Annotated in this window: 56 protein-coding genes (2 of these 56 only partly in view); 38 read left to right on the forward strand and 18 right to left on the reverse strand. The window is 74.4% G+C overall.

The window, feature by feature from the left end; translation table 11 throughout:
* From AB7J25_RS00260 to AB7J25_RS00270, 3 genes are all read left to right on the forward strand, one after another.
* Nucleotides 1-126, forward strand: partial view of a solute symporter family protein gene (locus tag AB7J25_RS00260; protein ID WP_428503668.1) — the 3' portion only. It extends 1,509 nt beyond the left edge of the window; the window shows 126 of its 1,635 coding nt (coding positions 1,510-1,635); its start codon lies off the left edge, out of view; its stop codon occupies nt 124-126.
* A 105-nt stretch (nt 127-231) separates the two neighbouring features.
* Entirely contained in the window at nt 232-558 is a 327-nt protein-coding gene (locus AB7J25_RS00265) for a rhodanese-like domain-containing protein (protein ID WP_428503670.1), read from the forward strand.
* Between the two features lie 9 nt (nt 559-567).
* A complete protein-coding gene (locus AB7J25_RS00270) occupies nt 568-1,587 on the forward strand; it encodes a DUF4328 domain-containing protein (protein ID WP_428503672.1) in 1,020 nt (339 codons plus the stop codon).
* Here AB7J25_RS00270 and AB7J25_RS00275 read toward each other — a convergent pair.
* Complete coding sequence (locus AB7J25_RS00275; RefSeq protein WP_428503674.1) at nt 1,550-2,725, reverse strand: cytochrome P450; 1,176 nt, start codon at nt 2,723-2,725, stop codon at nt 1,550-1,552. The two genes, AB7J25_RS00270 and AB7J25_RS00275, sit on opposite strands and share 38 nt — an antisense overlap.
* A gap of 164 nt (nt 2,726-2,889) precedes the next feature.
* Here AB7J25_RS00275 and AB7J25_RS00280 point away from each other — a divergent pair, with 164 nt between their 5' ends.
* The 4 genes from AB7J25_RS00280 to AB7J25_RS00295 are packed head-to-tail and all read left to right on the forward strand — an operon-like array spanning nt 2,890 to nt 8,120.
* Entirely contained in the window at nt 2,890-4,713 is a 1,824-nt protein-coding gene (locus AB7J25_RS00280; RefSeq protein ID WP_428503878.1) for a solute symporter family protein, read from the forward strand.
* A 25-nt stretch (nt 4,714-4,738) separates the two neighbouring features.
* Nucleotides 4,739-5,665 (forward strand): DUF5926 family protein, encoded by a 927-nt coding sequence (locus AB7J25_RS00285; RefSeq protein WP_428503676.1) that lies wholly within the window; start codon nt 4,739-4,741, stop codon nt 5,663-5,665.
* Nucleotides 5,666-5,724: 59 nt separating this feature from the next.
* Nucleotides 5,725-7,158 carry an AAA family ATPase gene (locus AB7J25_RS00290; RefSeq protein ID WP_428503678.1) on the forward strand — a complete coding sequence of 478 codons (1,434 nt, stop codon included), beginning with the start codon at nt 5,725-5,727 and terminating at the stop codon, nt 7,156-7,158.
* 47 nt (nt 7,159-7,205) lie between these two features.
* Entirely contained in the window at nt 7,206-8,120 is a 915-nt protein-coding gene (locus AB7J25_RS00295; RefSeq protein WP_428503680.1) for an SDR family NAD(P)-dependent oxidoreductase, read from the forward strand.
* Nucleotides 8,121-8,139: 19 nt separating this feature from the next.
* On the opposite strand, the gene AB7J25_RS00300 is transcribed toward AB7J25_RS00295, so the two are convergent.
* The gene (locus tag AB7J25_RS00300; protein ID WP_428503682.1) at nt 8,140-8,946 is read right to left on the reverse strand and encodes a CPBP family intramembrane glutamic endopeptidase; all 807 of its coding nucleotides are present in this window, start codon (nt 8,944-8,946) and stop codon (nt 8,140-8,142) included.
* 45 nt (nt 8,947-8,991) lie between these two features.
* On the opposite strand from AB7J25_RS00300, the gene AB7J25_RS00305 reads away from it, so the two are divergent.
* The 4 genes from AB7J25_RS00305 (at nt 8,992) to AB7J25_RS00320 (ending at nt 10,861) form a co-directional block, all read left to right on the forward strand.
* Nucleotides 8,992-9,423, forward strand: coding sequence for a hypothetical protein (locus tag AB7J25_RS00305; protein WP_428503684.1), 432 nt, complete (start codon nt 8,992-8,994; stop codon nt 9,421-9,423).
* Between the two features lie 121 nt (nt 9,424-9,544).
* Nucleotides 9,545-9,760 carry a hypothetical protein gene (locus AB7J25_RS00310; protein ID WP_428503686.1) on the forward strand — a complete coding sequence of 72 codons (216 nt, stop codon included), beginning with the start codon at nt 9,545-9,547 and terminating at the stop codon, nt 9,758-9,760.
* A 167-nt stretch (nt 9,761-9,927) separates the two neighbouring features.
* Nucleotides 9,928-10,491 carry a TetR/AcrR family transcriptional regulator gene (locus AB7J25_RS00315; RefSeq protein WP_428503688.1) on the forward strand — a complete coding sequence of 188 codons (564 nt, stop codon included), beginning with the start codon at nt 9,928-9,930 and terminating at the stop codon, nt 10,489-10,491.
* Nucleotides 10,492-10,501: 10 nt separating this feature from the next.
* Nucleotides 10,502-10,861 carry a DUF3817 domain-containing protein gene (locus AB7J25_RS00320; protein ID WP_428503690.1) on the forward strand — a complete coding sequence of 120 codons (360 nt, stop codon included), beginning with the start codon at nt 10,502-10,504 and terminating at the stop codon, nt 10,859-10,861.
* On the opposite strand, the gene AB7J25_RS00325 is transcribed toward AB7J25_RS00320, so the two are convergent.
* Complete coding sequence (locus AB7J25_RS00325; protein WP_428503692.1) at nt 10,821-11,657, reverse strand: DUF2470 domain-containing protein; 837 nt, start codon at nt 11,655-11,657, stop codon at nt 10,821-10,823. The genes AB7J25_RS00320 and AB7J25_RS00325 overlap by 41 nt on opposite strands.
* A gap of 102 nt (nt 11,658-11,759) precedes the next feature.
* Between AB7J25_RS00325 and AB7J25_RS00330 the strand changes: the two genes are divergently transcribed.
* The gene (locus AB7J25_RS00330) at nt 11,760-12,641 is read left to right on the forward strand and encodes a hypothetical protein (RefSeq protein WP_428503694.1); all 882 of its coding nucleotides are present in this window, start codon (nt 11,760-11,762) and stop codon (nt 12,639-12,641) included.
* Nucleotides 12,642-12,755: 114 nt separating this feature from the next.
* On the opposite strand, the gene AB7J25_RS00335 is transcribed toward AB7J25_RS00330, so the two are convergent.
* On the reverse strand, nt 12,756-13,322 hold the full coding sequence (locus AB7J25_RS00335; RefSeq protein ID WP_428503696.1) for a macro domain-containing protein: 567 nt from the start codon (nt 13,320-13,322) through the stop codon (nt 12,756-12,758).
* Between the two features lie 17 nt (nt 13,323-13,339).
* Here AB7J25_RS00335 and pheA point away from each other — a divergent pair, with 17 nt between their 5' ends.
* Complete coding sequence (gene pheA, locus AB7J25_RS00340) at nt 13,340-14,281, forward strand: prephenate dehydratase (RefSeq protein WP_428503698.1); 942 nt, start codon at nt 13,340-13,342, stop codon at nt 14,279-14,281.
* A 14-nt stretch (nt 14,282-14,295) separates the two neighbouring features.
* Complete coding sequence (locus AB7J25_RS00345; RefSeq protein ID WP_428503700.1) at nt 14,296-14,928, forward strand: histidine phosphatase family protein; 633 nt, start codon at nt 14,296-14,298, stop codon at nt 14,926-14,928.
* A 374-nt stretch (nt 14,929-15,302) separates the two neighbouring features.
* On the opposite strand, the gene AB7J25_RS00350 is transcribed toward AB7J25_RS00345, so the two are convergent.
* Together AB7J25_RS00350 and AB7J25_RS00355 are read right to left on the reverse strand one after the other, a co-directional pair.
* Entirely contained in the window at nt 15,303-15,641 is a 339-nt protein-coding gene (locus AB7J25_RS00350; protein WP_428503880.1) for a metallopeptidase family protein, read from the reverse strand.
* 11 nt (nt 15,642-15,652) lie between these two features.
* Nucleotides 15,653-16,921 (reverse strand): septum formation family protein, encoded by a 1,269-nt coding sequence (locus AB7J25_RS00355; RefSeq protein WP_428503702.1) that lies wholly within the window; start codon nt 16,919-16,921, stop codon nt 15,653-15,655.
* Between the two features lie 127 nt (nt 16,922-17,048).
* Here AB7J25_RS00355 and AB7J25_RS00360 point away from each other — a divergent pair, with 127 nt between their 5' ends.
* From AB7J25_RS00360 to AB7J25_RS00390, 7 genes are all read left to right on the forward strand, one after another.
* On the forward strand, nt 17,049-17,852 hold the full coding sequence (locus tag AB7J25_RS00360; RefSeq protein ID WP_428503882.1) for a hypothetical protein: 804 nt from the start codon (nt 17,049-17,051) through the stop codon (nt 17,850-17,852).
* A 7-nt stretch (nt 17,853-17,859) separates the two neighbouring features.
* The gene (locus AB7J25_RS00365; protein WP_428503704.1) at nt 17,860-19,023 is read left to right on the forward strand and encodes a glutathionylspermidine synthase family protein; all 1,164 of its coding nucleotides are present in this window, start codon (nt 17,860-17,862) and stop codon (nt 19,021-19,023) included.
* 23 nt (nt 19,024-19,046) lie between these two features.
* A complete protein-coding gene (locus tag AB7J25_RS00370; protein WP_428503706.1) occupies nt 19,047-19,502 on the forward strand; it encodes a DUF350 domain-containing protein in 456 nt (151 codons plus the stop codon).
* 112 nt (nt 19,503-19,614) lie between these two features.
* On the forward strand, nt 19,615-20,019 hold the full coding sequence (locus AB7J25_RS00375; RefSeq protein ID WP_428503708.1) for a DoxX family protein: 405 nt from the start codon (nt 19,615-19,617) through the stop codon (nt 20,017-20,019).
* A gap of 112 nt (nt 20,020-20,131) precedes the next feature.
* Nucleotides 20,132-20,938 carry an HAD family hydrolase gene (locus AB7J25_RS00380; protein ID WP_428503710.1) on the forward strand — a complete coding sequence of 269 codons (807 nt, stop codon included), beginning with the start codon at nt 20,132-20,134 and terminating at the stop codon, nt 20,936-20,938.
* A gap of 35 nt (nt 20,939-20,973) precedes the next feature.
* A complete protein-coding gene (locus AB7J25_RS00385) occupies nt 20,974-21,621 on the forward strand; it encodes a phosphatase PAP2 family protein (protein WP_428503712.1) in 648 nt (215 codons plus the stop codon).
* Entirely contained in the window at nt 21,618-22,535 is a 918-nt protein-coding gene (locus AB7J25_RS00390) for a decaprenyl-phosphate phosphoribosyltransferase (protein WP_428503714.1), read from the forward strand. The genes AB7J25_RS00385 and AB7J25_RS00390 overlap by 4 nt, the downstream gene beginning before the upstream one ends.
* A 348-nt stretch (nt 22,536-22,883) precedes the next feature.
* Here AB7J25_RS00390 and AB7J25_RS00395 read toward each other — a convergent pair whose 3' ends face one another.
* Entirely contained in the window at nt 22,884-23,708 is an 825-nt protein-coding gene (locus AB7J25_RS00395; RefSeq protein ID WP_428503716.1) for a hypothetical protein, read from the reverse strand.
* Nucleotides 23,709-23,809: 101 nt separating this feature from the next.
* On the opposite strand from AB7J25_RS00395, the gene rfbA reads away from it, so the two are divergent.
* Together rfbA and rfbB are read left to right on the forward strand one after the other, a co-directional pair.
* Nucleotides 23,810-24,703 carry a glucose-1-phosphate thymidylyltransferase RfbA gene (gene rfbA / locus AB7J25_RS00400; protein WP_428503718.1) on the forward strand — a complete coding sequence of 298 codons (894 nt, stop codon included), beginning with the start codon at nt 23,810-23,812 and terminating at the stop codon, nt 24,701-24,703.
* A 1-nt stretch (nt 24,704) separates the two neighbouring features.
* Nucleotides 24,705-25,670: a dTDP-glucose 4,6-dehydratase gene (gene rfbB, locus AB7J25_RS00405; protein WP_428503720.1), complete on the forward strand. Its 966-nt coding sequence runs from the start codon at nt 24,705-24,707 to the stop codon at nt 25,668-25,670.
* On the opposite strand, the gene AB7J25_RS00410 is transcribed toward rfbB, so the two are convergent.
* Together AB7J25_RS00410 and AB7J25_RS00415 are read right to left on the reverse strand one after the other, a co-directional pair.
* Nucleotides 25,657-26,487 carry an SDR family oxidoreductase gene (locus AB7J25_RS00410; RefSeq protein WP_428503722.1) on the reverse strand — a complete coding sequence of 277 codons (831 nt, stop codon included), beginning with the start codon at nt 26,485-26,487 and terminating at the stop codon, nt 25,657-25,659. The two genes, rfbB and AB7J25_RS00410, sit on opposite strands and share 14 nt — an antisense overlap.
* Entirely contained in the window at nt 26,478-27,014 is a 537-nt protein-coding gene (locus AB7J25_RS00415; protein WP_428503724.1) for a dTDP-4-dehydrorhamnose 3,5-epimerase family protein, read from the reverse strand. The genes AB7J25_RS00410 and AB7J25_RS00415 overlap by 10 nt, the downstream gene beginning before the upstream one ends.
* 60 nt (nt 27,015-27,074) lie before the next feature.
* Here AB7J25_RS00415 and AB7J25_RS00420 point away from each other — a divergent pair, with 60 nt between their 5' ends.
* The 5 genes from AB7J25_RS00420 to AB7J25_RS00440 are packed head-to-tail and all read left to right on the forward strand — an operon-like array spanning nt 27,075 to nt 30,999.
* Entirely contained in the window at nt 27,075-27,710 is a 636-nt protein-coding gene (locus tag AB7J25_RS00420; RefSeq protein WP_428503726.1) for a class I SAM-dependent methyltransferase, read from the forward strand.
* Between the two features lie 13 nt (nt 27,711-27,723).
* Entirely contained in the window at nt 27,724-29,019 is a 1,296-nt protein-coding gene (locus AB7J25_RS00425) for a lipopolysaccharide biosynthesis protein (protein ID WP_428503728.1), read from the forward strand.
* On the forward strand, nt 29,016-29,702 hold the full coding sequence (locus AB7J25_RS00430) for a glycosyltransferase family 2 protein (protein WP_428503730.1): 687 nt from the start codon (nt 29,016-29,018) through the stop codon (nt 29,700-29,702). Before AB7J25_RS00425 ends, AB7J25_RS00430 begins: the two co-directional genes overlap by 4 nt.
* Before the next feature lie 5 nt (nt 29,703-29,707).
* Nucleotides 29,708-30,112 carry a DUF2304 domain-containing protein gene (locus AB7J25_RS00435; protein ID WP_428503732.1) on the forward strand — a complete coding sequence of 135 codons (405 nt, stop codon included), beginning with the start codon at nt 29,708-29,710 and terminating at the stop codon, nt 30,110-30,112.
* Nucleotides 30,109-30,999 (forward strand): glycosyltransferase family 2 protein, encoded by an 891-nt coding sequence (locus AB7J25_RS00440; RefSeq protein ID WP_428503734.1) that lies wholly within the window; start codon nt 30,109-30,111, stop codon nt 30,997-30,999. The genes AB7J25_RS00435 and AB7J25_RS00440 overlap by 4 nt, the downstream gene beginning before the upstream one ends.
* Here AB7J25_RS00440 and AB7J25_RS00445 read toward each other — a convergent pair whose 3' ends face one another.
* The 4 genes from AB7J25_RS00445 to AB7J25_RS00460 are packed head-to-tail and all read right to left on the reverse strand — an operon-like array spanning nt 31,000 to nt 37,543.
* Nucleotides 31,000-32,874, reverse strand: coding sequence for a hypothetical protein (locus AB7J25_RS00445; protein ID WP_428503736.1), 1,875 nt, complete (start codon nt 32,872-32,874; stop codon nt 31,000-31,002).
* A complete protein-coding gene (locus tag AB7J25_RS00450; RefSeq protein WP_428503738.1) occupies nt 32,874-34,805 on the reverse strand; it encodes a DUF6541 family protein in 1,932 nt (643 codons plus the stop codon). The genes AB7J25_RS00445 and AB7J25_RS00450 overlap by 1 nt, the downstream gene beginning before the upstream one ends.
* Nucleotides 34,806-34,818: 13 nt before the next feature.
* Complete coding sequence (locus AB7J25_RS00455) at nt 34,819-35,655, reverse strand: class I SAM-dependent methyltransferase (protein WP_428503740.1); 837 nt, start codon at nt 35,653-35,655, stop codon at nt 34,819-34,821.
* Between the two features lie 25 nt (nt 35,656-35,680).
* Complete coding sequence (locus tag AB7J25_RS00460; RefSeq protein WP_428503742.1) at nt 35,681-37,543, reverse strand: glycosyltransferase; 1,863 nt, start codon at nt 37,541-37,543, stop codon at nt 35,681-35,683.
* A 181-nt stretch (nt 37,544-37,724) separates the two neighbouring features.
* Between AB7J25_RS00460 and AB7J25_RS00465 the strand changes: the two genes are divergently transcribed.
* The 3 genes from AB7J25_RS00465 to AB7J25_RS00475 are packed head-to-tail and all read left to right on the forward strand — an operon-like array spanning nt 37,725 to nt 42,525.
* Complete coding sequence (locus tag AB7J25_RS00465; protein ID WP_428503744.1) at nt 37,725-39,299, forward strand: ArnT family glycosyltransferase; 1,575 nt, start codon at nt 37,725-37,727, stop codon at nt 39,297-39,299.
* Nucleotides 39,300-39,348: 49 nt separating this feature from the next.
* Nucleotides 39,349-40,533, forward strand: a complete 1,185-nt coding sequence (gene glf, locus AB7J25_RS00470) for a UDP-galactopyranose mutase (protein ID WP_428503746.1) — start codon at nt 39,349-39,351, stop codon at nt 40,531-40,533.
* 6 nt (nt 40,534-40,539) lie between these two features.
* On the forward strand, nt 40,540-42,525 hold the full coding sequence (locus AB7J25_RS00475; protein ID WP_428503748.1) for a glycosyltransferase: 1,986 nt from the start codon (nt 40,540-40,542) through the stop codon (nt 42,523-42,525).
* A gap of 938 nt (nt 42,526-43,463) precedes the next feature.
* On the opposite strand, the gene AB7J25_RS00480 is transcribed toward AB7J25_RS00475, so the two are convergent.
* On the reverse strand, nt 43,464-44,393 hold the full coding sequence (locus AB7J25_RS00480; RefSeq protein WP_428503750.1) for a type IV toxin-antitoxin system AbiEi family antitoxin domain-containing protein: 930 nt from the start codon (nt 44,391-44,393) through the stop codon (nt 43,464-43,466).
* 352 nt (nt 44,394-44,745) lie between these two features.
* On the opposite strand from AB7J25_RS00480, the gene AB7J25_RS00485 reads away from it, so the two are divergent.
* From AB7J25_RS00485 to AB7J25_RS00505, 5 genes are read left to right on the forward strand one after another with little or no spacing between them, the layout of a single operon-like run.
* Nucleotides 44,746-45,390 carry a nitroreductase family protein gene (locus AB7J25_RS00485; protein ID WP_428503752.1) on the forward strand — a complete coding sequence of 215 codons (645 nt, stop codon included), beginning with the start codon at nt 44,746-44,748 and terminating at the stop codon, nt 45,388-45,390.
* Nucleotides 45,391-45,412: 22 nt separating this feature from the next.
* Complete coding sequence (locus AB7J25_RS00490; protein WP_428503754.1) at nt 45,413-46,996, forward strand: DHA2 family efflux MFS transporter permease subunit; 1,584 nt, start codon at nt 45,413-45,415, stop codon at nt 46,994-46,996.
* A 43-nt stretch (nt 46,997-47,039) separates the two neighbouring features.
* Nucleotides 47,040-49,514, forward strand: a complete 2,475-nt coding sequence (locus tag AB7J25_RS00495) for a LuxR C-terminal-related transcriptional regulator (protein ID WP_428503756.1) — start codon at nt 47,040-47,042, stop codon at nt 49,512-49,514.
* A 45-nt stretch (nt 49,515-49,559) separates the two neighbouring features.
* Nucleotides 49,560-50,264 (forward strand): cupin domain-containing protein, encoded by a 705-nt coding sequence (locus AB7J25_RS00500; RefSeq protein ID WP_428503758.1) that lies wholly within the window; start codon nt 49,560-49,562, stop codon nt 50,262-50,264.
* Complete coding sequence (locus AB7J25_RS00505) at nt 50,261-51,127, forward strand: SDR family NAD(P)-dependent oxidoreductase (RefSeq protein WP_428503760.1); 867 nt, start codon at nt 50,261-50,263, stop codon at nt 51,125-51,127. Before AB7J25_RS00500 ends, AB7J25_RS00505 begins: the two co-directional genes overlap by 4 nt.
* Nucleotides 51,128-51,321: 194 nt before the next feature.
* Here the strand turns inward: AB7J25_RS00505 and AB7J25_RS00510 are convergent, their stop codons facing one another.
* Together AB7J25_RS00510 and AB7J25_RS00515 are read right to left on the reverse strand one after the other, a co-directional pair.
* Nucleotides 51,322-52,077 carry a decaprenylphospho-beta-D-erythro-pentofuranosid-2-ulose 2-reductase gene (locus AB7J25_RS00510; protein ID WP_428503762.1) on the reverse strand — a complete coding sequence of 252 codons (756 nt, stop codon included), beginning with the start codon at nt 52,075-52,077 and terminating at the stop codon, nt 51,322-51,324.
* Nucleotides 52,078-52,144: 67 nt separating this feature from the next.
* Entirely contained in the window at nt 52,145-53,515 is a 1,371-nt protein-coding gene (locus tag AB7J25_RS00515; protein ID WP_428503764.1) for an FAD-binding protein, read from the reverse strand.
* On the opposite strand from AB7J25_RS00515, the gene AB7J25_RS00520 reads away from it, so the two are divergent.
* Both AB7J25_RS00520 and AB7J25_RS00525 read left to right on the forward strand, forming a co-directional pair.
* Nucleotides 53,508-53,978, forward strand: coding sequence for a GtrA family protein (locus AB7J25_RS00520; protein ID WP_428503766.1), 471 nt, complete (start codon nt 53,508-53,510; stop codon nt 53,976-53,978). The two genes, AB7J25_RS00515 and AB7J25_RS00520, sit on opposite strands and share 8 nt — an antisense overlap.
* Before the next feature lie 47 nt (nt 53,979-54,025).
* A complete protein-coding gene (locus tag AB7J25_RS00525; RefSeq protein WP_428503768.1) occupies nt 54,026-54,541 on the forward strand; it encodes a hypothetical protein in 516 nt (171 codons plus the stop codon).
* A 64-nt stretch (nt 54,542-54,605) separates the two neighbouring features.
* Here the strand turns inward: AB7J25_RS00525 and AB7J25_RS00530 are convergent, their stop codons facing one another.
* Both AB7J25_RS00530 and glfT1 read right to left on the reverse strand, forming a co-directional pair.
* The gene (locus AB7J25_RS00530; protein WP_428503770.1) at nt 54,606-55,817 is read right to left on the reverse strand and encodes a hypothetical protein; all 1,212 of its coding nucleotides are present in this window, start codon (nt 55,815-55,817) and stop codon (nt 54,606-54,608) included.
* A 116-nt stretch (nt 55,818-55,933) separates the two neighbouring features.
* On the reverse strand, nt 55,934-56,181 hold the 3' portion of the coding sequence (gene glfT1 / locus AB7J25_RS00535) for a galactofuranosyltransferase GlfT1 (protein WP_428503772.1). It continues 679 nt past the right edge of the window; only the last 248 of its 927 coding nucleotides appear in the window; the start codon falls outside the window, past its right edge; it ends in the stop codon at nt 55,934-55,936.

The following is a 56,181-nucleotide window of genomic DNA, read 5'->3' on the forward strand; positions in this document are numbered from 1 at the left end:
TCGTTCCTGCTGGGCGTCATCGGCACCTACATCGGCGCGCGGCGTCCGGTCGACAGCGCGAAGTTCGCCGAGATGGAGGTCCGGTCGCTCACCGGCGCCGGCTCGGAGAAGGCGATCGTGCACTGATCGCTGCGCAACGAGCGGCGCGTTCGTCCAGCTGAGTTGGACGAACGTGCCGCTCGTTCGCGAAGCTGACGGACGCCTGATGCCGGGCGTGACAGGATGCCGGCCATGAGTTCCGTCCCGTCCGTCGCCGTCGCGGACCTGCCCGCCGACGCCTTCCTGCTCGACATCCGCGAGATCGACGAGTGGAACGCAGGTCACGCCCCCACCGCGCAGCACCTCCCGATGTCCGAGCTCGTCGCGCGCATCGCCGAGGTCCCGCCCCAGGACCCGCTCTACGTCATCTGCCGCTCCGGGGCCCGCTCCGCGCGGGTCGTCGCGTACCTCGGACAGCAGGGCGTCCCCGCCGTCAACGTCGACGGCGGTATGCGGGCCTGGGCCGATTCCGGCCGCGCGCTCGCCGCCGAGGGCGCCGCCGCGCCGCAGATCGTCTAGCGCTGCCCCGTGACCTGCGCGCGCTGCGGGTACAGCTCGCCCCCACCCGCCGGGCCGTTCTGCTCCCATTGCGGGGCGCAGCTGTCCGTGCTGCGCTGGGTGGCGGAGCCGCCGCCGTCCACGCAGCGCCCGCCGGAGCCGCCGCGCCCGCGCTACACCGGCCCGCCCCGGTACCCGGTGCCGCAGCGCTGGGGGTTCCCGCCGTTACCGTGGCGACCCCCCGGCGCGGGCGGTCCGCCGCGCCCGGACCCCGAACACGGGGTCGCCGCCCTCGCGGTCGTACTCGTGCCGATGCTGTGGGCCACCGCCGCCGTCGCCGTCACGGCCGCGTTCGCCGAGGCGTGGCGCTACGGGCTCCTGCTCGCGAGCCGCGAGGGGGCGCTCTCGGCAGAGGTCGTCACCGCATCGGACGCGCTCGTCGCGGCCGCAGGCGCGCTCGCCCCGACGCTCGGCGCGCTCGCGGGCCTCCTGCTGGTGCTCTGGACGGTTCGGGCCGCGCCCGCCGCCGCGGCGATCGCCGGGGTCCGCCCCGCGCGCACGACGCGGATGATCGTCGCGGGCTGGCTGGTCCCCGGTCTCAACCTCGCCGTCCCCGGCTCGGTGCTCGCGGAGACCGAGCACGCGGCGCTGCGCCGCCCGGTGGGCGAGCGGCCCCGGCCGTCACGGCTCGTGCTGCTGTGGTGGCTGCTGTGGGCGGGCGGGGTGGTGTTCGCGACGGTCGTCCTGCTGTGGTCGCTGCGCGAGGGCGTCCAGGCGCAGGCGGACGGCGTGGTGCTGCACGCGCTGCTGGACCTGCTCGCCGCGGCCACGGCGGCGGTGACGGCCGTGCTCGTCACCCGGTTCACCCGGCTGGTGGGGCCCGTCCGGGTGCGGCCACGGGAGATCGTGGTGGCGCTCGGCAGCCGATCGGCGACCGGCTCGGCACCGGACACGACACGGGACTCGACCTGCGACCCGGCACCGGTGGGTGGCCGCGACGTCACGCCGCCCGCTACCCCGCCACCGGAAGCTCCCGCAGTCCCCGCATGACGAGATCGGGGCGTCGCACCGGCTCCCCCGCCGGGCCGTCCGGTCTGCGCAGTCCGGGCAGCCGCCGCCGCAGCGCGTCGAGCGCCGCCGCCACCTCGAGCCGGGCGAGCGGGGCGCCGAGGCAGTAGTGCACCCCCATCCCGAAGCCGAGGTGCGGGTTGGGGTGGCGGGCGAGGTCGAGCGAGTCGGGCGAGTCGAACACCGCCGGGTCGCGCGCCGCCGCGCCGAGCAGGGCCGCGATCCTCGTCCCCTCCGGCACCGGGTGGCCCGCGACGGCGGTGTCGCGCACCGCGGTGCGCTCGAAGAGCTGCAGCGGCGGGTCGTAGCGGACGAGCTCCTCGACGGCGGGTTCCAGCGCCGCCCCCGCCACCAGCGCCGCCCACTGCCGCGGGTGATGCAGCAGCGCGAGCACCCCGTTGCCGATCACGTTGACGGTGGCCTCGTGCCCGGCCATGAGCAGCAGGGCCGCGGTACCCACCAGCTCGTCCGGGTCGATGCCCGCCGACAACAGGTCCGAGACGAGGTCGGCGCCGGGGCGGCGCGCGCGCAGCGCGGCGAGCTCGCGCAGCGCCGTGACGAACCCGGCGGACGCCCGCTCCGCGGCTGCGCGCCGGGCCTCACCGGGATCGGGCTCGTACATCGCGACGATCGCCGTCGACCAGCCGCGCAGGAGCGAGCGTTCCGGTTCGGGGACGGCGAGCAGCTCGGCGATCACCGCGATCGGCAGCGGCGCGGCGAGCCCCTCCATGACGTCCGCCTGACCGTGCCGCTCGATCGCGGCGCACATGTCCCCCACGAGGCCGTCGGCGAGATCGCGGACGGCCGGGGCGAGCCGGGCGGTGTGCCCGCGGCCGAAGACCCCGGCGACGAGCGCCCGCAGCCGCGCGTGGGACGGCCCCTCGCGCTCCAGGAGCGAGTTGCGGTGCAGCAGGTTGAAGGCCGGGAAGTCCGCGGGCGGCTGCGCGTCGACCCAGATCCGGCCGAGGTCGCGCGAGCGCAGCACCTCGGCGCACGCGGCGTGCGACACGGCGACGGGCATCTCGAGCCCTGGGTGGTCGTGCACCGGTGAGCGGGCCCTGAGCAGCGCGAACACCGGATACGGATCCGCGAGGAACGCAGGGTCGGCGGGATCGAACACCGGCGAACTCCTCTCGACGGCGTGACCTTCGAACGGATGCCGTCGTTAGCCCGAACGTGCGAACGGCCCGGATCGGGCCACACGCGCATCGTGCACCGAGGAGGACCAGCGTGCTGCTGCTCGCGCAGTCTGGAGCCGATCCGATCGGCAGTCCCGTCGTCAACATGGCCGTGTTCGGGGCCTTCATCGCCCTGACACTGATCGTCGTGTTCCGGGCGGGCCGTTCGAACCGGACCACCGCCGACTACTACACCGCAGGTCAGGCCTTCACGGGTCCGCAGAACGGGGTCGCGCTCGCCGGGGACTACCTGTCCGCGGCGTCGTTCCTCGGCGTCGCCGGGGCGATCGCGCTCTTCGGCTACGACGGGTTCCTGTTCTCCGTCGGTGCCCTCGTGGCCTGGCTGGTGGCGCAGCTGCTCGTCGCGGAGCTCATGCGCAACACCGGCAGGTTCACGATGGGCGACGTGCTGGCGTTCCGGATGCGCCGGCGCCCGGTGCGGGCCGCCGCCGCGATCTCCACCCTCGTCGTGTCCGTGATCTACATGCTCACCCAGCTCGTCGGGGCGGGCGGGCTCATCGCGCTGCTCCTGCACATCCCCAACTCGAACCGGCTGGGGCAGAGCCTGGTGATCGCCGCGGCCGGCGGGTTGATGATCCTCTACGTGCTCGTGGGCGGCATGAAGGGCACCACGTGGGTGCAGATCATCAAGGCGGCCCTGCTGCTGGTCGGCACTGGTGTGCTCGCCGCGTGGGTGATCGGGCGCTTCGGGTTCGGCATCTCCGCGCTGCTCGGCGCGGCGGTCGAGGGGAGCCCGAAGGCAGGCGAGCGGCTGCTCGCTCCCGGCCTGCAGTACGGCGCGAGCACGCTGACCAAGCTCGACTTCGTCTCCCTCTGCCTCGCGCTCGTCCTCGGCACGGCGGCCCTTCCGCACATCCTCATGCGCTTCTACACGGTGCCCGACGCCCGCGAGGCGCGCCGCTCGGTGCAGTGGGCGATCTGGCTGATCGGGATCTTCTACCTGATGCTGATCATCGTCGGCTACGGCGCCGTCGCGCTGGTCGGCGCCGAGACGATCGCCGGCTCCCCCGGATCCTCGAACTCCGCCGCGCCGCTCCTGGCCTACAAGCTCGGCGGCGAGCTGCTGCTCGGGATCGTGTCCGCAGTGGCGTTCGCGACCATCCTCGCCGTCGTCGCCGGGCTCACGATCACCGCATCCGCGTCGTTCGCCCACGACGTGTACGCGAACATCGTCAAGAAGGGGCGGGCGACCCCCGAGGCCGAGGTGCGCGTCGCCCGGCTCACCGCGGTCGGGATCGGCGTCCTCGGCATCCTCGGAGCCATCGCCGCCAACGGCCAGAACGTCGCGCTGCTGGTCGTGCTCGCCTTCGCCGTGGCCGCGTCGGCCAACCTGCCGACGATCCTGTACTCGCTGTTCTGGAGGCGGTTCAACACCGCCGGGGCACTGTGCAGCATCTACGGCGGCATCACGGTGTGCGTCGGCCTGATCCTCGTCGGGCCGGGGGTGTCCGGGAACCCGAAGGCGATGTTCCCCGACCTGGACTTCGCGTACTTCCCGCTCGCCAACCCCGGCCTCGTCGCCATCCCGGTGTCGTTCCTGCTCGGCGTGATCGGCACCATCCTCGGCGGGCGACGGGAGGACGCCGACCGGCGGTTCGCCGAGATGGAGGTCCGCGCCCTCACCGGTGGCGTCGCCGTCGAGCGGCCCGCGTCGGCGTTCGCCGAGCCGCGCAGGCGCCGTCACGCGGCCGAGGACTACGCCGAGCGGCGCGCCGCCGCGAAGCTCGTCGTCAGCCGGACGGGCAACGGGACGGCGCAGCACGCCGCGCACCGCCCGCGGCCCACCCCCGCGCCACGCCCGACCGAGCACGCGGACCCCGCCGACTCCCCGCGTCCTCGGCCGACACCCGGACCGCGCCCCACCGAGCAGGCCGACCCCCGTCCCCGGCCCACGTCCCGGCGCCGCTGAGGGTCCGGATACGGTCGTCCCCGCCATGGCGAAGAAGACACGGACCCGCGCCACGACCGCGGGCGACAATCCCCGCCGTCCCTGTCCCTGCGGCTCGGGCAGGCGCTACAAGGCCTGCCACGGGGCGGGCGACGACGTCATCGTCACCCGGCCGTTCGCGGGCCTCGCGGCCGAGTGCGACCTCGTGGCGATGCGCGAGTTCCTCCCGTCCGCCACCGCGCCGCTGCCGCTGCGGGACGCGGGCGGGCGCACCGTCACGTTGGCGACGGTGTTGCCCGGCGCCTCGGCCGCCCTCGTGCGCCCGGACGGGGAGATCCTGCTCGGGATGCAGGTCCAGACCCGCTCCGGCGACCTGTCGTCCGATCTCGCCCGCGCCCTCACCTGGGGGCTCGCCGCCGAACCCGGCGCCGCGCTGCCCGTCGTCGGCCCCGGCCTGGCGGCGGACCCCACCCGCCTGCAGGACGTCCTCGACGCGGACGCCGAGCTCGATCTCACGCTGCACGCCGACTTCAGCTGGTGGTCCGCCGAAGCCGAACCGTCCGCCGAGGTGTCGGCGACGCTGGAGCGGGCCAACTCCGCGATCGTCCCCACCGAGCCGATCACGGCCGACGGGGTCCGCGCCGCCTACTGGGTGGACACCGGCACCAAGGCGCACCTGCGCTGGGTGCGTCCGGAACCCGAGGAGCGGCTGCTCGCCGCCCTGGCCCGGCTGCACGCGCGCGGCGAGCTCGGCCTCGGCGAGGACACCCGCTACGCCGGCGCGTTCCGGGCGCACGGCCTGCTCGTGCCCGTGTGGGACGTCGACCGCGACCTGCACCCGAAGGAGTGGGCGGGCCCCGCGGCGGCGTTCGCGGCGCGGCTGAACGCCGCCCTCGGCGCCGACGCCCCGCTGACGGACGCCGAACGGCGGGCCCGCGACGCCCTGTCCGGCAAGCAGGTCACCCTGCGCTGATCCGCACCGGAGTGTGCTTCGCGGATCCCGGACCGGTGATCGAAGCACGCTCCGCAACCGTGCCCGTCGAGGGAAGCGTGTTCCGTACCCACACCCCCGTGTTGCGCAAGCCCCTGCGGCTCACGGGTCGTGACGCCGAGTGGCGAGACCTCGCCGCCTTCGCCGCCGGCTCCGGGCCGCGTGTCGGGCTCGTCGCCGGCCGGCGCCGGCAGGGCAAGACGCTGCTGCTCGAAGCGCTCGCCCGCGCGACCGGCGGCCTGCACCTCACCGTGCCCCAGGCCACCGGCACCGAGGCGTTGCGGCTGCTCGCCGACGAGGTCGGCGCCTGGACCGGCGAGCCCGTCGCCGAGCCCAGCGGGTGGGCGGGGTTCCTCTCGCGGCTCGTCGGGCTCGCCGCGCGCAGCGGGCGTCCGGTCGTCCTCGACGACGTGCCCCACCTGCTGCGGATCGTCCCGGACCTCGCCGGGATCCTCGCCACGGAACTCGACGGGGCGAGCGGCGATCCCGCGCTGCTGCTCAGCTCCTCGGTCCCCCCGGTCATCGCGGCGCTGCGCACCGGGCCGCTGCGCGGCCGCGTCGCGCTCGACCTCACCGTCCGCCCCCTGGACCACCGCGCGGCCGCCCGGCTGTGGAACGTCGACCACGATCCCCTCCTCGCCGTCGACGTGCACGCCGTCGTCGGCGGCACCGTCGCCTACCACCGCTTCGCCTGCGCCGACTCCCCCGCGGACGCCGCCGACTTCGACGCGTGGGTGCAGCGCACCGTCCTGGAGCCCACGGGCGCGCTGTTCCGCGAGGCCCGCTACCTCACGGCGGCGGCCGACGTCCGCGACCCGGCGCTCTACCACTCCCTGCTCGCCGCCGTGGCCGCAGGCACCGGCGTCCGGGGCGCCATCGCCGACCACGTCGGCCGCCGCTCCGCCGACATCGGCCACCACCTCAACCTCCTGGAGGACGCGGGCCTGCTGCGCCGCGAGCCGGACGTCTTCCGCGCGGGCCGCACCAGCTACCGCGTCACCGATCCGCTCGTCGCCTTCCACCACGTGGTCATGCGGCCGCGCTGGGCACAGCTCGAATGCGGGCGCGCCGCCGAGGTGTGGAAGGACGCGCACGCCCGGTTCGCAGGCCACGTCGCCGCGCACTTCGCGCAGCTGTGCCGGGAACACGCACCCGCGCTGGTGAGCGGCCAGGTCGGGCACGTCGGCGCGGGCGTCGTCGCCGACACGCGCGACGGGGCGATCCCGGTCGACCTCGCCGTCCTCGCCCCGGCGGTCCCGGCGGAGCCGCCGCGCATCCTCGCCCTCGGCGTCACCTCCCTGACCCGCCCGCTCGGTGCCACCGACGCCGCCCGGCTGCACCGCGCCCGCGCCGTGCTCGGCGAGCGCGGCTACGACGTGCGCGACGCTCGGCTCGTCTGCGCGGGCGGCGCGGGGGTCGAGGCGTGCGACGGCGTGCTCGCCGTCCGGCCCGCCGACCTGTACGCGTGCCCTTGACCACAGGGGGCGCGGAGAAGTTACCGACCGGTCATATAGTCCCGACCATGGGACTTCTCGATGGCAAGGTCGTCATCGTCACCGGCGCCGGTCGGGGCATCGGCCGGGGTGAAGCGCTCGAATGCGCGACGCAGGGTGCCGCGGTCGTGGTCGCCGAGTTCGACCAGGACGCGGGCGACACCGTGGTCAAGGAGATCGACGAGCTCGGCGGGCGCGCCGTCGCGGTCTCGGGCGACGTCGCGGACGAGGCGGTCGCGGACACCCTCGTGCAGACGGCCGTCGCGGAGTTCGGCGGCCTGGACGCGCTGGTCAACAACGCGGGCATCCTGCGCGACCGCACCATTGCGAAGCTCGACGCCGACGACTGGGACGCGGTCGTGCGCGTGCACCTGCGCGGCCACTTCCTGCCCACCCGTGCCGCCGTCCGCTACTGGCGGGAGCAGCAGCGGCCAGGCCACGTCGTGCACACGTCGTCCACCTCGGGGCTGCTGGGCAACTTCGGCCAGGCCAACTACGGCGCCGCCAAGGCGGGGATCGCCGCCTTCTCCACCATCCTCGCCATGGAGGGCGCCCGCGCCGGGATCACGTCCAACGCCATCGTCCCCACCGCGATGACCCGCATGACCTACGACCTCATGCCGGCGGAGTTCAAGGCCAGGCGCGAGGCCGCGATCGAGCGTGGCGAGTTCGACTTCTTCGCCCCGGAGAACATCGCCCCGCTCGTCGCGTTCCTCTGCTCGGACGCCTCGGCGCACATCAGCGGCAAGGTGTTCGGCGTCCAGGGCGACTCGATCGAGATCTTCCAGCCGTTCACGTCGGTCGCCGAGATCACCAACGGTGGCAGGCGGTGGGACCCCGAGGACATCCCGGGGCGGATCGACGAGCTGTTCTCCGGCACCGGGGTGGACGCGGCGGCGGAGAACATGATGCAGCGGATGCGCTACCAGATCCTCGACATGTGACGCCGGCGCGGCGCGGCTCCTACGAGAGCCAGGAGACGCGGCCCGCGAGCAGCGCGTAGCCGGTGAACGCCACGATGTCGATCAGACCGTGGGCGCCGACCAGCACCCACAACCGGTTCGTCCGCTGCCAGACCCGGCCGAACACCAGGCCCATCACGATGTTCCCGACGAAGCCGCCCAGTCCCTGGTAGAGGTGGTAGGACCCGCGCAGCAGGGACTGGGCGAGCAGCGAGTGGTTCTCCGACCAGCCCAGCTGGCGCAGCCGCGTGATCAGGAACGCCACCATCACCACCTCCTCGGCCCACGAGTTCGCGAGCGCGGAGAGGATCAGGACGGGCAGCGTCCACCACGTCTCCGTGAGCGTGGACGGTGCGATCTGCAGGCTCACGCCGAGGGCGCGGGCCACGAAGTACAGGCCGAGGCCCGGGATGCCGATGAGCGCGGCGAGTCCCGCCGCGCCCAGTGCGTCCCGCCCGGGGCGGGTGGCGTCCAGGCCGACGCGGCGCAGCGCGATGCCGCCCCGTACCAGCAGGTACGCCCCGAGCACACCCCAGCCGACGAGCTGGAGGACCCGCGTGAGCTGGTAGGCCAGGTCGACCAGCCCGACCTGCGCTGCGGGTGCGTTGAGCGCCACCTGCTGCTCGGCGAGCGGGACGGGCTGCAGCAGCGCGTCCAGCAGGCTCAGCCCGCTGCGCAGCGCGGAGAGCCCGAGCGTCACGGCGAGGACGACGAGGATCTCCAGCCGGAGCACGCGCCGCTCGCGGGGATCGGTGACCGGAGCGATCGGGGACGGCGGGGGGCGCAGCCAGGCACGGGGACCGTCCATCACGCACCGACGCTATCGGGTATCGCGGCGGCTACCCTGGACGGCGTGCTGCGGCTGGTGTTCTCCCCTCGCTGGCTGGTCTGGCACGTCCTCACGCTCGGCGCGATGATCACCTGCGGATTCCTGTCGGCGTGGCAGTGGCATCGCGCGGGCTCGGCCATGGGCAGCGCGCTGAACGTCGGCTACGGCATCCAGTGGCCGATCTTCGCGATCTTCTTCGGTGTGATGTGGTGGCGGTTCCTGCGGATGGAGATCCGCGCGCTGCCGCAGCGGGCGGCCGTGCCCCCCGCGCAGGCAGCACCCGAAGCGCCGCCGCGGCCAGAGGATCCGTCACCGTTTCGGCGCTCGCCCGTGAAGGCCACCTCGGTCACGGACGAGGAGGACCCGGAGATGGCCGAGTACAACCGGCTGCTCGCGGCCATCGCGGAGCAGGACGCGGCGATCGAACGGGCACAGGCGCGCCGGCTCAGCCGCTGAGCACGGCCTGCAGCCGGTCGAGGCGGCCCGCGGCGCGGGCCATGGCGACGTGATCGGCGTAGTCGTGGGACTCGACGATCAGCCCGTCGCGCACGCGGAGCACGAAGACGCACGGGATGTGGTGGACGGCGGCGCCGCGCTGGTGGCGGTAGCGGAACTCGGCGACGACGACCTCCGGGTCCGCGGTCTCGTGGACGGTGACGTCGACGGCGTCGAACCGGTCGGCGCCCGCCCGGGCGGGCCCTCGCGGAAGTGGTCGCGCAGCTCGTCGCGGCTGCGCAGCGGTGGGATGGGCTGTGGGCTCATCGGGTGCAGCACGAGCGTGGGCTCGGCGTAGAGCGCGACGAGCTGTTCGAGCCGAGTGCCGTCGCCGGACACGAGGCGGCACACGCCGTCGATCAGGGCCCTGGCGACCGCGGTGGGGGTCATGGGTGCTCCCGGTAGACTAACGGAGTGGTGACTCCGGATATTAGCGGAGCTGCCACTCCGTTTCCAGGAGGTGGAATGCGCGCCGACGCGGCCCTCAACCGGCGCAGGGTCCTCGCGGCGGCCGAGGAGGTCTTCTCCGAGCGGGGGACGGGCGCCTCGACCGAGGAGGTGGCCCGCCGCGCCGGCGTCGGGATCGGGACGGTGTTCCGGCACTTCCCGACCAAGCGCGACCTCGTCGCGGCCACCCTGGTCGCCCACCTGCAGGAGCTGGCCGCGGTCGCGGCGGACCTCGCCGGGACCGCCGACGCGACCACGGCGCTGCACGCCCTGCTGCGCGAGATGGCCCGCACCGGTCCGGCGAAGCTCTCGCTCTTCCGCCACCTGCTCGCGGACGGTGCCGGCCTCCCGGAGGCCGCCGCGACCGCCTCGGCGGCACTGCGGGACGGCGTGGCGGGCCTGTTGCACCGCGCCCAGGCGCAGGGCGGCGTGCGCCCCGACGTCGGCGTGGACGAGGTCTACCTGCTGCTGCGCGGGCTCGCGCAGGCGCAGGACGCACTGCCGGCAGACGAACGGGTCCTCGCCAGGGCGGTGGACGTCGTACTGGACGGGCTGAGCGGGTCGCCACGGCCGTCCGGGTAGCCTCGGCGACGTGAGCCAGCAACCAGGGGCCGACGCCGCCACGGAGATCGTCGAGGCCGGGACCCGCGGGCGGCTGCTGGCGTTCCGCATCCTCGCGTGGGTCACGGGCGTGGTCCTGCTCGGCCTGACCGCCGGCATGGTGCTGAAATACGTCTTCGGCGACCCCAGCCTGGTGGCGGCGATCGGGCCCGCACACGGCTTCCTCTACATGGGCTACATCGTGGCCGTGCTGCTCCTGGCCGAGCGGATGCGCTGGAAGCCGGCGAAGGCGGTGCTGGTGCTGCTCGCCGGCACGGTGCCGGCGGCGTCGTTCGTCGCTGAGCGGAAGGTCACCCGCGAGGTGCAGGGCCGTCTGGATCACAGCCGCTGATCCCTGGCGGGGTCGTCGAACGAACGGTGGCCGCCGCGCAGCTGAGGTTGACCAGGAGCCCGAGCTGGACGCGAAGGTCCTCCGGTGTGCGAGCCTCCTGCTGCCAGGCCAGCCGGACGTCGTGGTCGCGGTTCGGGGTCTCGATGCGCAGCCGCAGGCCGCAGCGGTCCACCCCGAGCGGACGGACGCGGGCTTCCGGGTGGTCGCGCAGCGTCGGTGGCAGGTGCCGGGTGAGCGACAGGAGCACCTCCGGATGCGCCTGCTCGAGGTGGGAGAGCCAGTGCGCCTCGGCGCGGAAGAACGGGTCCGGGCGCGCCGCGGCGAGCTCGACGGGGGTGAGCGCGGCGCTGCCCTCGGCGTCGGCGAGCACGACGGAGCCCGGCACGAGCTTGAGCAGGGTGGCGTCGCGACCGACGTCGAGCAGGGCGGGGTCCGGCCGGATGTCCGCGACGTGGACGGCGAGGCGCCGCGCGGACGCCGGGTCCGGCTCGTGCAGCCAGCCGGTGATCCACACGAGGCCGCGGACGGGTTCGCGCAGGTCGACCGGTGCGGGATCGGCGATCTCCAGCATGGCGGCGAGGCCTGCGGGCCCGGCGCCACGCACGTCCCGCAGGACGGGTTCGGTGTCGTCGAGGACGAGCACGGCGGAACCGTCGGCGCGAACGTGCTGCACCCTCGGGCGGGCGATGGGGCACCCGGTGCCGACGAGCGCGGCCGGGCCGCCGCGGGCGACGGCACTGCGGGCGCGTTCGGCGTGCGTCGGGGCGGGCGGGCGACGCAGGCGCGTGCTTCCCATCGGGCACCTCCTCTTAGGCAAGGCTAAGTTAGCTTTGGGTTGCCTGGATTGGCAAGACGCCCGGTGGATGCCGTCGGAAGGCCAACCGTTACCGTCTGAAGCGTGGCGGCAGAGCACGCGACGGGGAACGGCCCGGTGACCGTGCCCCCGCTCTTCTCCCATCTCGTGGACGACCCGAGCCTCCTGCGCCCGCGCAGCTCCGCCCCGGCCGTGGACACCGTCGTCGCCCGATATCTCCGGAACCGATCCGGCCCGCGCGGCGAGCTGGTCGGCCAGCTCCTCTGCCCGGTCTCCCGGCTGCCCGAGCTGGTCGCCGCGCTCGCCCGGGCACAACCGGAACGCCCCGTCGACATCTCCCTCGTCGTCGACACGGGGCTCGGCGCCGTCCCCAAGGCCCTCTCCACGGTGTTCTCCCGCTCCGCGATCGTCACCCCCCGCACGATCGAGACCGCTGCCCCGCCGGACGTGGACGCCGTCTGGCTGGAGCGGGTGTCGGAGTTCGTGCCCGAGGACGTCGTCGCCGTCGTCGAGCCGCGCCGGCCGCAGGAGCCCGACGGCACCGACGCCTGGCTCGCCGCCGTCCGCCGCGTCGCGGACCACGGCTGCGCGCCCAAGCTGCGCTGTGGCGGCCCCCGCCCGTCGGACGTGCCGTCCGCCGCCGAGGTCGAGTCGTTCGTGCTGATGATGGTCGAGACCAACAGCGGCTTCACCGCGCGCGGCCTCGCCCAGGCCGTCCGGCCGCCCGCCACGGATGCCAGCCGGCCACCGCACGGGATCGTCAACCTCCTGGCGGCGGTCGCGCGGGCGCTGAGCGGCGGCGACGTCCGCGGGGCACTGGACGCGGCGGACTCCGCGACGCTGGTCCGGGAGGTCGCGGCGTTGCCGGAGAAGGCGGCGCACCGGGTGCGCGGGCTGCTGTCGCGCTGCGGTGCGGACCCCGAGCCCGTCCCGGGCACCCAGCTGGCCGGGCTCGGGCTGCTCTGAGCCCGGAGGCCTCGCGGGCTCGCGCACACCCCGACGCGCTCGCACACACCGCAGACGGGGTGTGCGAGCACCACCGGGCATGTGTCAGCCGGTGGGCCCGCTCGTCGTCGTGGCCTATGAACCGGGGCTGGTAGCGCCGGGCGGCGGGGCTCCCACGTGCTCGTCCCACGCCGCGGCGACGTGGCTCGCGCACACCCGCGGGTGCAGCCCGCCGACACCCGTACCCAGCCCGGGCAGCGCGATCGACCGCACCGCCTCCCGGACCGCGGTGCCGTCGGGCAGCACGCCCTCGCGCCACAGCCGCAGCACCGCTCGCGCGGCGAGCCCCGCGTTCGCACCCTCGGGGTGCAGGGTCTCGCCGGGCCTGCGCATCGTCGGCGCGCTGACCAGCCACCCCGGGCGGACGGTGCCGGTCGGCACGATCACCGCCGCCCCGACCGGCAGGTCCCCGCCCGTGACGGCGCGGACGCGGTCGGAGATCCCCGGGAACCAGCGCGCGTACACCGCGTCGATCCCGCCGCCCATCACCCCCCACGAGTTCGCCGGGCTCACGACCGCGTCGACGTCCGCCTCCGTGACCGAACCCGCGAACACCTCCACCCCCGGCCGGTCCGCCACCTCGCGCCACGCGGCGGCCAGCTCGTCGTCGAACGCCACCAGGACCAGGGTCAGCTCCGCCATGGGACTAGGGTGCCCGGGTGCTGCGACTTGCCTTCCTCGGGCCGCGCGCCACGTTCACCGAGCAGGCGCTGCGGTCGATGCCCGAGGCGCGGGATGCGGAGTTCCTGCCCTGCAACGGGAGTCCCGCTGTGCTCGCCGCCGTGCGCGGGGGCAATGCGGACGCCGGCTGCGTACCGATCGAGAACTCCGTGGAAGGCGCCGTGGGCGCGGTCCTCGACGGCCTGGTGGACGACCCGCCGCTGGTGATCCGGCGCGAGGCACTCGTCGCCGTCCGGTTCGCGGTGATGGCCCGGCCGGGCACCGCGCTCGCCGACATCCGCACGGTCGCGTCGCACCCCCACGGCATCGCCCAGACGCGCGGCTGGATCGCCACCCACCTGCCGCAGGCCGACGTCCTGCTCTCGACGTCGACGGCCGAGGCGGCGGCGCAGGTCGCGCGCGGTGAGTTCGACGCCGCCATCGCCGCGCCGCTCGCCGCACAGCTGCACGGCCTGGAGATCGTCGTGGACGACGTCGCGGACAACCCTGGTGCGGTCACCCGCTTCGTCCTCCTCGGGCCGCCCGACGTCCCGCCGCCGCCCACGGGCACGGACCGCACCACGCTCGTCGCCACCACCGAGAACCGGCCCGGGTCGCTGCTGAGCCTGCTCACCGAGCTGTCGGTGCGGGGCATCGACCTCACGCGCATCGAGTCCCGCCCGATCAAGGACCGGCACGCCGAGTACTGGTTCCATCTGGACTGCACGGGCCACGTCGCCGAGCCGGCGATGGGCGAGGCGCTCGCCGCGCTGCACCGCCGCTGCGACCGCCTCCGGTTCCTCGGCTCGTACCCGCGCACCGCCGGTACCCCGAACGGCACCCCGGCCGCGGCACCCGGCGCGGTCGGTGGGGCGGGCGCGGCCGCGTTCGAGGCGGCTCAGGAGTGGCTCGTGGCACTGCGCGCGGGGCGCACGGCGTGATTGACTAGCGGGACGTGACGTCCTCTCGCCTGTACCTGATCCGCCACGGCCGGACCGACGCCAACGTCCGTGGCGCCCTGGACTCCGTCCCGCCCGGCGAACCGCTCGACGAGACCGGCCACGCCCAGGCGCACGCGCTCGCGGCGCGGTTGCGCGGCGCGCCGATCCGTGCCGTGTACGCCTCGCACGCCATCCGCGCCCAGCAGACCGCCGCCCCGCTCGCGGCCGCGCTCGACCTCGGGGTGCTGCTCCTCGACGGCATCCACGAGGTGTTCGTCGGCGACCTGGAAGGCCGCGAGGACCGGCCGGCCCGGGAGGCGTTCGAGGTCGTCTACCAGCGGTTCTGGACCGGCGACCTGGGTGCCAGGATGCCGGGCGGGGAATCGGCGGCCGAGCTGCGGGCCCGCTTCCTGCCGGCGGTCGACAAGGTCATGGACGGCGCCGAGGGCGACGTGGTGCTGGTCAGCCACGGGGCGGCGATCCGGCTGGCGGCGGCGGCCCTGCTCGGCGACACCGCGCTCACGTCGTACGTGCCGAACACGGGCGTCGTCGTCCTGCGGCCGGGCGGGCCGCGCTGGGAGCTGGAGCACTGGGACCCGGCGCCGCGGCGACCCCGGGACGTCACCGCGGGCGGCACCCCCGCCTGACCCGCGAGTTCCGCATCCTGCGGCCGCGAGTTGCGCGTTCCGCCGCCGCGAGTTGCGCATCTCATCAGCGCGTGTTGCGCGTTCCCCGGCCGCGAGTTGCGCATCTCATCAGCGCGTGTTGCGCGATCCACCATCGCGGGTCGGTGTGCCGGCGTGACAGCCCGTATGTCGGCCCTGACGAGATCCGCACCTCAGCCTGACGAAATGCGCAACTCGCCGCCGCAGGATGCGGAACTCGCCGCCGCAGGATGCGCAACTCGCCCACGCGGGATGCGCAACTCGCCGCCGCAGGATGCGGAACTCGCCGCCGCAGGATGCGGAACTCGCCCACGCGGAATGCGGAACTCGCCCACGCGGAATGCGGAACTCGCGGGTCAGCCCCAGCCGAGCCGGTGCAGCGTCTCCTCGTCGATCCCGAAGTGGTGGGCCACCTCGTGTACCACCGTGACCGCCACCTCGTGGACGACCTCGTCCGCGTCCGTGCAGATGTCGAGCAGGGCGTCCTGGTAGATCGTGATCCGGTCCGGCAGCACCCCGCCGTACTGCGAGGTGCGTTCGGTGAGCGCGATGCCCTCGTACAGTCCCAGCAGGTCCGGCTCCTCCGGGTGGCGAGCCTCCACCAGGACGACGACGTTGTCCATGGCCGCGGTGAGCTCCGGCGGGATGGTGTCGAGGGCGTCCGCGACCAGCTCCTCGAACCGGCGGCGGGTCATCTCCAGCCCCGTCACGTCTCCCCGGTCGGGGTCCCGGGCGGAGCCGGGAGCGTGGGGATGTTCTCCCCACTCGGGAACGGGACGGCCGGGTCCGCCGGGTTGCCCGAGTCCACCGGGGGCACCCCGCCCGGCGGTGCCGTGGACGGGGGCGCCGTCGGCGCCGGCTCGCCCTCGGGTTCGCCGTCCTGCGGCGGGTTCGTGGGCACCACGGGGGCGGGATCGGTGCTCTCCGGTGCGGGTGGGGCGGGCTGGTCGCTGACGACGGTGTTGGCGTCCCGCACCGAGCCCGTGACGGGCGCGAACCCGCTCCGGTCCGGCAGCAGAGCGGCCAGGTTGCAGTTCACCCGCCGGGTGCCGACCTTCCAGGACTCCTCGCCGAGGTTGTCCCAGTACACGGTGAGCTTCTTCGCGGCGATGGCGTTCGGGTCGCCCGCGTACTCCCCCGCGATCCGCGCGCACTCGGGCTGCAGGAACGCGTCCTGGTCCTCGACCTTCGGGTACCCGTCGGGGAACTTCGGCCCGAGGTCGACGACGCCGACCGTCTCCACCGCGTGCGGCAGCGCGCACGACACCGGGTCGCCGATCGTGCGCCCGTCGATGCCCAGGCAGCTGCCCGGCTCCTGGACGGCCGCCTGGTCGCTGTCCGCGACCTTGCCGGTGGTGGTGAACATCGCCCCGGACCGCGACGAGCTCTGCAGCCCGCAGCGCAGCTCCCGGTCCCCTTCGGCCCACTTCGCCGCGGACGGCTTGAGGGCACCGACGCGGAAGCGGCCGTCCGGGTCGAACCGGCCGCTGAGGTAGGTGACCACGACGGGCGTGCACCGCTCGGTGACGAGCTGGCGGAATCCCCGCTCGTCCGGCAGCACCGTCTGGTCCGTGAGCGACACGCTGCCGGCCTGCTCGAACAGGTGCGGTCGGGCGCACTCGACCACCTCGGCATCGGCGGCGTCGCCGCGCGTCCAGTTCAGGCACGTGCCCGGGGTGGCGGGTGGCGGTGGCACCTCGACGAACGCCGGTCCGCCCGCCCGCTCCGGCAGGGCGGCGAAGGAGCCCAACACGGGCACGGTGGTGTCGGCGACGGAGTCCAGCACCGCGACGCCCAGCATCGCGGCGGCACCGATGGCGATCCCGGCCGCGAGGCGGCGCACGGGTCCGCCGAGCGGGTCGGGCGTCCGGGAGGCACGGCCGGAATGCGGCCCGTCGGACGCCGGGAAACCGGGGGAGCGCGCGTCGGGGGGAGCGGGCGCGGTGAGCGTTCGGTCCATGGCGACCGTCATCATGCCGTGACCTTCGGCGGGCGCGCCCCGCAGCGACACGTGGACACGACCATCGGTCCGTTCCGTGCTGCGAGCGTCGCGTGACGCGCGCCCGACACATGCAGGTACCGTGCGCGCGGGGGTGACGACGATGACCCAGGACGACCAGCGCGGTGCGGCAGGAGACGGGCGGTCCGTGCCGCCCGGGCCGGGCACGCCGCCGGACCCGGCCACCGGGCCCGGCACACCGCCGGACCAGCCCCACGCCCCCGCCCCCGACGGGCCGACGGACCCGCGCGGCGTCCCCGCCTACCAGCCGCCGCCGGGCCACGAGCCCGGCCCTGCGCGGCCCGGGCGCATCCGCCACCAGGACGAGCACACGCGCCCGCGCGAGCCCACGCTCGCCGAGCGCCGCGCCCGCGACCAGGCCCGCCGCCGGGCCATCGAGGAGCAGATCGCCGCCGCGCAGGCCGCGGACACCAAGCGCAAGCGCAGGCGGATCCTGATCGGCACCGGCGTGACGGTCGGCGTCGTCGCCGTCATCGCGCTGGCCTACGCCGTCTCGGACGACGACGAGGTCGAGGCCCGCTGCGTCGACGAGAACAACGTGGTCGTCGACGACGCCAACTGCGTCACCCCGGTCGCGTCCGGCGACCAGTACCACGGCGGCGCCCTCGTCCCGATCTTCATCGGCGCGGGCGGCAGGCAGTACCACTACAACTACGGCGGCTCCGGGACGGTGGGCCAGCCGGTCAGCGGCGGCACGACGAGCGTGCCGAAGTCCAGCACCAAGGTCACCAGCGGGACGTCGGGCAAGACGCTCTCCGGTGGGAGCAGCTACTCCTACTCGGGCGGCTCGTCGAGCAGCTCCTCGGGAAGCGACTCGGTGAAGCGCGGCGGGCTCGGCGTGAGCGGCGGCGGCAGCAAGTCCGGCAGCAGCAGCAGCGGCAGCTGAGGCCCGCGTGCGCAGACAGACGGGCGAGCCCCGGCCGGGCTGGCTGAAGACGGTGGCGGACCAGGGCATGTGCTTCGGCACGCCCGGGCGCGGCATCGGCGGCGTCGAGCGCCCTTACTGGGACGAGTCGGTGCACTACACGTTCTCGATGGACGAGGTCCTCGCACTGGAGGCCGACGTGGAGCTGCTGCACTCCATGTGCCTGGCCGCGGTCGACCATGTCGTCACCACCGAACGATTCCACGATTTCGCCCTGCCCGAGTGGGCCCACGAGGCCGTCGCCGCCTCCTGGCGCCGCCACGACCCGCACGTCTACGGCCGCTTCGACCTGCGCTACGACGGCTCCGGCCCGGCCAAGCTCCTGGAGTACAACGCCGACACCCCCACGACGCTGCTCGAGGCGTCGATCCTGCAGTGGTACTGGCTGAAGGACACCCACCCCGACGACGACCAGTGGAACTCCCTGCACGAGGCGCTCGTCGCGCGCTGGGGCGAGATCCGCGAGCGGCTGCCGTCCGCCGAGATGCACTTCACCTGGTCCGGTGGCGAGGCCACCGGGGAGGACCACGTCACCGTCGGCTATCTGCAGGAGACGGCCGCCGAGGCCGGGCTGGACACCGTCGGGCTGACCATCGAGGACGTCGGCTGGGACGTCGAGCTGGACCGCTTCGTCGACCTCGAGGAGGCGCCGATGAACGCGGTCTTCAAGCTCTACCCCTGGGAGTGGGTGCTCGGCGACGAGTTCGGCCGCCACGTCGTCCGCAGCCTGCCCGCCACGCTGTGGGTCGAGCCGCTGTGGAAGACGCTGCTGTCGAACAAGGCGCTGCTGGCCGTGCTGTGGGAGCTCTACCCCGGCCACCCCAACCTGCTGCCCGCGTTCCTCGACCAGCCGGGGATCCTCACCGAGTACGTCCGCAAGCCCCGCCTCGGCCGCGAAGGCGCCAACATCTCGATCGTCTCGCCCGGCTCGGAACACCAGACGGGTGGCGTGTACGGCGAGGAGGGCTTCGTCTACCAGCTCTTCGACCCGCTCCCCGAGTTCGACGGCTACCGTCCGGCCCTGGGCGCGTGGATCGTCGGAGACACCGCCGCGGGCCTCGGCATCCGGGAGACCGCGGGCCTGGTGACCGACGACGGTGCCGCGTTCGTCCCGCACAGAATCCCCAGCTGATCCCCGCTCCCCCGGAGGTCCCCGTGGTTCCCGCGCTCGCACAGATCGCGCCCGACTTCTTCCCGTTCATCGGCGCAGGCGTCGGCGCGATCCTGCTCTACGCCGTCCTCGGCACGCTGCTCATGCTGCTCGGCTTCTACGCCGTCGACATCACCACACCCGGCAAGCTCTACCGGCTTGTGCAGGCGGGGCTGCCCAACGCCGTGATCGTCACCGCGGCGGGCATGGTGAGCATGGCGTTCATCGTGGTCGTCGCGATCTACGCCGCCAGCGGCTCGCTCGTCGAGGGCCTGCTCCAGACGCTGATCTTCGGCCTGGTCGGGATCCTCGCGCAGGTCGGCGGGGTGCGCCTGATGGAGTGGATCACCGGTATCGACATCGGTGCCGCACTGCACGCCGAAGGGGTGCGGGCGGAGACGTTCGTGGTGGCGGCGGCGCACGTGGCGTTGGGGCTCGTGGTGGCCGTCGCCGTGCTGTAGGACGGCGACGCCGCTGAATCGGGCGGACGAGAAGCCCGCCGAGGGCCGATGAGTTCCCACGCCGCGGTTCGTCCACATCACGAACCCACCGCCACGCGCTGAGGAGCCCACGATGACCGCCGCCACCGCCACCCCCGCCACCGGCCGCGCCGCGAACGTCGCCCTGTGGACGCTGCAGATACTGCTCGCCGCCGTCTACCTGTTCTCCGCCTTCGGCAAGCTCACCGCGGATGCGCAGAACGTCGCCGGGTTCGAGGCCATGGGCTTCGGGACGGTCGGCATGTACGTCATCGGCGCGCTGGAGCTGGCGGGCGCGATCGGCCTGCTCGTGCCGCGGCTGATGGGCCTGGCAGCCACCTGCTTCGTCGCCCTCATGATCGGCGCGGTGATCGCCACCCTCGCCGTCGGCGGCGGCGTCCTGGTCGTGATCCCGCTGACGGTCGGCGTCCTCGTCGCGATCGTCGCCTGGGGCCGCCGGGAGAACACGAAGGCGCTGATCGCCTCCCTGCGCTCCTGAGCTCGGGGGACCCGGCCCCACTCACCCGCGCGAACGGCCCGTACGGGAGGTAGGTCTTCCCGAACGGGCCGTTCGCGCGTGGGGTCGCGGGCGCACGCTTACGCTGGACGGCGTGCAGGCCCCCCGGCTCGTCGCCACGGACGTGGACGGCACGCTGCTGGACCCGGCCGATCGGGTGCCACCGCGGGCGGTGGCGGTGATCGAGCGGCTGCGGACGTCCGGAACGGAGTTCGTGCTGGTCACGGGCCGTCCGCCGCGGTGGATCCCGCCGGTCACCGAGCAGCTCGGCCGCGAGTGCCTCGCGGTGTGCGCGAACGGCGCGGTGCTCTACGACGGCGTCACGGACCGTGTCGTGTGGTCCCGGGCGCTGGACGTCGACACCCTGGCCACGCTGGCTGCGGCGGCCGCGGAGGCGCTGCCGCTGTCCGGTGTCGCGGTGGAGCGGGTGCCCACGCGGGCGTTCGACGAGCGGGAGACGTTCCTCGCCGAACCCGACTACCTGCACGCCTGGCCCGGCAGGCTGCACGTCGCATCGCGGGTGGAGGTCCTGTCCGAACCCGCGGTGAAGCTGCTGGTGCGCTGCCCCGGGCTGTCGAGCGAGGCGATGGTCGCCGCGCTCGCACCGTTGATCGACGGGCTCGCCGACGCCACGTTCTCGACCCCGAACGGCCTCGTGGAGCTGGCCGTGCCCGGCGTCACGAAGGCCACGGGGCTCGCCGAGGTGGCACAGCGGCTCGGCGTCGACCGCGACGAGGTCGTGGCGTTCGGGGACATGCCCAACGACCTGGAGATGCTGTGCTGGGCGGGGCACGGGGTGGCCATGGGCAACGCGCACCCCGCGCTGCTGGAGATCGCGGACGAGGTCACGGCACACCACGGCGAGGACGGGCTGGCGGTCGTACTGGAGCGCTGGTTCTGAGCGTCGTGGGTCACGGGCGTAGAGTCGGCCGCCGTATGCCCATCCACCGACCGGGCGCAGCGGTCCCCGAACCGGCGCCCCTGGAGGCCCCGCCCGTGGCCGTCGACTCCGCCGTCAGCACCGTCGTGCACGCCGCCGCCGAGATCGTTCCAGAGACGCCCGTGGAGATCCCCGCTCCCCCGGCCGAGGTCCGCGCACTGGCCGCGGTACAGCGGATCACCAACGACACCCCGCTGATCCCGGTCGCGAAGGGGATGTCGCGGTTCGGCGACCACGCGCTCGGCTGGCTCGCCCTCGGGGCCCTGGGGGCACTCGCGGACCGCCCGCGGCGCCGCCGGTGGCTCGTCGCCACCGCGGGCGTCGCGGTCGCGCACGGCGCGTCGGTCGCCGTCAAGCGGGTGGTCCGCAGGCCCCGCCCGGAGCACCCGGACGTCGTCGTGCACTGCGCCACCCCGAGCCGGCTGAGCTTCCCGTCCGCCCACGCCACGTCCACCACGGCCGCGGCGATGCTGTTCGGGACGCTGCTCGGCGGGGTGGGCGGCGGTGTCGCGGTGGCGGTGCTGGTGCCGCCGATGGCGGTGTCGCGGCTGGTCCTGGGCGTGCACTACCCGACCGACGTGGTCGCGGGCGCGGGCCTGGGTGCCGCGGTCGCCACCGTCGCCCGCCGCTGGGGGAAGCGATGACCGACACGACCGTCGAGCCCAAGGCTGCGACCCGCACGCCGGTGAGCGTCACCTGGGGCGTGGTCCGCACGATGCGGCCGCGGCAGTGGGTGAAGAACGTGCTCGTGCTGGCGGCGCCGTTCGCCGCGGGCATGCTGTTCTCCGGGGACACCGCGGCTGCGCTCGCCGTGGCGTTCGTGGCGTTCTCGCTCGCCGCGTCCGGGATCTACCTGGTCAACGACGCGAAGGACGTCACGGCGGACCGGGCGCATCCCACGAAGCGGTCCCGGCCGATCGCGTCCGGGATCGTGCCGGTGCCGCTGGCCCTCGGCGTGGCGACGGCGCTCCTGCTCGGCGCGCTCGGGGTGAGCTTCCTCGCCGGGCCGGACCTCGCGATCGTCGTCGCCGTGTACGTGGCGGTGCAGCTCGCGTACTGCTTCTGGCTCAAGCACCAGCCGGTGCTCGACATCTGCATCGTCGCCTCGGGCTTCCTGCTCCGCGCGATCGCGGGCGGCGCGGCCACGGGGATCGCGCTGTCGCAGTGGTTCCTGCTGTGCGCCGGGTTCGGGTCGCTGTTCATGGTCGCGGGCAAGCGCTACGCCGAGATGATGCTCGCCGAGCGCACCGGCGCGAAGATCCGCAGGTCCCTGGAGGGCTACTCGGCTTCCTACCTGCGGTTCGTATGGGCCTGCTCGGCCACCGTACTGATCATGACCTACTGCCTGTGGGCGTTCCAGATCCGCGAGGAGCAGCCGCACAACACGGTGTGGACGATGCTCTCGATCGTCCCGTTCGTGGTGGCGGTGCTGCGCTATGCGGTGGACGTGGACAACGGCAACGGCGGCGAGCCCGAGGACATCGCCCTGGGCGACCGGGTGCTGCAGATCCTCGCCGCGGGCTGGCTCGTCATGCTGGCGCTCGCGATCTACCTGTAGTCCTGGAGGGCGCGGCCAGGGTCGAGCAGGTCGAGCAGGTCGAGCATCGCCGCGTGGAACGCGGTGCGCCGCGGCTCGCTCCACCCGGCGGTGAGCCGGGGCCCGGTGGACCTGCGCCAGTTCGAGGGCGGACCGGAGATCGGGCAGCCGCAACGCCGCCGACACCTTCCCGCCGGTGACCCGGAAGACCGTCGCCACACGGGCCGGGGACGAGCTCTGCGGCCACACGGCGTCCTGCTCGACGACGAGGTGCTCGTCGACCGGATGCCACGACCGCGGGACGAGCCGGACGCCCGAGCGCCGCACCCAGCCGGCGAACTCGGACGGGGTGATCGGGCCTGCTCCGCGTCAGAGGTCCCGGACGCCCGCCAGCACATAGCCCGGCCGCTCCCGGGCGCCCCCGGTGCGCCACAGGTACTCGCCGAACCCACCGAGCGCCGACAGGTTGAGCCCGCCGACGACGAGCACGGACGCCACGACGAGCGTCCACGCCTTCACCTTGACCACCAGGCCCAGCACGGCCGCAGCGAGGCCGACCACCGCACCGAAGCCGGCGATCAGCAGCCCGGCGCAGAGCAGCAGCAGGAACGGCGCCGCGTAGAGCCCGGCGAGCCAGCCCAGCGTCCGGACGGCGCGGTGGCGCAGCGTGGGCACCGGCTCCTGCGCAGCGACGGTGGCGGTGGCCTGCCGCGTCCCGGTTCGCGCGATCGCGGCGACGATGTCCCGCGGCCGCCGCGGCAGCGCCTGCACGGCGTCCAGCACCGAGCGGTCCACGAGCAGCGACGGGCGCCGCTCCGCGGGCGTCACCGGCACCCCGGGAAGGCGATCCCGCACCCCGCGCCGGGCCGAGGCGGCCCAGACCACGTCGTGGCCGTCGCGCCACGGCGCCAGCACGGCTGCGACGACCGCGGCCGCGTCCGGGCGCGCCGCGTCCGCCACCACGACGGCGTCCCCCCGCGCGGTTGCGAGCCCGGCGCACAGCACGGCGTACGAGCCGAAGCGCCGCGCCAGCGTGGCCACCCGGACGGTCTCCCCCGCCGCAGGCGCGGGGAGGTCCCCGTGCTCGCCGCCGTCCTGCACCACGACCAGCTCGAACCGCAGGTCCGGGTGCGCCGCGGCGACGCTGCGCAGCAGCGGCAGGGCACCCTCCGCGCTCGCGGTCACGAGAGACACCAGTGGCACCGTGGTCCTCCTCCTTCGCACTCGCCCGACGGGGAGCCTACGTGGCCCGGCTCCGCCGCCGCGTACGCTGCGGCGGCGATGAGGGGTCGGCGATGAAGGGTGTGATCCTGGCGGGTGGCGCCGGGACGCGGCTGCACCCCGTCACCCGGGCCGTGTCGAAGCAGCTGCTGCCGGTCTACGACAAGCCGATGATCTACTACCCGCTGTCGGTGCTGATGCTGGCCGCTGTCCGCGACATCCTGGTGATCACCACCCCGGACGAGCAGGCGCTCTTCCGGCGCCTGCTCGGCGACGGCGGGGAGCTGGGCCTGCGCCTGTCCTACGCCGCCCAACCCCGTCCCGACGGCATCGCGCGGGCCCTGCTCATCGGTGCGGAGCACATCGCGGGCGAGCACTGCGCGCTCGTGCTCGGCGACAACATCTTCCACGGCCAGGGCTTTCGCCGGATGCTGCGCGAGTGCCGCGCGGGCCTCGCGAGCGGTGAGGACGGGGCGGTGCTGTTCGGCTACCCGGTCCGCGACCCGCAGCGTTACGGCGTGGGCGTCGCCGATGCGGACGGGCGGCTGGTCGACATCGAGGAGAAGCCTGCGCAGCCGCGCTCGAACCGGGCCGTGACGGGCCTGTACCTCTACGACGAGCACGTCGTGGACATCGCGTCGGGGCTGCGGCCCTCGGCGCGCGGCGAGCTGGAGATCACCGACGTCAACCGCGCGTACCTGGACAAGGGGCGCGCCCGGCTCGTCGATCTCGGCCGCGGCTTCGCGTGGCTCGACACCGGCACGCACGACTCGCTGCTGGAGGCCGGTCAGTACGTCCAGGTGCTCGAGCACCGGCAGGGGGTGCGGATCGCGTGCGTGGAGGAGATCGCGCTGGAGCAGGGCTGGATCGACGCCGACGCGTGCCTCGCGCTCGGGCGGGCGCAGGAGAAGTCGGGGTACGGGCGCTACGTCGTCGACGTCGCGCGCGCCCACGGAGCGGGAGGCTGACGTGCGGGTGCTCGTGACGGGCGGGGCGGGGTTCATCGGCTCGCACTTCGTGCGCTCGCTGGTACGGGGTCGCTACCCCGCGCTCACCGGCCACGTCGTCGTGCTGGACCTGCTCACCTATGCCGGCACGCTCACGAACCTCGCGGAGGTGCGCGACGGCGTCGAGTTCGTGCACGGCGACATCCGCGACGCCGCGACGGTCGCCACCGCCATGGCCGGCACGGACGTGGTCGTGCACCTCGCCGCCGAGTCGCACGTGGACCGCTCGATCGCCGCCGCAGCGGACTTCGTCACCACGAACGTGGTCGGCACCCAGGTGCTCCTGCAGGCCGCGCTGGACGCGGGCGTGGGCCGGTTCGTGCACGTCTCCACCGACGAGGTGTACGGCTCGATCGACGAGGGATCCTGGCCGGAGACCCACCCGTTGGAGCCCAACTCGCCGTACGCGGCGTCCAAGGCCTCCTCGGACCTGCTCGCGCGCGCGTTCCACCGCACCCACGGCCTGCCGGTGTGCGTCACGCGCTGCTCCAACAACTACGGGCCCCACCAGTTCCCCGAGAAGGTGATCCCGCTGTTCGTGACGAACCTGCTCGACGGGCGGCGGGTCCCGCTCTACGGCGACGGCGGCAACGTCCGGGACTGGCTGCACGTGGACGACCACTGCCGCGCGCTCGCACTCGTCGCGGAGAAGGGGTGCGACGGGGCGGTCTACAACGTCGGCGGCGGCACCGAGCTGACGAACCGGGAGCTCACCGGCCTGCTGCTGGACGCAGCAGGCGCGGGCCCGGAGATGGTCGAGCACGTGCCGGACCGTCTCGGCCACGACCGCCGCTACTCCGTGGACTGGTCCAAGATCGCCGCGGAGCTGGGCTACGCACCGTCGGTGCCGTTCGCGCAGGGACTCGCGGACACCGTGCGCTGGTACGCCGAGCGCCGCGACTGGTGGGAGCCGCTCAAGCCGCGCTGACGTACGCGGCGAGCCCCTCCCGCCACGGCGCGAGCGGCAACCCGGCCGCCTCGGCCCGGCCCAGGTCCAGGACGCTGTTGAGGGGCCGCGGCGCGGCGTGCGGGCGTCCCGCGAAGTACTCGGCGGTCGTCGTGTCGGCGACGGCCAGCGGGCTGCCGGCCAGCGCGAGGACCGCCCGGGCGACGTCGGCCCACGACGCGGGCTCCCCCCTCCCCGTGACGTGGTACGTGCCGTGCGGCACCCGCTCGTCCAGGAGCGCGACGGTGGCGGCGGCGAGATCGGCGGCGAACGTGAGCCGCCCGACCTGGTCGGCCACCACCGTCGGCGCGATCCCGCGCGCCGCCAGGCCCAGCATCGTCGTGACGAAGTTGCGGCCCTCCCCCACGACCCAGGTGGGGCGGAGGACGTAGTGCCGCTCGACCGAGGCGACCGCGAGATCGCCCGCCGCCTTCGACGCGCCGTACGCCGAGAGCGGCGCCACCGGGTCGTCCTCGGTGTACGGCTTCTCGGCGTGCCCGTCGAAGACGTACTCGCTGGAGTAGTGCACCACCAGCAGCCCGTGGCGGCGGGCGACGGCGGCGAGCGCGGCAGGCCCGGTGGCGTTGATCCGCCAGGCCGCCCGGCGCCCCTCGGATGTCTGGGCGCCGTCCACGTCCGTCCAGGCCGCGGCGTTGATCACGGCGTCATAGCCGCCCCAGCCGAACCCGGCCGCGTCGGCGAGGTCGAGCTGGGCGTGGGTCAGGGCGGTGGCCCCGGGAAGCAGCGCGGTGAGCGCCCGCCCCACCTGCCCGCCGGCCCCGGTGACGATCACCCGCACGGGACGATCTCCGCCAGCGGCGGGAGCGCGACGTCCTTCGCGGAACGGATCACCTCGTCCGGCCCGACCGGCCAGTCGATGCCCAGCGCCGGGTCGTAGGCGTCGACGTGCGTGTAGTGCGCGTCCGGCGACCAGTGCGCGTCCACGAGGTAGGTGTAGACGACGTCGGAGGTGCGGGTGAGGTAGGAGTTGCCGCACCCGCGCGGGACGAAGATCGCGTTGCCGGGGTGCAGCTCGATCGTCTCCACCCGCCCGAAGCCGTCCCCCGGGCGCAGGTCCACGATCGCGGCGAACGCCCGCCCGTGGGCGAGCGTGACGTACTTGTTCCACGGCTCGCCGTGGATGCCGCGCAGGACACCCGGCTCGGCGTTGTACGAGACGTTGCTCTGCACGATCTCGAACGGCGGGAAGCCCGCCGCGGCCAGCTTCGCCCGCTGGAACCCCTCCTTGAACCAGCCCCTGCCGTCGGCGTGGACGTCCAGCTCCACCCGCAGCAGGCCGGGGATCGAGGTCTGTTCGACGTGCATGCCGGCGAGTCTCGCACCCCGGACGTGCACGCCGGCGCGGGCAAGGCCACACTCGCCCCGGTGAGCCCCCGCGACGACGGAACCGTCGGAACCGAGCACTGCCGGACCGACGCCCCCGCCTACGCCGAGCGGCTCCGCTCGCTGGAAGGGGCCCGCTGGAAGCGCGTGCTGGACGTCCAGGCGCCCTACCGCTGGAACGTCCGGCGCCTGGGGCTGGGCCGCACGCTCGACGTCGGCTGCGGGCTGGGCCGCAACCTCGCCCATCTCTCGGGGGACGGGGTCGGCGTGGACCACAACGCCGCGTCGGTGGCCGTGGCGCGCGAGCGCGGGTTCCAGGCGTACACGCCGGAGGAGTTCACCGCTGCGTTCGCCGGGGCGCCGGGCTCGTTCGACAGCCTGCTGCTCGCCCACGTCGTCGAGCACATGCCCGAGGCGGACGCGCTCGCCCTGCTGCGCACCTACCTGCCGTACGTGCGCCCGGAAGGCAAGGTCGTGGTGATCACCCCGCAGGAACGCGGCCACGCCACGGACGCCACGCACGTCCGGTTCTGCGGGTTCGACGAGGTCGCCTCGCTGTGTGCGCGGGCGGGGTTGCGCGTGGTGAACGCCTACTCGTTCCCGTTCCCGCGGGCGGCGGGCGGGGTCTTCCCGTACAACGAGTTCGTGACGCTCGCCCGGACCCCCGCAGCGTCATGACAGCGCGGTGAAGATGGCGCGTCCCGCGGCGACGCGGTCACGGTCCGGGTCGCTGCCCTCGGCGGTGCATCTCGGCGCCGGCCTGGCGGTGCTGGGCGGGGCCGGGTACGCGTTCGTCGCGATCGTGGGCCACACGTTCGACACCCCGACCGAGGCGAGCGCGCTGAGCGCCCTGATCTCGCTGTACCTCCTGATCAACATCGTCGGCCCCGGTGTCTACGCCGGCCTGGAGCAGGCGACGAGCCGTGCGATCAGCGCGGCGGCCGCGCGCGGCGAGCCGATGCGGCCCACCGCGCGGCGCTCGGGGTCGCTCGCGGCGCGCTCGTTCGCGGTGCTGGCCGCGGTGCTGGTGGTGGCGTGGCCGCTCGGGCTCGACGACGTCCTCGACGGGCGGACGTCCCTGCTGGCGGCGCTGCTCGTCGCGGTGGCCGGCTCGGCCGCCGTGTACTGGACGCGCGGCGTGCTCGGTGGGCGCCAGCGCTTCCACGCCTACGCCCGCACGCTCTACGTCGAGGGCGCGGCACGCCTGCTCGCCTGCCTGGCGCTGCTCGGCCTCGCCACGTTCTTCGCGGTGGCCGGCCCGGGCGCGTTCGGGATGGCGTTCGCGCTGGGGTCGGCGGTCGCGGCGCTCAGCGTCGTGCGGGCGGTCCGGATCGACGAGCCGCCCGGAGGGGCGCAGCCCGAGCAGCTCGGCCGCTCCTTCGCCTACCTGACGGTGGCGATCGCGCTGTCCCAGCTCCTGGCCAACATCGGCCCAGTCGTCGTCAGCTACCGGCTCGGTGCGGACGCCGTCACGGCCGCGGTCTTCGGGGCCGCCTTCGTCCTGGCCCGCATCCCGCTGTTCCTCGTCTCCCCCGTGCAGGCGCTGCTGCTGCCGAAGCTCACCCGCGCGGCCGCCACCGGCGACGGGGCCGCGGTCGCCCGCCTTCAGGGCCAGGTGCTCGCGGCCGGGGCGGCCGTCGGCGGGCTGGGCGTGCTCGCCTGCTTCTGGCTCGGGCCGTGGCTCACCGAGGTGCTGTTCGCCGCGCCCCGCCGCCCGGACGCCGTCGCCGTGGGCCTGCTGGCCCTCGCCACCGCGCTGATGACCGCCGCGCTCGTGCTGCAGACCACGCTTGTCGCCCTGGGCCGCCAACGGCTCGTCACGGTGGCCTGGGTGGTGGGCACGCTCGTCCATCTGGTGGTGCTGGTGGCGCCCGGCGCGCCCGTGGGCGCGGCGATCGCGGCCCAGCTCGCCGGGCCCGGTACGGTCCTCGTCGTGCTCGGAGCCGGTGTCGCCCGCGCCCTGCGGCCCGCGGGACGGCCGGCGTGACGGGCAACGAGGACGTCTGGGTCGTGGTCCCGGTGTTCAACGAGGCGCCGGTGCTGGAGGGCGTCGTGCGCGAGATCCTCGACGTGTTCCCGAACGTGGTGTGCGTGGACGACGGCAGCCACGACGGCTCGGTGGACGCCGTGCTGCGCACCCGGGCCCACCTGGTGCGCCATCCCGTCAACCTCGGGCAGGGCGCGGCACTGCAGACCGGCCTGACCTACGCGCGCTCCCGTCCGGGGGCCGAGTACTTCGTGACGTTCGACGCGGACGGCCAGCACCGCGTCGAGGACGCCGCCCGCATGGTGGACGTCGCCCGCGCCGGGGACGCGGACCTGGTGCTCGGCACCCGGTTCGCCGACCGCAGGGCCGACGTGCCGTGGCGCAGGCGGCTCGCGCTGCGGCTGGCCGTACGGCTCAGCCCGGCCGGGCGCCGCCTGGGCCTCACCGACGCCCACAACGGGCTGCGCGTGCTGACCCGCCCCGCGGCCGAGGACCTGCACATCACCATGAACGGCATGGCGCACGCCTCGGAGATCATCTCCTGGCTCGCCAGGTCCCGCTGGCGGGTCCGCGAGGTGCCGGTCTCGATCCGCTACAGCGCCTACGCGCGCGCCAAGGGGCAGTCGCTGCTCAACGGCGTCAACATCCTGTTCGACCTGTCCGTGCGCGAGCGAGGGGGCTGACCACGGTGCTCATCCAGGCGATCCTGATCCTCGCCGTGCTCGGCGTCCTGTTCCTCACGGTGCGCGGCGGCGGCAGCCTCCACGTGGCGGCGAGCAAGCGGATCGGGCTGGTGCTCTTCGCACTGGGCTGCATCTACGCCGTGCTCCGCCCGGACGACCTCACCCTGATCGCGCACGCCGTCGGCGTGGGCCGCGGCACGGACCTCGTCCTGTACGCGCTGGTGGTGGCGTTCATGGCCGCGACCGTGAGCACCTACCAGCGGTTCCGCCACGTCGACCGGCGCTACACGGAGCTCGCGCGCACCGTCGCGATCCGGGAGGCGGAGATCGTCAACCGTGAGCGGGGGCTGTACGTGGCGCCCGCGGTGTCGATGGGCGAGCACGAGGCCGCCGAGGAGCAGCACCGGTGACCGTCGGGACCGTGGACGTGATGCTGCCCCACTACGGGCGGCTGGACCTGGTGCAGGAGACGATCCGCAGCGTCCTCGCGCAGGACGATCCGGCGTGGCGGCTCACCGTCGTCGACGACTCCGGGCCCGCTGCCGACGACGCGCTGGCCCGCTGGTGCGCCGCCCTGGGCGACGAGCGCGTGCGCTACCTGCGCAACCCGCACAACCTCGGCATCAACCGCAACTTCGCCCGCTGCGTGGAGCTGGTCTCCCACGAGCACGCGGTGCTCGTCGGCTCGGACGACCTCCTGCTCCCCGGATACGTCGCCACGGTGCGCGCCGCGTTCACCGCGCACCCCGAGGTGGGCGTCGTGCAGCCGGGCGTGGAGGTCGTCGGGCGCGACGGGCTCCCGGCACGCACGCTCGCCGACCTGAGCAAGCGGTGGATCTTCGCGCCCCGGGCGACCGGCGTCCTCGGCGGCGAGGATCTCGCGGTGAGCCTGCTGCGCGGCAACTGGCTGTACTTCCCGTCGCTGTGCTGGCGGTCCGGGCCGCTGCGGCGCACCGGCTTCCGCCCGGGCCTGCAGGTCGTCCAGGACCTCGCGCTGGTGCTGGACCTGCTGCTCGCCGGGGAGCGGCTGCTCGTCGTCGCGGACCCGGTGTTCCGCTACCGCCGCCACGAGGCGTCGGTGTCGTCGGCGCACGCGGCGGACGGGCGGCGGTTCGCCGAGGAACGCGCCTTCTTCCTCGACACCGCGGCCCGGTTGGACGCCCACGGCTGGCCCCGGGCCGCGCGCGCCGCCCGGCGCCACCTGGGATCGCGGCTCAACGCGCTCACGCGGCTGCCGGGAGCGCTGCGTGCAGGGGCGGGCGCGGGCACGCTCGCGCGGCACGCGTTCACCCGATGATCAGCCGATGACGTGGTCCGGCGGCAGGTCGTGTGCCGGGATCCGCGCCAGTACGGCGCCGCCGCTGTCCAGGCAGCCGCCGCGGCTGTAGTCCGCGCACGTCCCGTCGGGCTGGCGGACCATCTGGCTCACGTACGCGAGCATCCCCGGCCCGTTCTCCGCGCGCGGCATGTGCCGGTCCGCGATCGACGAGCCCATGGACAGGGCCAGGAGCAGCGCTGCGGCCAGCACTCCGACCGGCAGCAGGCGACGCGCATCCCGGGCCGCGACGGCCCGGGGCCCGCCCATCCGGCGTCCGCCGTACCGCGCGGCGAGCACGGCCAGCACCAGCAGGCAGAACAGGATCTGCGCGCTGGTGCGCGGGTAGAGCTGCACGGTCTGCGTCTCGTACATCCGCGACGCGAGCCACAGCCGCAGGACCCACGCGCCGGCGAGCAGCGCCAGGACCGTCCGCACGGACGTGCGCCGCCCGCCGAACGCGACGGCCGCACCGAGGCCGAGCACCAGCAGCAGGGTGAACACGCCGACCCCCGCCAGCTCACCGGGCGGGGGCCACGGGCCGTCCGCACCGAAGTCGTTGCGCCACATCGCGAAGTAGGCCGGATCGATGAAGGTGTCGAAGTAGAAGAAGTAGTCCCGGGTGTCGGCCGCCGCGCCGACGATCGCGACCAGGTGCCGGCCCGCGACGGCGGCGAGCGCACCGGCGGCCAGGACGCAGAGCGCGAGGCCGCGCAGCGGTGCCGCCCGCCACGGGAAGGCCACCAGCAACGCGACGACGGCACCAGGCAGCGACCAGAGGAACCAGCCGGTGTAGAGCAGCGCGAGCAGGCCCAGCGTCGCCCCGGCCGCGAGCCCGGTGACGGCGATCCGCGCCGTGCTCGCGTGCCCGGCCGCGGACAGCTCGCTCAGCAACCGCACGAGCACCGGGACCAGCACGACGAGCACGACCGTCGTGTAGGGCTTGTACGGCTCCAGCAGCGGAACGGCCGCGACGAGGGTGACGGCGAGGGCCCACAGCGGGGGTAGCACCAGGCGCCACGCGAGGTAGGCGACCGGGCCGAACACGGCGGTGCCGACGATGTGGATCAGCCGCAGCGCATCGACGGTGGACTCACCGGTCAGCTCCGCCGTCCACGCGATGAGGTGGATGACGCCCGGTGGGTACGCCACCGGGACGTCCCGGCCGGCGAGCAGGACGTCTGCCCAGGTCACGAGCGCACCGGAGTCCCCGCCGGTGGCGAAGAGCGGCCAGACCGTGCCCCGCAGCGCCAGCGCGATCCCCGCGCCCGCGAGACCCGTCGCCAGGCCCGCCATGGCCGCCGCCGCGACCCGGACCGCCGGCGCGGACCACCCGAACCGGACGGCGAGCGCACAGCCCAGCACGAGGACGAGCCCGACCAGGACGACCCGCAGGTCCAGGGCGGCCAGGGCGCTCACCTGGCTGACCCGGTCCAGGGGGTCGATCAGCAGGGTGGCCGCGAGCTGCAGCATGAGCAGTGCCGCACCGAACGCGGCCAGCACCTCCAACGCCACGGGCATCGCGCGGATCCCCGGCAGCGCGGCGATCCGCTCAGCGGTGGCCGACGCGGTGGCCGACGCCGCGGCCGACGTCGCGGTCCGCACCCGCCGCGGCAGCTCGTTCGGCGGGCCGATCCGCCGAAACGCCGTCACGAGCGAGTCCCGCAGCTCCTCCGCGACCGCTCCGGGCAGCTCCCGCCACAGCGACGGCGTCCGTACCGCGACGGCGCGCGCCGGACCGTCGCCGGCACCCTGCGCGACGGCACGCCGCGCCCGCCGCCCCGACTCCCACACCACCGCGGCGGGCGGTGCGGGTGGGGCGGGCGCGTCGGTCGTGTCCGTCACGTCGCCAGCCATCACCCAGACCCTAAGGTCAGACCCGGCTCCGCACCGACGACATCGCCCGTACACGCGCCGGGAACGGCACACGGGCGAAGGCGGTAGACCGTTGCGTCCTGGGTCTCGTAGACCTTCTGGAGCCACGGCCTGCCCTCCAGGTCCGTGAGCCCTGCGGAGCGGCCGTACCAGTAGCGCACGTAGCCCTCCGTGACGATCACAGTCGACACCCGCAGCCGGGCCACGGCCGCGCGCACCTGGGCGTCGTCGGCGTAGTCGTGGAAGTGCTCGGCGAGCAGCCGGGCGTCCGGACCGAGATCGGCGTCGGAATAGTAGCCGGCCACCGGCTGCACGCCGGCGAGCGCGTACAGCCAGACCGAGCCGTCGTAGCGGTCGTTGAGCACCCGCTCCCCCGGCGGGACGAGCCGGGCCAGCGCGCGCATCGCGTCCGCCTCGGAATGCGACACGACCGGGCCGTCCCGCACGCTGCGGTGCATCCGCTCGACCGACTGCCCGGCGTACAGCAGCTGGGTGGAGCTCAACACGAGGGCCGCGACCACAGCCCCGGCAAGGGCGACCGGGGCGCCCTCGCCGGTAGCGCGGGCGAGCAGGCGGTACAGCTCGGCGATGCCGTGCCCGGCGAGCAGGGCGACGGGCAGCACGCAGAGCCCGGCGAGCCGGTAGCGGTCGTTCCACCAGGGCCGGGTCAGGAGCGTCACCCACGGCGCGTCCGACGACGCGGCGAGCACGAAGAGGACGCCTACCAGCAGGCCGGCGACGGGCACCCAGCGCAGGCCGTGCAGCGTCGCGATCCGGACGATCCCGATCGCGGCCGCGACGACGAGCGCCCACTGCGCGGAGCCGGTGAAGTCCAGCGTCACGAGCCGCAGCGCGGCGTCGGGCACCGAGAACTCGGCGGGCCAGTCGAACGGCTCGCCCGACACGGTGCGCAACGACCCGAGCATCTGGGGGAGCACCAGCACCGCCGCTGCGGCCCCGGCGCCCAGCACGACGACGAGCTCCGGCCGGGCCACCCGCGGCCAGCGCAGCCACCGCTGCGCCACCGCGGGGACGGCGAACAGCACCGCGCTGAACAGCATCGCCGGGTTCAGGCACACCAGGCCCGCCAGCGCGACCGCGAACACGCCGCCCGCGACCCGGCGCGGGGCACCCGCGCGCGCGTCGAGCAGGTCGAACAGCAGCACGACGATCAGCGGCAGCAGGGCGACCCCGGTGACGAACGGGAACAGCGGGCCGCGCTCGAGCATGTCGTAGAACGCCGAGACCGCGACGACGCACGCTGCGGCGGCGACGGCCAGGACCGGGCTCCCGCGGAAGCGGTGCACCAGCGCGACGACGGCGAGCGCGGCCATCCCGGGCAGGAGCATCGTCTGCGCGTTGAGCACGCTCGGGACGTCCGCGCCGCTGAGCCGGTACACGACGGCCGCGACGAGGTGGTAGGCGTTCGGGTAGAACACCTCGACGCCCGTCTCGTACCAGTTGACCCGGCCCATCCCGGTGAGGCTCGAATCGCCGGTATCCGCGATCCAGCGGATCCCGTTGGCGTGGAAGGCGGCGTCCCAGTCCTGCGGGATCGCCGCGAGCCGCCCGATCCCCACCTGCACGACGGCGATGCCGAACGCCGCCACCGCGGCCGTGCCGGCGGCAACCCCGTATCCGGCGTGGCGGCTCCACGGCGACCGGGGCGGGCGCGCGCGCCGCACGGCCGGGTGCACCGCGGCGGCGAGCAGCGCGGCGACCCCGACGGCGGCCGCGGCCGACGCAGGCGACCACGGCACGCCCGCGGCCGCCAGCAGCGGCCCGGCGATCCCCGCGACGGCGTAGGTGAGCAGCGGCGCCGCGGCGGCGAGCGTCCACGACCGCACGCCGGCGAGCCACCCGAGCAGGAGCCCCGGCCCCCACAGGACGGCCGCGTAGAGCCCGACCAGCACGTCCGGACGCGGCTCAGCCGCTGCCCGAGGGCGTCTCGACGATCCGCACGACGACCTGCTCGTTGTTCGAGGTGTACGCCTCGTAGGCCGCGACGGTGCCGGTCGCCTCGCAGAACTCCTCCCAGGCCCGGTACTCGTGGGCCTCCCAGCCGGGGAAGTTGAAGAACTCGTCGAACACCAGGATCGAGCCCGGCCGCAGCCGCGGCCCGACCAGCTCCAGGACCGTCCTCGTCGAGGAGTACAGGTCGGCGTCGAGGTGCAGGAACGACACGTGTCCCGGGTGCTCGTCGAGGAAGCGCGGCAGCGTGTCGGTGAACCAGCCCACGACCAGCTCGGCGCCCTCGACCTGCGGGAGGGCGTCCACGGCGAAGTGGCCTTCCCGCAGGTGCGGGCGGTAGACCTCGGGCAGGCCCTCGAACGAGTCGAAGCCGTACACCTCGACGCCGTCGCGCGCCCCGGCGATCATCTTGAGCGACTGCCCGCTGAACACGCCGAACTCCAGCGCCATGCCCCCTGCCGGGGCGAGTTCCAGGGCGTGGGCGAGGGTGCTCCACGGGTCGTGGAAGACGCGCGCGGTGGGCATGCGGGCGGCGATGAACTTCGCCGCGGCGAGCGCCGCGTCCATCTCCCCCGCGGCGAGGGTGTCCCGGCGGGAGCGGAACTCGACGTCGTGTACGGCGCGGATGATCCGGTCCGCCTCCCGCCCGACCGCCTCGTCCACCCGGGACCGGGCCGCCTCGGCGAGCGGCCCCGCGAGGCGCTCGGCCACCCGGTCGGCGATCCGGACGGCGAGGGCGTCGAGGATCCGGGCGGCGTTACGGCGCACCACTCCTGGCACGACACTGGGCATGGACTTCACTCCGATCCGGCCGGGCTCACTTGCTGGTGTAGAGGCGTGTCCAGTTCTCCCGGCTGGTGAGCTCCGGCATCCGGCGCCGGTACTCGTCCCGGGCGCGCTCGCCCTCGCGGTGCAGCCGCCACAGCACGTGCGCCCCACGGCGGCCCATCTCGACCATGAGATCGCGGTCCAGGCGGTGTACGCGCACCCCCTCCTGCGAGGGGTCGGTGACGATCGCGGTCTGGAACAGCGACACGTGCCACCACTGGGCGTCCTGCGCCGCGATCGCGGCGCTCCCCGCGGGGCGGCGCAGGAGCTGGCGGGCGAGGCGCTTGGCCAGGACGGCCCGCGGGCGGCCCGGCGTCCCGAGCATCGGGGTGAGCCGCATCGCGTCGGCGTCCACGCCCGGGACGGCGTGGGCGGGGTGATTGGACGTCTCGGGGTACTCGGCCCGCAGCTTGCGCACCTCCGCGGCCGTCTCCCCGCCGCCGTCGGCGAGCACGTCCGGGCCGCGCAGGAAGTCCTCCACGGCGCGGATCATCGTGGCGGCGAGGCCGTAGCGCATCGACGTCAGGTAGTGCGACAGCTCCCGCGCGAGGTGGCGCACGATGCGCGTGCGGTCGAAGTCGCTGTGCAGCGCGCTCACGATGAGCGAGTTGCGGAAGGAGAAGTAGCGCGACCAGTCGTCCCAGTTCTTCCAGCCGAAGTCCGCGTGCCACACCCCCGCACCGGGCAGCGTGACGGTCGGGAACCCGGCGGCGCGGGCGCGCAGGCCGTACTCGATGTCGTCCCACTGGAAGAACAGCGGCAGCGGGTAGCCGATGGCGCGGATGACCTCGTGCGGGATCAGGCAGGACCACCACGCGTTGTACTGCGCGTCGACGCGCAGATCCTGCCGCTTGCGGGTGACGTCCGCGTTGGTGAGCGCCCCCTCCACCGGCAGGCCCGCGCGCAGGATGCGCAGGTCGGTCTCCTCCGCGCTCACGTGCAGCCGGTTCGGGTGCAGCAGGTTCAGCATCTGCCCGCCGACGATCGTGGGCCGCGCGGCGTGCCCGGCGAGCGCCTTCATCCGGATCACGCTGTCCGGTTCGAGCATGATGTCGTCGTCCATGAGCAGGACGTCGCTCTCTCCGGCGCCGGGGGCCGTGACCTCGTAGATCCCCCGGGTGAAGCCGCCCGCCCCGCCGAGGTTCGGCTGGCGGATGTAGCGGAGCCGCCCGCCGAGGGCCTCCTCGGTGGCGGCGAAGCCGGCGCGGGACTCGACCGGGTCGCTGCCCTGGTCCACCACGTAGACCTGCGCGACCGCGGCGAGCGCCTCCGGGTCGCCCGCGAGCGCACCGAGCGTGGCGAGGCAGTCGTCGGCGCGGTTGTAGGTGCAGATGACGATCGACGTGGTGCGCTCGGGACGCGCGGACGTCACCGTCCAGCGGACGTCGGCGACCTCCAGACCCTCGCGGCCGGTCTCCAGCTCCAGCCACAGCGCGCCGCCGTCGGTGAACCTGTCGATCCTCGCGGGCAGCCGCACCGCGAGCCCGTCCGCGGCCTCGACGTCGCGGCCGAGGACCGTGCGCGGGCGCCCGTCGGCGTCCGAGGCGACGAGGCGGATCGTCCCCGTGCCGGTGCACACCAGCTCGGCGACGACCTCGCCGACGCCGGTCCAGCGCTGCCAGTAGCTGGCGGGGAACCGGCCGAAGTAGGTGTCGGTGTTCACCAGGGCGTGCCCGTCGAGCGCCACCCGCCTCCGCCCGCGGACGGCGACGCCGTACTCGACCGCGCAGTACAGGTCGTCCGGCGCGACGGCGTTCGGCCCCGCGAACAGACCGCGCTGCACGAGACGCCGTCCGTGCTCCACCGGCTCGGCGGCCTCTGGCGTCGCCGGCGTCCCACCGTCGTGCGTCATCGGAAAAGCCTCGGCCCTCTCGTCGGCTGTGCGATCGGGTACGGATCCACCCCTTGCGGACGTCCCATGGAAACGGTACTGACCCGAACCGGCGTCGGGGTGACCGACCCGCGGGCGCCGGGCCGGGTCGCCGACCGAGCCGTCCCCGGCGACCCGCTGTCCGGCCGGTACCGTGCCGCGCGTGACCTCCACCGACGCGACCGTCCGGGAGGTCGGCGACCTCGACCCCTCCCCGCCGCCTCCGCCCGCCCCGCCCCGGATCGGACGGGGCCGCGCCCTTGCCTTCACCGTCGGAGTGGCCGCGCTGTGCGCCCTGGTGTTCTGGCTCGCGCACGAGAGCCTCGTCGACGACGCGTACATCACGCTGGCCTACGCCCGCAACGTCGCCGTCGACCTGCACTGGGGCCTGACCCCGCAGCAGGTCTCGAACACCGCGACCGCTCCCGGCAACGTGCTGCTGCTCGCCACCGTCACCGCGCTCACCGGCCTGTTCGGTGACGCGCGGCCGGTGCTCGCGCTGGGGATCGTGTGCGTGCTGTGCGGCGCGGCGATCGGCTGGGGCTGGGCCCGGGTCGGCCACGCCCTGCGGCTGCCCTGGTGGGCCGGTGCGGCCGGTGCGGTGCTCGTCGTCTGCAACCCGTTCCTCGTCTCGGCGCTGGGGCTGGAGGTGCTGCCGACGGCGGCGGTGCTGATGCTGCTGCTCACGGCCGCCGTGGAGCAGCACCGTCGGTACGGCCCGCTGGCGTTCGGGCTGCTCGGCGGGCTGGCCGTGCTGATCCGGCCCGACCTCGTCGTGTTCGTCGGCGTCCTCGCGCTGTTCACCCCGGCCGTGCTGCGGAAGCTGTACGTGGCGGTACCCGCGGCGCTGCTCGTCGGGGCGCCCTGGTACCTGTGGTCCTGGTTCTTCTTCGGGTCCGCAGTGCCGGACACCTTCGTCATCAAGACGCTGCAGCGGTCCTTCGACGGCGTGGACTTCGCGAACGGGCCGTTCGTGATGTTCGCGGACCGGCCGTGGCTGGTGCTGGTCTCGTTCGCCCCCGCCGTGCTCGGTGCCGTGCTCACGCTGGTCTGCCTGCTCGCCCTGCCGCTGCGGCTGCCGCGGCTGCGCGGCACGGCGGCTCCGATCGGGCTCGGGGTGGGCGCGGCGGTGTACTACGCCGTCTACTGCATCCTCACCGTGCCGCCGTATCACTGGTACTACGTGCCGCCGATGATCGGGCTCACGACCGCCGGTGCGGTGCTCGCGGGCCGGCTCGCCGCCCGCGCGGACGGTACCCCCACCCGGGCCGTGTCCCTCCCGTTCGCGGGGGCCGCTGGGGTGTTGGTCGCGGCCACCGTCGCGCTGCTGGGCATGCAGGGTGCCCCGTGGGTCACCCCGCCGGTCTTCGGCAACTGGGCCATCACCCCGGACTACGCCCGCGCGGGGGTGGCGATCGGCGAGCGGGTGGGCGACGACGTCGTCCGCAACCCCGGTGAGATCGGCGTGCTCGCCTACTTCTGCCGGTGCGCGATGGTGAACGACTTCACCGACCGCGGCGTCATCGTGCCGATGGTCGAGCAGCGCATCGCGCGCGCGGGCCCGGTGCTCGGCCCGCTGCTGCGGCTGAACTACCGCAACCTGGACCGCACGCGCCAGCCGCTGCAGGCCCGCTACGAGCTGCGCTACGAGCCGGGACCCGGTGTGGGACCGGACGTCTGGCCCGTGTGGGCACCCGGCCGCGGGGACGGGCACCTGCGCCTCGTGCCGCTGGGCTGATCCGGGGCGCCCGGCACAGGGCGGACCGACGCCGTTACCCTCGGCGAGCGTGACGTACGAGGGATACGACCTGATCGTCGTCGGTTCCGGCTTCTTCGGCCTCACCGTCGCCGAGCGCGCGGCCGCGGAACTCGACAAGCGCGTCCTCGTCCTGGAGCGGCGCTCACACATCGGCGGCAACGCCTACTCCGAGGCCGAGCCGGAGACCGGGATCGAGGTCCACCGCTACGGCGCGCACCTGTTCCACACCTCGAACAAGCGGGTGTGGGAGTACGTCAACCGGTTCACCGAGTTCACCGGCTACCAGCACCGGGTGTTCGCCCGCGTCGGCGACCAGGTCTACGCCTTTCCGCTGAACCTCGCGCTCATCAACTCCTTCTTCGGCCGCTCCCACACCCCGGACGAGGCCCGCGCGCTCATCGCCGAGCAGGCCGCGGAGATCGAGACCGCCGAGGCGCAGAACCTCGAGGAGAAGGCGATCTCGCTGATCGGCCGCCCGCTGTACGAGGCGTTCGTGCGCGGGTACACCGCCAAGCAGTGGCAGACCGACCCGACGGAGCTGTCCCCGGCGATCATCACGCGGCTGCCCGTCCGGTACGACTTCAACAACCGGTACTTCAACGACACCTACGAGGGCCTGCCGGTCGACGGCTACACCGCGTGGCTGGAGAAGATGGCCGATCACCCGAACATCTCCGTCCGGCTGGACACGGACTTCTTCGACGTCCGCGACGAGCTGCCGGCCGGTTCCCCGGTCGTCTACACCGGGCCGCTGGACCGCTACTTCGGCTACGCCGAGGGCGAGCTGGGCTGGCGGACGCTGGACTTCGAGCTGGAGGTCGTGCCGACCGGGGACTTCCAGGGCACGTCCGTCATGAACTACAACGACGAGGACGTCCCCTTCACCCGCATCCACGAGTTCCGCCACTTCCACCCCGAGCGGGACTACCCCACGGACCGGACGGTGATCGTCCGCGAGTACTCGCGCTTCGCCAAGTCCGACGACGAGCCGTACTACCCGATCAACACCTCGGACGACCGCGCCAAGCTCGCCCGCTACCGGCAGCTCGCGCGGGCGGAGACCGCGGAGCGCGCCGTGCTGTTCGGCGGGCGGCTGGGCACCTACCAGTACCTCGACATGCACATGGCGATCGGCTCGGCGCTGTCGATGTTCGACAACCGCATCGCGCCGTACTTCACCGACGGCACCCCGCTGTCCGGGACCGAGGACTGAGTCCCGGTGACCTCGGCGACCGAGGCCGCCCCCGTGCGCCCCGCGACCGGCGACCCGGCGCCCGCGCACCTGCTCCAGCGCGTCATCCTGCCCCGCGCCGGGGACCCGACGGCCGTCCGCTCGCTGTACGTCGACGAGCGGCAGGGCCTGCGGCTCTCGCCCGTGCCGCCGCTGCGCAACGCACCGCCGCCGCTGCCGGTGGAAGTGCGCGGCACGCTCGTCGGCCCGCGTCGGCTGCAGCCCACCTCGCGCACCACCGCCGTCGTCCCCGAGCAGAGCGAGGTGTCGTTCGGGGCGTACTTCAACGCGTTCCCCGCGTCGTACTGGCGCCGCTGGTCGGTGCTCACGGCGGTGCAGCTGCGGCTGGACCTGGAGGGTGAGGGCCGCGTCGACGTCTACCGCACCAAGGCGGACGGCGCGCAGATCTTCGAGGCCTCCGCGGTGCTGCAGGGCGGGCGTCAGGACGTCCTGCTCGACCTGGACCTGCGCCCGTTCGAGGACGGCGGCTGGTACTGGTTCGACCTGACGACCGACACCGGCGAGCTGACGCTGCACGGCGGCGGCTGGTACGCCGCCGAGGCGGGCCGCGGCCGCGCCGCCGTCGCGATCGGGATGCCGACGTTCAACCGGCCAGCGGATGCCGTCGCCACCCTCACGGCGATCGGCGCGGACCCGCTCGTCCTCGACGCCGTCACGGCCGTGCTCGTCGCGGACCAGGGCACGCGCAAGGTGCGCGACCAGGACGGCTTCGAGGTCGCCGCCGCCCGGCTCGGGGACCGGCTGCGGGTCCTCGACCAGGCGAACCTCGGCGGCTCGGGCGGCTACGCACGCGTGATGCACGAGGCGCTCGGGACAGCGTGCGAGCAGATCCTCTTCATGGACGACGACATCCTGCTCGAGCCGGACTCGATCCTGCGGGCCGTCGCGTTCTCCCGGTACTCGCGCCACCCGATGCTCGTCGGCGGGCAGATGCTCTCGCTGCAGCAGCGTTCGCAGCTCTCCACGATGGGCGAGGTCGTGGACCGCGGGACGTTCCTGTGGCGCAACGCCCCCGGCACCGAGCCGCACCACGACCTCGCCGAGCGCACCCTGCGCCAGACGCCGTGGTTGCACCGGCGCTGCGACGTCGACTACAACGCCTGGTGGATGTGCCTCATCCCCCGCGCCGTCGCCGAGGAGCTGGGCCTGCCGCTGCCGCTGTTCATCAAGTGGGACGACGCGGAGTACGGGCTGCGGGCCCGCGCCGCGGGCTACCGGACGGCCACGGTGCCGGGCATCGCGATCTGGCACATGTCCTTCCTGGAGAAGGACGACACCAGCGACTGGCAGGCCTACTTCCACTATCGCAACCGGTTCGTCGCGGCCGCCCTGCACGGCCCGGAAGACCCCGGGGCCATGCTGCGCGACACGTTCAAGCGCACGCTGCGCCACCTGCTGCTCATGGAGTACTCGGCCGTCGCGCTGCAGGAGATGGCGCTGCGGGACTTCCTCGCCGGGCCGGAGCGGCTCTTCCCGACGCTGCCCACGGCGCTGCCGACCATCCGGGAGGTGCGCGCCCGCTACGACGACGGCCGGCCGCTGGACTCGGCGACGCAGGTGCCGCTCTCGGAGCTGGACGAGATGGCGGCGCAGACGTTCCCTGAGCAGCCGCGCGGCGCCGTCGCGATTGCGAAGGGCCTGGCCCGCGGCGCGCTGCACCACCTGCGCCGCCCGGATCCGGCCCATCACGACGTCCCGCAGCGCAACGTGCCCGCCCTGCAGGCCCAGTGGTGGGTGCTCGCCGGGCTGGACTCGGCCACCGTGTCGACCCCGGACGGCCGGGGGGTCACCTTCCGCCGCCGGGACCCGGCGGCGTTCCGCGGGGGCCTGCGCCGCGTGGCCGCACTGAGCCGCGAGGTCGCGCGGGCGTGGCCGGAGCTGCGGCGCCGCTACCGCGCGGCGCTGCCGGAGCTGACATCGGCCGAGGCGTGGGCGCGGGCGTTCGACAGCTGATCCGCCGGTGCCGCTCACGGGGTTCACCGGCGGCGCGGGCCGGTTCCGCCGGGCGCCCGCACCGCCCGTTGTCCCACCAGCCTCGTCGCCCCGCTCCCGGGCCGCTGGGCCGCAGGGTCAGCCCGGCACGCAGAGGCTGCACCGGGCCTCGCAGGACCCCAGCCCCCCTCGCAGAACCCCAGCCCACCTCGCAGAGCTCCAGCCCACCTCGCAGAGGCCGCAGCCAGGCCTCGCAGACTTCCGGCACGCCTCGCAGAGCCTGCAGCCAGACCTCGCAGACTTCCGGCACGCCTCGCAGAGCCTGCAGCCAGACCCCGCAGAGCTCCAGCACGCTCCGCAGAGGCTGCAGCACCTGCGAAGCGTGTTCGTCCCCTGCGAAGTCCCGCCGCACGGCGCCCCGCCCACGCACTCACCGCCGGCGCCGGGCCGCGCCTGGCTCCTCGCGCCGGCCGTCCGGTCGCCGCCCACCGGTGGCCCACCGAGCTGTACCCAACCGCGCCCCGACCCACCGGCCTCGCCGCCCCGCTCCCGGGCTGCCGTGCCTCGCAGAGCTCCAGCCCCCTCGCAGAGGCCGCAGCCAAGCTTCGCAGACTTCCGGCACGCCTCGCAGAGCCTGCAGCCAGACCCCGCAGACTTCCGGCACGCCTCGCAGAGCCTGCAGCCAGGCCCCGCAGACTTCCGGCACGCCCCACAGAGGCTGCAGCACCTGCGAAGCGTGTCCGTCCCCTGCGAAGTCCCGCCGCACGGCGCCCCGCACCCACCGCTGGCACGCCACGCCGGGCTTGGCCCCGCGCGCCGGCCGTCCGGCCGCCCACCGACTGGCCCGCCACCCGTCGCACCACCGTCGGCCCGCCCAGCTGGCGCACCCGTTCCGCGGGCCGGCCATGCACTAACCCGCCAGCCTCGCCGGAGCGCCCGGACCGTGCGAAGTGCCCGCATCACCGGCAGGACCGCTCGAACGCACGCCGCAGCCGCGGGACGACGATGTCGTCGAAGCGGTCCAGCTCCGCCCACACCCACCGCACCACCTGCAGACCCGTGTCACGCAGGGCGTCCTCGCGGCGCTTCTCCGCGACGACGGCATCGCGCGGCGACTGCCCCGGACGCAACAGGCGGCCGTACTTCTCCAGGCCGTCGAACTCGCCGACCGTGCGCTGCTCCCGCCACCAGAAGTCCACGCGCCCGAGAGTTGCGCCGTCGGCCGCCCGCATCTCCTGCTGGAGCACCGGGAGCGGCACACCCGCCCGTGAGAGGGCAAGCCTGCTGCGGGACTCGCCGACGCTCTCCGCGCGCCCGTCGGCGGCCGCGATCACCCTGCGAGCCTGCGCCAGGCCCGGACGACCTGCGGCCCGGGTGAGCGCCTCCAGCAGCGCACCCTCGTCCACACCGCCCCGGCGCAACGCCGCGTCCGCCACCGCCACGGCGCGCTCGAAACCCACCGAGCGGGCGAGATCGACCACGGCGCGCGGCACGTCGGTCACCGCCACACCGTCGACGGCCACCAGCTCGCCCGGCGCGACGCCCGCCGCGTGAAGCACGACGACCCCGCTGCGCCGCGCGCCGGAGCGGCGGTTACGCGTGACGTGCACGCGGTCGAGCGGGATGTCCCAGGTGGGCAGGCCGTGCAGCACCGCGGCCGAGACGTGGCTGAACACCGACTCCGCATGGAGCCGGGGCGCCGTCGCATGAACCAGCAAGGCGTGGCGCGCCGTGGCGAGGGCCAACCGCTCGTCGGCCGCGTCGACGTAGGCACCGCGCCGCACGGCGGCCAGGCTGCCCGTGCGCAGCAGCCCGTCGAGCTCGCGGGCGGTGAAGCCGGCCGCGATGAGCTCCGAACGCTGCCGGGGTCGAAGGAGATCTGAGGACACGCTCAAGATCGTGCGCTGTGGGGGCGGGGATGCGGAATCCCGTTTTCGTCTCCTGTGGACAACTTCGTGTGATGTGGACAACCGCGTCACGCGTGCAGCGCCGCAGATCTCCGGCACACCTTGCAGAGGCTGCCGCGCGCCGTCGCAGGCATCGCACACGCCTCGCAGGGGCTGCGGCGTCTGCGAGGCGTGCCCGAACCCTGCGAGGCCTACCAGAGGGGAGCCCGCGTGGGGCGGGCGGCGGCGGGGCGGCCGGCGCGGCGGGGCGGCGGCGGGGCGACGGCCGGCGCGGCGACGCGGCGCCGCGGCAGCGCGCGCGGCAGGCCGGCCCGACGGCGGGCAGGATCGGACCATGACCGACGTCCTCCCCCTCACCCCCGACGAGCTCCTCACGACCACGCGCTCGGTGCGCAAGCGCCTCGACCTCACCCGCCCGGTGCCGCTGGACGTGGTCCGTGAATGCCTGGAGGTCGCCCGCCAGGCCCCGACGGGCGGCAACCGGCAGGACTGGCACTGGCTCGTCGTCACCGATCCGGGGCACCGCAAGCGGATCGGCGAGCTGTACGCCGAGTCGTTCGGCCGCTACCGGTCGAGCCGTACCTACGGCGCCACCCGCGGCGGCACCGCGGCGACGCAGACGCGGGTGAAGGACAGCGCCGAGTACCTGGCCGAGGTGATGGGCGAGGTCCCGGTGCTCGTCATCGGCGCGATCGACCTCGGCGGCGACGGCGAGCTGCCGCCGGGCAACCAGGCCGGGCTGTGGGGCTCGCTCCTGCCCGCGGCGTGGAGCTTCCAGCTGGCGGCGCGGGCGCGCGGGCTCGGCTCGGCGTGGACGACGCTGCACCTGCGCCACGAGCGGGAGATCGGGGAGCTGCTGGGCGTCCCGCCGTCCGTGCGGCAGGGGGTGCTGCTGCCGGTGGCGTACTACACGGGCGAGACGTTCCAGCCGGCGCCGCGCGGCCCCCTGGACGACGTGCTGCACATCGACGCCTGGTGAGGCGCTGTGTTCGAATGAGGTGATGGTCGCCACCGCGGAGCCGACCCGGCGCGAGACGAGCTGGGTCGTCTCGATGATCGTGCTCATCACGGGCATGTTCATGTCACTGCTCGACACGAGCATCATCAACGTCGCGCTGCCGACGATGGCCAACGACTTCGGCGTCGACATCGACGAGATCGAGTGGGTCGTCACCGCGTACAACCTGGCGCTCGGCGTGGTCGTGCCGCTGTCGGGCTGGCTCGCGGACCGCATCGGCCTCACCCGGCTGTACCTCTGGGCGCTGATCGCGTTCTCGCTGGTCTCGGCGTTGTGCGGGCTCGCGTGGAACCTGGAGAGCGAGGTCGCGTTCCGCATCCTGCAGGCGATTCCGGGCGGGATCCTGCCGGTGGTGACGCTGCTGATGGTCTACCGGATCGTGCCGCGGGAGAAGCTCGGCGCCGCGATGGGCATGTACGGCGTCGGCATCGCGGTGGCCCCGGCGATCGGGCCGACGCTCGGCGGCTACCTGGTCGAGTACGTGGACTGGCGGCTGGTGTTCTACATCAACGTGCCGGTCGGGATCGTGGGCGCGGTGGCGGCGTACCTGCTGCTCACGCCGATGCCACCCACGTCGCGCAGGCGGTTCGACACCTGGGGCTTCCTCGCGATCGCCTACGGCCTGTTCGCGCTGCTCCTGGCCTGCTCGGAGGGCAACGACTGGGGGTGGACGTCCTATCCGGTGCTGATCCTCGTCGTGTCCGGGGTCCTCTCCCTCGCGCTGTTCGTGGTCATCCAGCTGGAGCGCGACGAGCCGTTGATCGACATGCGGGTGTTCGGGCACTGGCCGTTCGTGAACTCGCTGCTGCTCATCACGGTGCTGTCGGTCGGCCTGTTCGCGATGCTCATCTACCTGCCGATCTTCATGCAGGAGGGGATGGGGATGGCCCCGCTGCGCACCGGCTTCCTCCTGCTGCCCGAGGCGATCGTGATCGCCTTCTGCATGCCGGTCGCCGGCCTGCTCTACGACCGGTTCGGGCCGCGCTGGCCCGCGACGATCGGGCTCGCGATCGCCGCGTACGGCACGTACCTGCTCTCCCAGATCAGCCCGTCCACCACCGAGGGCGAGATCGTCTGGTGGACGTGCGTGCGCGCCGTCGGCAACGGGCTCGCGCTCATGCCGATCTTCACGGCGGGCCTCGCGTCGATCCCGCAGGCGTACGCGAGCTCGGGTAGCACGATGAACAACATCGCTCAGCGGGTGTCGGGGTCGCTCGGGGTCGCGGCGCTGACGATCCTCGTGACGACGCAGCAGGACCAGCTGATGGCGGACCGGTCCGCACTCATGCCGGCGACCGATCCCGAGCTGGCGCCCTACGCAGCGGAGGGGTTCACCGGCGTGTACGGGCTGTACCACCAGGTGCAGGTCGAGGTCATGGCCTCGGCGTATGCCGATGCGTTCCTGGCGATGACGGTCCTGACGCTCCTCGGTGTCGGGCTCGCCCTGATGATGCCCAAGCCCGCGAACCCCAACGCCGGGATGGCGCCCCCGGCCGCCGTCACCGAGCCCGCCGAGGCGCCGAGCGAGCCGCCCGCCCGGGAGCCGTCCCCCGCCGGGAGGCCGTAGAAGTGCGCGCGGCCGTCCGGCGGTACGGCCGTACCCTTGCCCGATGGCGCTGGACTGGCCGCTGACCGGGCGGGACGCGGCGCTGCGGGCGGTCGACGGCGCGGTGCGCGGATCGGGCGGCGTGCTGCTCGCCGGCGCGGCCGGGGTCGGGAAGACCCGCCTCGCCAGGGAGGCGCTGCCGGGCGCGCGCTGGGTGGTCGGGACGGCGGCGGCGCGCGGCGTCCCGCTGGGAGCGTTCGCGGGCGTGGTCGACACCGGGGGCGGAACGTCGGCACAGGTCGTGCGCCGGGCGGTCGACGCGCTGGCCGGGACGGCCACCGTCGTCGACGACGCGCACCTGCTCGACGATCTCTCGGCCACCGTGGTGCACCAGCTCGTCGTGCGCCGCACGGGCGCCGTCGTCGCCACCCTGCGCACCGGCAGCCCGGCGCCGGACGCGGTGACCGCGCTGTGGAAGGACGAGCACCTGACCCGCGTCGAGCTGGGCGCGCTCTCCGCGGCGGACACCCTGGCGCTGCTCGAGGCGGCGCTGGGCGGCCCGCTGGACAGCGCCGCCGCGGCCCGGCTGTGGACGCTCACCGGCGGCAACGCGCTGTTCCTGCGCCGCATCGTGGACGCCGAGCTGGCGGGTGGGCGGCTGCGCCGGGTCGAGGGCGTGTGGAGCTGGTCGGGCCGACCGGCGATCTCGGGCGAGCTGGCCGAGATCATCTCCGGGCAGATGGGCGAGCTGCCCGGGCCGGTCCGCGACGTCGTCGACCTGCTCGCCCTCGGCGAACCCCTGCCGGCGTCCGCGCTCGGCGACCCGGTCGCCGTCGAGGACGCCGAGGCGCGCGGCCTGGTCCGGGTCGACGAGCGGCTCGACGTCCGCCTCGCCCACCCGCTCTACGGCGAGGTGCGGGCCGCGGGGCTGGGCAGGCTGCGCGCCCGGCGGCTGCGCGGGCGGCTCGCGCTCGGGACACCGGACCCGCTGCGCCGCGCCGTCCTCGCCCTGGACTCCGACCTCGACCCGGACCCGGACCTGTTCCTCGCCGCCGCCCGCGAGGCACTGCGGCTGTCCCAGCTGGAGCTGACCGAGCGGCTCGCCCGCGCTGCGGGCGACCGGTTCGACGCGCGGCTCGTGCTGGCCTACGCGCTCACCTGGCTCAGCCGGGGCGAGGAGGCGGACCGGGTGCTCGCCGCGCTCGGCGACGACGCCCGCGTCGCCCTTCCCCGCGCCGGGAACCTGTTCTGGACGCTCGGCCGCGCCGACGAGGCCCTCGCCGTGCTCGATGCCGTGCCGGACCGGGAGCACCCCATTGCCGCCGCGATGCGGGTCGCGTTCACCGCCTCCCTCGGGCGGCCCCGCGCCGCGCTCGCCGACGGCGCGCGCCTACTGGGACGCGAGCTCGACCCGGACGTCGCCGACCAGGCCACCGTGCTGCTCGCGTGCGGGATGTCCGCAGCGGGTGGCGTCCTCGGCCGGGTCGGCGACGTCCGGGCGGTCGCCCCGCTCGGCTACCGCGCAGCGCGCTCACCCGATGCGGTCATCGTCCGGTTCGGGGTCGCCGACTTCCACCTGCTCGCCCTGCGCCTGGCGGGCGACGTCGCCGAGCTCGGGCCGATCGCCGCCGAGCGCCGGGCCGAGAGCGCCGAGGCGGCGGGCCCCGCGCCGCTCATGGGCCTGGTCCTCCTGGGCCAGGCCGAGCTCGCCGCGGGCCGGGTGCGCACCGCCGGGCGGTTGCTGCGCGAAGCCTGGGCCGGGTTCACCGCGTTCCCGACCCACGAGTTCCGGTGGCGCTGCCGCCCCTACCTGGCCCAGGCCCTCGCCGCGGCGGGCGAGGCCGAGGCCGCCCGCCGGATGCTGCCCACCGACATGCACCCCGCATACACGCTGCTGGAACCGGACACCGGGATCGCGCGCGCCCGGGTCTGCGCCGCCGAGGGGGCCGTCACCGAGGCCGTCGCGGCCGCCCGGGCCGCCGCTGAGCTGGCCCGCCGCCAGGACTCCCCCGCGTACGAGGTGATGGCGCTGCAGACCTCGGTCACGTTCGGCGACCGGGCCGCCGCGGACCGGCTGACCGAGCTGGCCACCGAGGTGGAGGGTCCGCGCGCACCGGCCGCCGCCGCACACGCCCGCGCCCTCGCCGAGGACGACGCGGACGCGCTGCTCGCCGCCGCCGGGCAGTGGGAGCGGCTCGGCGACCTACTGGCCGCCGCCGACGCCGCCGCCCAGGCCGCGACGGCGTTCCGGCAGCAGGGCCTGCGCGGCTCGGCCACCGCTGCCGCACACCGCGCGCACCGCCTGGCGCTCGCGTGCGAGGGTGCGACGAGCCCGGCCCTGGCCGCTGCGGCGCGCCCGCTCCCGCTGACCGGCCGCGAACGCGAGATCGTGACCCTGGCCGCGCGCGGGCTGACCAACCGCGAGATCGCCGAGCGGCTGGTCGTGTCGGTCCGCACCGTCGAGGGGCACCTCTACCGGGCCGGGCACAAGCTCGGCGTCGGCGACCGCGCCGGGCTGGCCGCCGCCGTGTTCGAGTAGCCCGCTACTCGCGCCCACCGCCCGGGTCACCCCGACGCTGGCACCATGTTCACGACACTGCCGGACGCGGGCGTCCGGCTCGACATGATCGACGGTGTGCACGTCGCCAAGGTGCGTCCCGAGCACACCGGCGGGGTCTACGAGGTGTTCGAGGTGCTCGCCGAGCCCGCGCCTGCCGCCCCACCGCACGCCGCGCCCTGGGCCGCCTCGCTGCACCTCCTCGATGGCACGCTCACCGTCCGGGCCGGTGGGCGCGTGCACCGCGTGGCCCCCGGAGACACGGTCACGCTGCCCGCCCACACCGCCTACACCGTCGACGTCCAGGACGGGGCGGCCCGGTTCGTCGCCGTGACCACCGGGACCGGCGCGGGCCGCTTCTTCGCCGACGCCGTCGCCGCCGGACCGGACATCGGTGCGGTCGTGGCCGCCGCCGCGCGCCACGGCGTGAGCATCGGCCCCGGCGGCGGCCAGGTGCACCTCGCTCCCGGGGCCGGGCCGGGTGTCACGGTTCCGGCCGAGCACACCGGCGGTGTCTACGAGATCCACGAGATCACGACCCCCGTCGGCCCGACCCGGCTGCCCTGGCCGCGGACGCTCTACGTGCTCGGCGGCACGCTGACCGGCCGCGTCGGCGACGAGGACGTCGAGCTCGCCGAGGGCGGCACCGTCACCGTCCCGGCGGGGGTGGCACACGCGTTCGACGCGGCGGGCGCACTGCTGCTGTCGATCACCGCGGGCAGCTGGACGTGAGCACCGTCCTGGTCACCGGCGCCGGTCGTGGGCTCGGCCGGGCCACCGCGCTGCGCCTGGCCGCGTCCGGCTGGGACGTCTACGCGGGCGTCCGCGACCCGGCCGCGGGCGAGGCGCTGGTCGCCGCGTCGTCGCAGATCACCCCCGTGCCGCTGGACGTCACCGACGCCGGCCAGGTGGCCGCACTGCGCGCGCTCCCCGAACTGGACGCGCTGGTGAACAACGCGGGCATCGCCGTCGGCGGGGCGATCGAGGCGGTCGCACCCGCCGACGTGCACCACCAGTTCGAGGTCAACGTCGTCGGCCAGATCGCGGTCACCCAGGCGGTGCTGCCCCTGCTGCGCGAACGGCGGGGTCGCATCGTGTTCGTCTCGTCGGTCAACGGCAGGGTCGCCATCCCGATGTCGGGGATCTACAACGCGTCCAAGTTCGCCCTGGAAGCGGTCGCCGACGCCCTGCGCGTCGAGCTGCGCCCCTGGCGGATCGGGGTGACGCTCGTCGAGCCGGGCTGCCACGACACCGACCCGTGGCGCGGGATGATGGAGCTGCTCGACGGCATCGCCGCCGGCATGTCCGCCGAGCACCGCGAGCTGTACGCGGCCCACCTCGCCGGCCAGCGCGAGCTCTGCGCCCGGCTGAAGGGGCAGGTGCGGCCTGCGGAGAACGTCGCGGCGGCCGTCGAGCAGGTCCTCACGGCGCGCAGGCCACCCGCGCGGCAGCTCGTCGGCCCCGACGCGCGCCTGCTCGTCGCGATGCGCCGCGTCCTGCCCACCCGCGTGCTGGACCGCGTGTGGGCGAACGGGCTCGGCCTGCCGGCGGCAGGCGCGGACCCGCCCCGACGAGCCCGCAGCGGCGGGCCGTGATCCCGTCCTCACAGGGGCGTAACACGGAATGCCCGCGGCCCGATGTCCCGGGTGGCGGTCGAGGCGGGTGCGGTTTCGCGAGGGGACAAGGAACCGGGCCCGGCGGCCGTCGTGCGCCGCTGTCACGGGCGCGCGCGAGGGGTTCACGGAGGTGGCCGGTGCGCTGGGGGCGCGGCCACCTCCGCGGGCCACCCCTAGACCGGCAGGCGCCGGAACACCGCCCGCGGCAGGTGCCGCAGCACGCTCATCACCCCGCGCAGCGGCGGGGGCGCCCACACCAGCTCGCGCCGGTTGCGTACCGCGTCCACGACGAGCTCGGCGACCTTGTCCGGGGTGGTGGCGAGCGGCGCCGGCTTCATGCCCTCGGTCATCCGGGTGTGGACGAAGCCGGGGCGCACCACGGTGACGGCGATCCCGTCCGGGCGCAGCGCCTCGGTGAGCCCGGAGTAGAAGGCGTCCATCCCGGCCTTGGTGGAGCCGTAGACGAAGTTGGAGCGCCGCGCCCGCTCCCCCGCGACCGAGGAGAACGCGACGATCGCGCCGTGGCCCTGGGCCCGGAACCGGTCGGCGAGCGCCACCCCGACCGCGACGGCCGCGGTGTAGTTGACCTGGGCGAGCTCGACGGCGGCTGCGACGTCCGTCCACGCCCGCTCGGCGTCGCCGAGGACCCCGAACGCGACGATCGCGACGTCGATGTCGCCGCCCGCGAAGGCCTTGCGGACGACGTCGGCGTGCGTGTCGAGGTCGCGGGCGTCGAAGTCCAGCACCTCGACGGCACAGTGCAGCGCCTCCAGGCGGGCGCGGGCGGCGAGGAGCCGCTCGGAGGGCCGGGCGGCGAGGACCACCCGCATCGGGCGGTCGCCCGCGAAGGCCTCGACGACGGCCAGCCCGATCTCGGACGTGCCCCCGAGCAGCAGGATGCTCTGCGGGTTGCCGACGGCGTCGATCATGATCGGTCACTCCTGTGCGGGCTGATGAGATGCGCAAGACGGCCTGATGAGATGCGCAACTCGCGGGTCATGACGTGAGGTCGAGGCGGCGGGCCATGTCCGAGACGAACACCCCGCGCGGGTCGGCGGCGTCGCGGACCTTGCGCCACTCGTCGAAGCGCGGGTAGCCGGCGCGGATCGTGGCGGCGCTCGCCCGGGACTCCTTGGCCAGGTAGAGCCGCCCGCCCGCGGCGAGCACCAGCTCGTCCAGCTCGTCGCAGAAGCGGTGCAGGCCGGGTGCGATCGGGAAGTCGCAGCAGGCCGTCCAGCCGGGGATGGGGAACGACAGCGGCGCCGGGTTCGCCTCGCCGAAGCGCTTGAGGACGTTCAACCCGGACGCGTGCGGCGACGCCGCGATCCGCGCGACGATCTCCCGGAGCGCGCCGGTCGCCTCGTACGGGATCGCGAACTGGTACTGCAGGAAACCCCGGCCGCCGTACACGCGGTTCCAGTCCCCGAACAGGTCCAGCACCTGGTAGAAGGCCGTGATGTTCTGGATCGCGCCACGCTGGCGGCGCGGGGCCTTGCGGTACCAGAGCGTGGAGAACGCCTTGAGCGTGCGCCGGTTCGCCAGGCCGCTGGGGAAGGCGTCGGGGAACGTGAGCAGCTGCGGGGCATCGAACGCCAGCGGGTCCCGGCGCATCTTCAGCGGCAGCTCGTCCACGCGGGCGAGCGACCCGCGGGTGAGCACGGCGCGGCCAAGGTGCAGGCCGGTGGTCGTGGTGTCGAACCAGGCCGCCGAGTAGCCGTACCCGTCGTCCGAGCCGTCCGTGAGCAGGCCGAGCAGCTCGTCCAGGTCCTCGGTGCGGTCGGTGTCCACGACGAAGTACGCCGACTCCGTCGGGTGCAGCCGCACCCGCGCCCGCACGACGACGCCGGTGAGGCCCATCCCGCCGACGGTGGCCCAGAACAGGTCGGCGTCGGGACCCTCCGGGGTGAGGGTGCGCACGGCACCGTCCGCCGTGACAAGGTCCATCGAGAGCACGTGGCTGCCGAAGCTGCCCTTGTGGTGGTGGTTCTTGCCGTGCACGTCGGCCCCGATGGCGCCGCCGATCGTCACCTGCCGGGTGCCGGGCAGCACCGGCACCCACAGCCCGAACGGCAGCGCGGCCCGCATCAGGGTGTCCAGGCTGACGCCGGCATCGACGTCCGCGACGCCGGACTCCGGGTCGATCGCGTGGATGGCGGCGAGACCCGTCATGTCGAGGACGGTGCCGCCCGCGTTCTGCGCCGGGTCGCCGTAGGAACGGCCCAGCCCGCGCGCGACGATCCCGCGCGGGCCCGCGGTGAGGACGGCCTCGACGACGTCGTCCACCGCGCGGGGCGTGTGCAGGTAGGCCAGCGAGGGCGCGGTGCGACCCCAGCCCTGGAGGCGGGTGCGGGACACGGGGATGGACATCGCGGCCAGGCTACGCCGCGCCCCCGCGGGCCCACCCGATACCCTGCGGAGCGTGACGACCACGCCCGCCCCACCGGCCCGCCGCGGCCTGGTGACGCAGCTCGGCCGGTTCGTCGCGGTCGGCGCGTTCTGCGCGGTCGTGGACTTCGGCGTCTACCACGCGCTGCTCGCGCTCGGCGTGTACGTGCACGCGGCGAAGGCCGTGAGCTTCATCGCCGGCACCACCACCGCCTACGTGCTGAACCGCCGGTTCACGTTCGACTCCGCGGGCGGGAAGGGGCGCTTCGCCGGTTTCGTGGCGCTGTACGCCACCACGTTCGCGATGAACGTCGGGGTGAACGCGCTCGCCCTCGCACTGCTGCCCGAGTCGCCGTGGCGACTCACGATCGCGTGGGTGCTCGCCCAGGGGACGGCGACGGCCGTCAACTTCGTCATGCTGCGCACGGTCGTGTTCCGCGGCTGATCGCGACCTGACACCGCGGCGTCACGGCCGCTCACTACGATGCCCGCGTGAACCGGTCGATCTGGCGCACTGCCGCCGTCGCCGCGTGCCTCGTCCTCGCGGCGGTACCGTCCTGTGCGTCCGCGGGAGCCACCCAGCCGCCGCCCGCCGCCCCGGCAGGCGCCGCCGCGGATGCGGCGGGCGAGGTCGATCGCTGGGCCCGGGAGCGGTTCCCGCAGCTCTACGCCGGTGTGGCGACCGAGGACGCCCGCGTGCTCGTCTACCGCAAGCCCTCGGCCGAGTTCGACGCGGCCCTGCGCGAACTGCGGCTGCCCGCGCCGACGGTGCCGCTGGACGCGCCGTACTCCGCGCCCGAGCTGGAGGCGCTCGCCTCACGGGTGGTCGCGGACATCCCGTACTGGCGCGAGCAGGGCATCGACGTGATGTCCGTCGGGGCCCGGTACGACGGCACCGCCGTCGACGTCGGCACACCGCAGCCCGAGCGGCTGGCCCCGCTGCTGCCGGGCCGCTACGGAACCACGCCCCCCGCGCAGGCCGAGGCGATCGGGCCGATCACGAACTGAGACGCCTCACCGGGACACGGGACGGGCCGCACCCCGGCGGGGTGCGGCCCGTTCGGCGTCCGGCTCAGCCCGTGACGATCTTCCCGCCGTAGGCCGCGAGCGAGCGCGTCACGTCGACGTAGTAGAAGCGCCATGCGCACTGGCGACCGCCCGCGGCGCCCGTCGGCACGCCGGTGCAGGGGCTGGCCGTGGACAGGTCGATCGCGGTGTGGGTGCCCTTCGCGATCACCTTCGTGTTGTCCGAGGCGACCGCGAACGACGGGCCGCCGCTGTCGCCGTTGCCGATGGCCGCGGTGCGGTCGGTCTTCTCGGCCCGGACGGTCTCGTAGATGAGGTAGCCGACGTTGATCGTCTGGTTCACGGCGACGACCCGCGAGCCGCAGCGGGTGCCGGAGTAGGCCCCGGAGCTGCAGATGACGTCCCCGACGAAGCTGCGCGACGCGCCCGTCACGGCGTTGGTGTACTCGTTGACCGGCGAGCCGTCCGGCGCAACGCTGCCGTTGTACACCCGGCCCCGCGAGCTCGTGTTGATGTAGAGCCGGTCCTTGGAGTTGCTGTCACCGGCGACCTTGCCCATCGTCTGGCCGCCGCCGTCGCGGGCGGTGTCGCCGTTGTCGGCGCAGTGGCCCGCCGACAGCATCCTCTTCGATCCGTTGATCGAGATGGCGAAACCGCTGCTGCAGCCGTTCCAGCGCGCGCCTCCGGTGTAGGGCGAGGAGTCGTCCTTGCGGGAGGCCAGGACGGGCTCCGCCTGGTCCGTGGTGACCGGGAACGGCGAGAGGATCACTCCGAGGTGGCCGGGCAGCACCGACACGAGCAGCCCGCTGCCGTCCACCTTCGGTGCGACGGCGCTGACGCCGTCCTCCTCGACGATGCGGTTGGCCTCCGCCATCAGCTCGCTCTCGGAGTAGCGGGCCGGTGCGACGTTCACGGTGTCGCCGTCCGTCCGCGCCAGCTCGACGGCCTCGGTGAGGCCTGTGGGCGCGTCGCCCTTCCAGTAGACGGTGAGCGCGCGCCGCTCGGCCGAGACCTCGATGCCGCTGAACCCGTCGCCGCCGACGTCCGCGATCCGCTCCGCCTTGGCATCCAGGCGCTCCTGCACCCGCATGAACTCGTCCCAGGAGGCGTGACCGCCGGGCACGTCGCCCGCCCCGACGTCGCCGGACAAGACCGGCCTGGACTCCTTGCCGGGCTCCTTGGCAGAGGCGAGGCCCTGGCCCGCCACCACCATGCCGACGGCGAGCACCGCCGCGACCATCACGTTCCGCTTCCGCACCAGCTGGCTCCCGGGTCCTCCGGCCGCACGGTGGCGGCGATCGAGCAGGCACCCTGGGATTGAGCGGAGAGGTGATCAAGATACGGGCACGGCCCCAGGTTCCCCCCTGAGGGTGATCAGGCGCGGCGGAAGCGCTCGCGGCGACCGTCGCGCATGTGGCGCAGCCACTCGCGGAACCCGGCCGGATCGCGCCGCGTGACCAGGAAGAACCAGGCGAACCGCGGCAGCTCCAGCAGCCCGACCCGGCGCATTCCCGGCTGGGAGACGACGTAGCCGCGGTTGCGGTAGGTGTAGTGGCGCTTCACGGGGTCGTCGGGGTGGCGGGCGTGCAGGCGTCCGCGCAGCATCGGCTTGTCCTCGGCGT

It is taken from the genome of Pseudonocardia sp. (assembly GCF_050246655.1).
In the GTDB taxonomy this organism is placed as follows: domain Bacteria; phylum Actinomycetota; class Actinomycetes; order Mycobacteriales; family Pseudonocardiaceae; genus Pseudonocardia.

Excerpts from the sequence above, each read along its gene's own strand:
- AB7J25_RS00295 (WP_428503680.1), top strand. The coding sequence starts at position 7,206 with ATGGGACTTCTCGATGGCAAGGTCGTCATCGTCACCGGCGCCGGTCGG.
- AB7J25_RS00360 (WP_428503882.1), top strand. The coding sequence starts at position 17,049 with ATGACCCAGGACGACCAGCGCGGTGCGGCAGGAGACGGGCGGTCCGTG.
- AB7J25_RS00415 (WP_428503724.1), bottom strand. The coding sequence starts at position 27,014 with ATGCACGTCGAACAGACCTCGATCCCCGGCCTGCTGCGGGTGGAGCTG.
- AB7J25_RS00335 (WP_428503696.1), bottom strand. The coding sequence starts at position 13,322 with ATGGCGGAGCTGACCCTGGTCCTGGTGGCGTTCGACGACGAGCTGGCC.
- AB7J25_RS00425 (WP_428503728.1), top strand. The coding sequence starts at position 27,724 with ATGGCGCGTCCCGCGGCGACGCGGTCACGGTCCGGGTCGCTGCCCTCG.
- AB7J25_RS00280 (WP_428503878.1), top strand. The coding sequence starts at position 2,890 with ATGGCCGTGTTCGGGGCCTTCATCGCCCTGACACTGATCGTCGTGTTC.
- AB7J25_RS00315 (WP_428503688.1), top strand. The coding sequence starts at position 9,928 with ATGCGCGCCGACGCGGCCCTCAACCGGCGCAGGGTCCTCGCGGCGGCC.
- AB7J25_RS00445 (WP_428503736.1), bottom strand. The coding sequence starts at position 32,874 with ATGGCTGGCGACGTGACGGACACGACCGACGCGCCCGCCCCACCCGCA.
- AB7J25_RS00495 (WP_428503756.1), top strand. The coding sequence starts at position 47,040 with ATGGCGCTGGACTGGCCGCTGACCGGGCGGGACGCGGCGCTGCGGGCG.
- AB7J25_RS00515 (WP_428503764.1), bottom strand. The coding sequence starts at position 53,515 with ATGTCCATCCCCGTGTCCCGCACCCGCCTCCAGGGCTGGGGTCGCACC.
- AB7J25_RS00520 (WP_428503766.1), top strand. The coding sequence starts at position 53,508 with ATGGACATCGCGGCCAGGCTACGCCGCGCCCCCGCGGGCCCACCCGAT.
- AB7J25_RS00285 (WP_428503676.1), top strand. The coding sequence starts at position 4,739 with ATGGCGAAGAAGACACGGACCCGCGCCACGACCGCGGGCGACAATCCC.
- AB7J25_RS00355 (WP_428503702.1), bottom strand. The coding sequence starts at position 16,921 with ATGATGACGGTCGCCATGGACCGAACGCTCACCGCGCCCGCTCCCCCC.
- AB7J25_RS00265 (WP_428503670.1), top strand. The coding sequence starts at position 232 with ATGAGTTCCGTCCCGTCCGTCGCCGTCGCGGACCTGCCCGCCGACGCC.
- AB7J25_RS00385 (WP_428503712.1), top strand. The coding sequence starts at position 20,974 with ATGCCCATCCACCGACCGGGCGCAGCGGTCCCCGAACCGGCGCCCCTG.
- AB7J25_RS00510 (WP_428503762.1), bottom strand. The coding sequence starts at position 52,077 with ATGATCGACGCCGTCGGCAACCCGCAGAGCATCCTGCTGCTCGGGGGC.
- AB7J25_RS00325 (WP_428503692.1), bottom strand. The coding sequence starts at position 11,657 with ATGGGAAGCACGCGCCTGCGTCGCCCGCCCGCCCCGACGCACGCCGAA.
- AB7J25_RS00390 (WP_428503714.1), top strand. The coding sequence starts at position 21,618 with ATGACCGACACGACCGTCGAGCCCAAGGCTGCGACCCGCACGCCGGTG.
- AB7J25_RS00375 (WP_428503708.1), top strand. The coding sequence starts at position 19,615 with ATGACCGCCGCCACCGCCACCCCCGCCACCGGCCGCGCCGCGAACGTC.
- rfbA (WP_428503718.1), top strand. The coding sequence starts at position 23,810 with ATGAAGGGTGTGATCCTGGCGGGTGGCGCCGGGACGCGGCTGCACCCC.
- AB7J25_RS00500 (WP_428503758.1), top strand. The coding sequence starts at position 49,560 with ATGTTCACGACACTGCCGGACGCGGGCGTCCGGCTCGACATGATCGAC.
- AB7J25_RS00485 (WP_428503752.1), top strand. The coding sequence starts at position 44,746 with ATGACCGACGTCCTCCCCCTCACCCCCGACGAGCTCCTCACGACCACG.
- AB7J25_RS00350 (WP_428503880.1), bottom strand. The coding sequence starts at position 15,641 with ATGACCCGCCGCCGGTTCGAGGAGCTGGTCGCGGACGCCCTCGACACC.
- AB7J25_RS00490 (WP_428503754.1), top strand. The coding sequence starts at position 45,413 with ATGGTCGCCACCGCGGAGCCGACCCGGCGCGAGACGAGCTGGGTCGTC.
- AB7J25_RS00460 (WP_428503742.1), bottom strand. The coding sequence starts at position 37,543 with ATGACGCACGACGGTGGGACGCCGGCGACGCCAGAGGCCGCCGAGCCG.
- AB7J25_RS00455 (WP_428503740.1), bottom strand. The coding sequence starts at position 35,655 with ATGCCCAGTGTCGTGCCAGGAGTGGTGCGCCGTAACGCCGCCCGGATC.
- AB7J25_RS00300 (WP_428503682.1), bottom strand. The coding sequence starts at position 8,946 with ATGGACGGTCCCCGTGCCTGGCTGCGCCCCCCGCCGTCCCCGATCGCT.